This is a genomic window from Halalkalibacter okhensis (genome assembly GCF_000787375.1).
GTDB classification, from domain to species: Bacteria; Bacillota; Bacilli; order Bacillales; family Bacillaceae_D; genus Halalkalibacter; species Halalkalibacter okhensis.
In genome coordinates, this window is the sequence record NZ_JRJU01000003.1 from 229,780 (window position 1) to 273,325 (window position 43,546).

At 38.6% G+C, this 43,546-nt stretch carries 31 protein-coding genes and 1 riboswitch; of the genes, 1 reads left to right on the forward strand and 30 read right to left on the reverse strand.

Annotation, left to right across the window (positions count from 1 at the left end):
* Positions 1–73 precede the first annotated feature (73 nt).
* From LQ50_RS25155 to LQ50_RS04295, 30 genes are all read right to left on the reverse strand, one after another.
* Positions 74–352 carry a hypothetical protein gene (locus LQ50_RS25155; protein ID WP_152608150.1) on the reverse strand — a complete coding sequence of 93 codons (279 nt, stop codon included), beginning with the start codon at positions 350–352 and terminating at the stop codon, positions 74–76.
* The gene (locus LQ50_RS04160; protein WP_052144576.1) at positions 342–1,901 is read right to left on the reverse strand and encodes an ImmA/IrrE family metallo-endopeptidase; all 1,560 of its coding nucleotides are present in this window, start codon (positions 1,899–1,901) and stop codon (positions 342–344) included. The genes LQ50_RS25155 and LQ50_RS04160 overlap by 11 nt, the downstream gene beginning before the upstream one ends.
* Before the next feature lie 128 nt (positions 1,902–2,029).
* Complete coding sequence (locus LQ50_RS04165; RefSeq protein ID WP_034626439.1) at positions 2,030–5,008, reverse strand: type I restriction endonuclease subunit R; 2,979 nt, start codon at positions 5,006–5,008, stop codon at positions 2,030–2,032.
* The gene (locus tag LQ50_RS04170; protein WP_052144577.1) at positions 4,999–6,354 is read right to left on the reverse strand and encodes a restriction endonuclease subunit S; all 1,356 of its coding nucleotides are present in this window, start codon (positions 6,352–6,354) and stop codon (positions 4,999–5,001) included. The genes LQ50_RS04165 and LQ50_RS04170 overlap by 10 nt, the downstream gene beginning before the upstream one ends.
* Complete coding sequence (locus LQ50_RS04175) at positions 6,351–8,474, reverse strand: type I restriction-modification system subunit M (RefSeq protein WP_034626440.1); 2,124 nt, start codon at positions 8,472–8,474, stop codon at positions 6,351–6,353. The genes LQ50_RS04170 and LQ50_RS04175 overlap by 4 nt, the downstream gene beginning before the upstream one ends.
* Before the next feature lie 16 nt (positions 8,475–8,490).
* The gene (locus LQ50_RS24595) at positions 8,491–8,658 is read right to left on the reverse strand and encodes a helix-turn-helix domain-containing protein (RefSeq protein ID WP_373279166.1); all 168 of its coding nucleotides are present in this window, start codon (positions 8,656–8,658) and stop codon (positions 8,491–8,493) included.
* A gap of 285 nt (positions 8,659–8,943) precedes the next feature.
* On the reverse strand, positions 8,944–10,317 hold the full coding sequence (gene rlmD / locus LQ50_RS04180) for a 23S rRNA (uracil(1939)-C(5))-methyltransferase RlmD (RefSeq protein ID WP_034626442.1): 1,374 nt from the start codon (positions 10,315–10,317) through the stop codon (positions 8,944–8,946).
* 141 nt (positions 10,318–10,458) lie between these two features.
* Positions 10,459–11,760, reverse strand: a complete 1,302-nt coding sequence (locus tag LQ50_RS04185) for an alpha-glucosidase/alpha-galactosidase (RefSeq protein WP_034626444.1) — start codon at positions 11,758–11,760, stop codon at positions 10,459–10,461.
* Between the two features lie 45 nt (positions 11,761–11,805).
* The gene (locus LQ50_RS04190; protein ID WP_034626445.1) at positions 11,806–12,636 is read right to left on the reverse strand and encodes a carbohydrate ABC transporter permease; all 831 of its coding nucleotides are present in this window, start codon (positions 12,634–12,636) and stop codon (positions 11,806–11,808) included.
* Positions 12,636–13,481: a carbohydrate ABC transporter permease gene (locus LQ50_RS04195; RefSeq protein WP_373279167.1), complete on the reverse strand. Its 846-nt coding sequence runs from the start codon at positions 13,479–13,481 to the stop codon at positions 12,636–12,638. Before LQ50_RS04195 ends, LQ50_RS04190 begins: the two co-directional genes overlap by 1 nt.
* Before the next feature lie 179 nt (positions 13,482–13,660).
* Positions 13,661–14,914 (reverse strand): ABC transporter substrate-binding protein, encoded by a 1,254-nt coding sequence (locus LQ50_RS04200; RefSeq protein ID WP_034626447.1) that lies wholly within the window; start codon positions 14,912–14,914, stop codon positions 13,661–13,663.
* A 285-nt stretch (positions 14,915–15,199) separates the two neighbouring features.
* The gene (locus LQ50_RS04205; RefSeq protein ID WP_034626448.1) at positions 15,200–16,231 is read right to left on the reverse strand and encodes a LacI family DNA-binding transcriptional regulator; all 1,032 of its coding nucleotides are present in this window, start codon (positions 16,229–16,231) and stop codon (positions 15,200–15,202) included.
* Positions 16,232–16,562: 331 nt separating this feature from the next.
* Positions 16,563–17,465: a diacylglycerol kinase gene (locus LQ50_RS04210; protein WP_034626449.1), complete on the reverse strand. Its 903-nt coding sequence runs from the start codon at positions 17,463–17,465 to the stop codon at positions 16,563–16,565.
* Positions 17,466–17,673: 208 nt separating this feature from the next.
* A complete protein-coding gene (gene gatB, locus LQ50_RS04215; protein ID WP_034626450.1) occupies positions 17,674–19,104 on the reverse strand; it encodes an Asp-tRNA(Asn)/Glu-tRNA(Gln) amidotransferase subunit GatB in 1,431 nt (476 codons plus the stop codon).
* A gap of 15 nt (positions 19,105–19,119) precedes the next feature.
* Entirely contained in the window at positions 19,120–20,577 is a 1,458-nt protein-coding gene (gene gatA / locus LQ50_RS04220; RefSeq protein ID WP_034626451.1) for an Asp-tRNA(Asn)/Glu-tRNA(Gln) amidotransferase subunit GatA, read from the reverse strand.
* Positions 20,578–20,595: 18 nt separating this feature from the next.
* Positions 20,596–20,886 carry an Asp-tRNA(Asn)/Glu-tRNA(Gln) amidotransferase subunit GatC gene (gene gatC / locus LQ50_RS04225; protein WP_034626454.1) on the reverse strand — a complete coding sequence of 97 codons (291 nt, stop codon included), beginning with the start codon at positions 20,884–20,886 and terminating at the stop codon, positions 20,596–20,598.
* A 154-nt stretch (positions 20,887–21,040) separates the two neighbouring features.
* Entirely contained in the window at positions 21,041–22,549 is a 1,509-nt protein-coding gene (gene putP, locus LQ50_RS04230; RefSeq protein ID WP_034626456.1) for a sodium/proline symporter PutP, read from the reverse strand.
* Between the two features lie 451 nt (positions 22,550–23,000).
* Positions 23,001–23,963, reverse strand: coding sequence for an ABC transporter permease (locus LQ50_RS04235; protein ID WP_034626458.1), 963 nt, complete (start codon positions 23,961–23,963; stop codon positions 23,001–23,003).
* Positions 23,964–25,022: an ABC transporter permease gene (locus tag LQ50_RS04240; protein WP_237563640.1), complete on the reverse strand. Its 1,059-nt coding sequence runs from the start codon at positions 25,020–25,022 to the stop codon at positions 23,964–23,966.
* Positions 25,015–26,550 carry an ABC transporter ATP-binding protein gene (locus tag LQ50_RS04245; RefSeq protein ID WP_034626462.1) on the reverse strand — a complete coding sequence of 512 codons (1,536 nt, stop codon included), beginning with the start codon at positions 26,548–26,550 and terminating at the stop codon, positions 25,015–25,017. The genes LQ50_RS04240 and LQ50_RS04245 overlap by 8 nt, the downstream gene beginning before the upstream one ends.
* Positions 26,551–26,735: 185 nt before the next feature.
* Complete coding sequence (locus tag LQ50_RS04250) at positions 26,736–27,857, reverse strand: BMP family lipoprotein (RefSeq protein WP_034626464.1); 1,122 nt, start codon at positions 27,855–27,857, stop codon at positions 26,736–26,738.
* A 448-nt stretch (positions 27,858–28,305) separates the two neighbouring features.
* The gene (locus LQ50_RS04255) at positions 28,306–29,484 is read right to left on the reverse strand and encodes a CamS family sex pheromone protein (protein WP_034626466.1); all 1,179 of its coding nucleotides are present in this window, start codon (positions 29,482–29,484) and stop codon (positions 28,306–28,308) included.
* Between the two features lie 31 nt (positions 29,485–29,515).
* Positions 29,516–31,525 carry an NAD-dependent DNA ligase LigA gene (ligA, locus tag LQ50_RS04260; protein ID WP_034626468.1) on the reverse strand — a complete coding sequence of 670 codons (2,010 nt, stop codon included), beginning with the start codon at positions 31,523–31,525 and terminating at the stop codon, positions 29,516–29,518.
* A gap of 65 nt (positions 31,526–31,590) precedes the next feature.
* Positions 31,591–33,789 carry a DNA helicase PcrA gene (gene pcrA / locus LQ50_RS04265; RefSeq protein WP_505669601.1) on the reverse strand — a complete coding sequence of 733 codons (2,199 nt, stop codon included), beginning with the start codon at positions 33,787–33,789 and terminating at the stop codon, positions 31,591–31,593.
* A gap of 75 nt (positions 33,790–33,864) precedes the next feature.
* Positions 33,865–34,560, reverse strand: a complete 696-nt coding sequence (pcrB, locus tag LQ50_RS04270; RefSeq protein WP_034626471.1) for a heptaprenylglyceryl phosphate synthase — start codon at positions 34,558–34,560, stop codon at positions 33,865–33,867.
* A gap of 480 nt (positions 34,561–35,040) precedes the next feature.
* The gene (locus LQ50_RS04275) at positions 35,041–36,084 is read right to left on the reverse strand and encodes a ribonucleotide-diphosphate reductase subunit beta (RefSeq protein ID WP_034626472.1); all 1,044 of its coding nucleotides are present in this window, start codon (positions 36,082–36,084) and stop codon (positions 35,041–35,043) included.
* A 24-nt stretch (positions 36,085–36,108) separates the two neighbouring features.
* Positions 36,109–38,376 (reverse strand): ribonucleoside-diphosphate reductase subunit alpha, encoded by a 2,268-nt coding sequence (locus LQ50_RS04280; protein WP_034626474.1) that lies wholly within the window; start codon positions 38,374–38,376, stop codon positions 36,109–36,111.
* Positions 38,377–38,514: 138 nt separating this feature from the next.
* A riboswitch (cobalamin riboswitch) is annotated at positions 38,515–38,697 on the reverse strand.
* Between the two features lie 236 nt (positions 38,698–38,933).
* Positions 38,934–40,478, reverse strand: a complete 1,545-nt coding sequence (locus LQ50_RS04285; protein WP_237563641.1) for a glycine betaine uptake BCCT transporter — start codon at positions 40,476–40,478, stop codon at positions 38,934–38,936.
* Positions 40,479–40,813: 335 nt separating this feature from the next.
* A complete protein-coding gene (locus LQ50_RS04290) occupies positions 40,814–41,134 on the reverse strand; it encodes a YbjQ family protein (protein ID WP_034626476.1) in 321 nt (106 codons plus the stop codon).
* 15 nt (positions 41,135–41,149) lie between these two features.
* Positions 41,150–42,094 carry an alpha/beta hydrolase gene (locus tag LQ50_RS04295; RefSeq protein WP_034626477.1) on the reverse strand — a complete coding sequence of 315 codons (945 nt, stop codon included), beginning with the start codon at positions 42,092–42,094 and terminating at the stop codon, positions 41,150–41,152.
* Positions 42,095–42,252: 158 nt separating this feature from the next.
* On the opposite strand from LQ50_RS04295, the gene LQ50_RS04300 reads away from it, so the two are divergent.
* A complete protein-coding gene (locus LQ50_RS04300; protein WP_034626479.1) occupies positions 42,253–43,482 on the forward strand; it encodes a PucR family transcriptional regulator in 1,230 nt (409 codons plus the stop codon).
* Positions 43,483–43,546: the final 64 nt, after the last annotated feature.

The window sequence follows — 43,546 nt, forward strand, 5'->3', positions numbered from 1 at the left end:
ATGGGTGTTTGGAAACCAAGAATCACAAAATCTTTTTTTTATTATTTAGCAGAAACTCTTAGCGACGTCCCTTTTATGAATTTCTGCTAAATTTATTAGGGGTTGGCCAACCTCTTGATGTAACTTTATCGCGTAATAAAACTATTGTCTTATCACTGAAAGTTAAGCGAATTTGTTCGTTTTTATTAGAATTTTGCTGATAATTTGAGTATCTTGTATTGTCAACGCCGTAAATTTTGCAAAATGGCCCTGTTTTTTTAACTTCTGAAGTTAATAGTTTTAAAAAAAACAATAAAAATACTGCACACCACGTATGATGTGCAGTAATATTACATATTTTTTTATTTCTCACGACTCCTTGTGCCTAGTGGAGTAACTCCTAAACTTTCTAAAACCTCGTTCCTTTCATCAATAGAGCACCCACTAAAAGCAGTTATAATATAGCTATAAGCACTATGTTCACGAGAAGAGGTTAATGAATGGCCCGCTAACTTAAGGAGTTCATTCGTCATTGACAAGTCTAAATCTAGACCAACACATATAGTAATAACAGTTTTCAAATTCGGAGCCTTATCTTTTTTATTCTTTATTCGACTGAAGGCCATATCATCCAATAAAGTTTTATCCTTAAAGATGGCACTATTCCATTTTTTCATTTCTATGATTTCATATACCTTTTCTGAGAATGTTTTTGTGTATTTTTTAGTTTCCTCATACTTTGCATCAAACTCCTCACGTAAATTACGGAGTGCCTCAGCCTTATCAAATACAGCGTCATTTTGAGGATTTGAAGCATAAAATGGTAGCCGTTTGTAATCAGTCGAGTACTGCAACCTATACATGAGGTCTATTTTATGTTGAACGCCTTGTGGGTCGTAACTACTCTTAAGTTTATACGAGAAGTTTAGTACACACTCAATAAGGTTATCCTTAGCATATTGTGTTAATTCACGCTTACCATTATTTCGTAGTTTAATATATTTGTCTTCGTTTATTACAAAATAGCCATCAACATAAGAGAATTGGCCAGATTTTATAATTTCTTGAAATCGAACATTCTTTAAATATTCTTCAAACGCATCATTTAAACCAATTTTTTGAGTATGGTTACCCATGAGGGATATATTACCTGTATCCTGGTTGCTTCTATTGTTTAATGACTGTATATAGTCATCATTTTCCTCACTATCAATCTCTTTTGCTTCTTCATAACCCAGCTCTATCATTCTTATTTTTGCAGATTGCTTAGAAACACAAAAAAACTCAGCCAAATCGTCAATTATATTTTGGAGAACAGTAATTCTATTTATGCCAATTTCAGAGGAACCGTAAAAAGTAACCAGTTCTCTAATTTTAATTTTTACCATTTCTTTAGGCATCAAGATCCTAGGTGCAATTCCGCTCGCTTGCCATTCCATCCACTCGGCATCACTCCACGAATTGTATTCATTATCTTGAATTCTTCTTACAGGACAACGAAAAGCAATTGCAAAAGTATCTTCTTTCTTACTTTGATGGATAAAATATGGACGATGCTTATACCAATGAACACACTCATGAGCGAGTGTATTATTCTCTCGCCCAGAATGATTTATATAACTGTCGACAAATACCGTACCCTTTTGTACTTTTAGTCCCATATATTCCTTTGTAGTGGAATCATAAATATCAATGATTCCGTCACAAAGAGTAATTGCACCTATAATATCAAGACTTTTAGAAAGCCTTTCTGTTCTAATCACTTTTAACTGAATTTTCTTTTCTGCAATTTCTAAGATAGGGACAGGCATTGGCTTTTCCAAGGCTTCCGGACAATACTTTTTCAAAAATTCACTCGCAACTATATCAAAATCATTTTTATATATTATTGGTACAAATGAAGATGTATACTTCTGTTTCATGAATCCTCTCCCCGCATTTATAACCCCACCCTCAATTAGCAAATAACTTGCTGCAATAGTTTTAAGAGAAATAGTCAAACAAAATGATTAATTACAATAAAAAATTATCCACTAAAAATCGGTTAAAACTATTTACCTTCACGTAATAATTTATAAATTTCTTCCATATATACATTGGTTATCCGTTCCCGGAGTTCCTCATTCTCTAATAGCAACGTATAAAAATCCATGTTTTGCTCATAACCAGCTACCAAAGCATCCTCCACACTATCCTCGTAAGTAAACTTAAAGTCCTCCAGCGGGTTACTTTTGGCGCTAACTTTTAGCCGTGTATCTTTGAGGAGTAAATCGCGAATTTGCATGGCAGACTTTGATGCCACATCTGGCTCATACCCTTTATCATACATTGCATTGATCTCATCAATAATTGCTGAGAGCAATTTCTTTTGTACAACTTCTGGCTGGGCCGGCTTGGGTTTTTTAATTTTCACTTCTGGTTTGGCTTCGACATCAGTCGAGTTATTTTCTGATGTTTTTTCTTGCCTAAAACCACTCACAGTAATTTTATCCGCCACATCAAAGTCATTTCCGCCTCCGCCCACATTGATTTCCTTGATAAGATACGCCAAAAAATTATATTTCTTATGCAAATCCACATTTTCATACGACGTAGCTTGAATCAGGAAGGTGTACCCTTTTAAAAATCGGGCAATTGTTCCACGAACTTCAACCTGTTCTAGTTGTGTTTTCTTTTCAAAAGCTCTCCTTGATTTATCTAATAAAGACCACATTTTAGACTTGTCCTTGCTAGTTCGTTTTTCTTTATATAAATATGCATTAAATGCATCTATATCCTCAGCATCCAAAATATCATAGCCATCAATAACTTTCTCAACATGACGTATATCTGACGGAGTGATTGTTTCAAACAAAATAGTATCTTTATAAAAAGGCTCAAAAGCTTTTTTAATATCCTCATATTCATTCTTGAAATCAAGAATAAACGTTTTCTTGTCATATGGAGGATAGATACGATTTAGTCGAGATAAAGTTTGCACTGCTGTAGTTTTACTTAGTTTTTTATCTACATACATAGCTGCTAACTTTGGTTGATCAAAACCAGTCTGATATTTATCTGCTACAAGCAGAACTTGATAAGAGCTTTTATTAAATTCTTCTGGTAACTCATCTTCGCTAATACCATTAATACCCGGTTCTGAATACTCCGTATCTTTAATTTTCACCTTGCCAGAAAATGCAACAAGAGCATGAATATTGGGATAGCCATGAGAAGCAATATATTTCTCAAATTCCTGCTTATAAAGAACCGCTGCTTTACGGGAGGATGTTATAACCATGGCTTTTGCTTTACCGCCCAAACTATGAGCAACATTATTTCTAAAATGTTCAATAATAATTTCTATTTTCTGAGCAATGTTAGTATCATGCAAATCGATAAATCTAGCAATCTTACGCTTTGCAACGATAGAGTGTAATTCTGGGTCGTCCTCAACATTTTTATTTAGGTGAAAATATGTTTTCCAAGTCACATAGTTCTCTAAGACATTTAATATATAACCTTCTTCAATTGCCTGTTTCATCGGGTACAGATCAAAAGCAGCCTTTTGCCCCTGATCATTCAGCGTACCAAAAAGTTGAATGGTCTCCGGCTTGGGAGTCGCTGTAAAAGCAATCATCGAAACATTTTCTTGCTTACCGTTTCTCTGAATTTCCTCACGAATTATATCTTCTTCCGTTTTTTCTTCATCTGATTCTTCACCTGAAAGCACCGAAGTTACAGCCCTCATTAATGTGCCATCTGTAGAAGAATGAGCCTCATCAATAAGAACTGCGAAGGATTTATTCCCCATATTCCCCAATAAATTTTGGTTAAGAATGTAGTAAAACTTATGAATCGTGGTTACAATTATCTTTGTATTTCCTGCCAATGCATCAGCTAAGTCTGTGGAAGTACACTTATCGTCCATTACTTTAATTTGTCCCAACTTATGCTCAATACTTGAAACAGCATTCTGCAACTGCCTGTCCACAATAATTCTATCGGTAATAATAAGAATGTTATCAAAGATATTCTTATCTGAACGATCATGTAGGGATGAAAGTATGTGAGCTAGCCATGCTATGGTATTAGTTTTACCTGAACCTGCAGAATGCTCAATTAAATAATTGCAATTTGTACGATTATCAATAATATCATTCATTAGTTTTTCTATTGAACGCAGCTGATGATACCTTGGAAAGATTACGCTTTCTGAATATCTCTTTTTACCTGTATCGGGGTTTAAAATTTCTTTTTTCTCGACAAATATAAACCGCTCGATTAGAAATATGATTCTATCTTTTGTCCAAATATCTTCCCACATATAAGAAACATTGATTCCATCCTTGTTATGGGGGTTTCCTTTTCCATAATCTTCAGAGCCCTTGTTAAAGGGACGGAAGAACGAAGACATTCCCTTTAATTCAGTACACATAAATACTTCATTTAAGTCCATAGCAAAGCAGGTTAAACAACCAGACTTAAATTTAAACAAGCGGGTATTATGGTCACGTTCTTCTTTAAATTGCTTAATAGCATCTTCGTAATTTTGGCCAGAAGTGTTACATTTCAGTTCTATAGTAAAAATAGCAAGACCATTTAGGAAAATAACCAAGTCTATACGTTCATCCTCTTTATGATAGACCTCCTCCATTACGGACAATAAATTCGCATTATATAATGCAGTCGCCTTTGGATTAAATGCTGTCGCCGGCCTCCGGAACATTAAATTAAGAGTTGCACCATTATCAAATTCTACCCCATTTTTTAACACATCAAGCAGGCCGCGACTGGATTTATTAATTTCTTGATTAATAAAGTTAATAATAGTCTGATCTGTTTTGGTTTTGTAAAACTTTCTCAGCCTTTCCATAACATCTGGCTGGGTGTTTTCCAAAAACTGAAGTAGTACTTCAGTATCCATTGCCAGCCTAGGATTATATTTATCTGCAGATCGGATAAGGTAGCTATTGTCCTCTTTGAGTCGTTCTAGAATTAGCTGTTGGTAATCTTCCTTTTCTCTTAATTGATTTGCAGTTACTGGCATAACATTTCAACCTCCTCTACACGTTTTTTTCCTGTTACATATTCAAATATAACGGATTTTTTATACTGCTTTATAGTTTCGATAGCTTGTTGTTTTTGAGAAAGGACCAAGTCGATTTTATTACAATGTGTATCTAAGTAATCAATAATTTCTTGTTGTTCTTCTAACGGTGGTACACAAATATTAAAAAGTCCAATCTGCTCAAAAGTAAGACTTTCTCTGTTCCCCCCCACTTGGCACACAGCTATCTGATTCTTTCCAACATCTGAATTCAAGATATATCTCAGGTATTCATTTTGTAGTAATTTAGAATCAGTTCTAATAATACAAACATGTTGATTAACATTACCAGGCTCTTTAATAGTATAAATACAACATCTTCCTATTGATGCCCCAGTAATATTAAGTAATACATCTCCTTGAATCAATCTTGTTCCGGCCATTGAATTATCAATATTCTCTGATATATGTTTAACCTCATCAAGTCGTAACCCATCATCATATACATTTTGGCTACGAATAAATATAATTCCTTCTTCTTCGTAAATATCCGATCCTCCTAGAGGAGTCTTTCCACTTCCGATTTTTGATGAACAGAACTTGATTTTATTCGTTCCCCAATGTTCAGGTATCTCTCCAATCCAATCAACACCACTATCTCTCAATTGTACGTTCAGGTCGAGACCTTTTGTTACTGTTTCGGTTATCAACGATTTTTTGTACTTTTGTAATATTTGCACCTGTTGTTCCATATCTTCAATAATACTGTTAATTCTAGAACATTCTGTTTGAAGGAATTTCGCTATTGCTTTTTGTTCTTGAATAGTAGGTACACAGAATTTTTCAGTAGCTAACAAACGGGTTAAATCCAAATTCTGAATTCCAGTAGTTTGCTTAATATATAACTTGGTTATATCATCTTGATACATTGCGACAAACAAGTATTGTAAATACAATGGTATTACATACTTATTTGTCCTAATCCTTTCAATAAAATTCGAAAATAGTGCAGTAAAATCAGCATCGAAAATAACAGTCCGTCCAACTGGAGTCTTTTCTCCCCCGCCTGACTTTTCAATTAAAATATCACCTTTTTTTAGCTCTAATCGCTTTACAGTTAAACCATTATAATTTCTCAAAGTAAGATTATCTTTTTTTATAGACATTCTTTGATAATCAAAGTCGGCAACTCGGATACATATTATATCAGAATTGTTATTTTCCTCTTCTTCCCCCCAAGCCCCATTATCACGAGTCTCAATTAGATACTTTGCTCTATACGTATCCCACTCCAATGGGATGTTTTTTATCCATTTGCTTTCGCTTGGTTTCATTTCACTTTTCACTTTAAAACCCCACCCTCTTGCAATTCTGCAACTTTTCCGGTTAAGGATTTCTCTAACTCCATAAACTGCTTTAAAAGGTCATCTGCCTTTTCTGGCTCCTTATACTCGTAAAAATAGCGTGTAAAAGGAAACTCGGCACCAAGCTTTTCCTTATTAGATGCACTTGGTTTCTTACTATCATCAAATTCATATACATAATGTGCATCTGGTACGTATGGATAAACTTCAGATTGAAAGTATTCCTCAACATCCTGTGTAAGTTTAACAAACTCAGTATCCTTGGTGGTCGGGTCATAAAGAATATTCCCCTTTTTATCTTTTTGCACAATCGCGGTTTTGTCCATAATTGAAAGTTCCATTGCAATATTTCTAAGACGACTAGGTGTCATACCCTCTACATTATTAAGCAGTTTCCTCAGTAGTTTTTCAAAATCGACAAAATTCTTGTACTCTTTATCGGACACGTTTTCTTTTAAAATCTTAATGACCGTTTCCGTAAATAATTTACCTTTTTGATATTTCTTAAATTTTTTCTCATCAGCAGCAGAGCGAGGATCCATTTCCGATAATTCCTCAAAATGTGACTCGTTAAAAACATGAGCATTAGAAGTAAAGAATGCACTCTCTTTTAGACGTTCTATATAGTCCATCGAAATATTTCCTGTTCTTTGCAGTGGTTGATAAACAGCATACTCCTTGTACATAAACTCTTCATTTTCAAATATCTTACAGTTTGGACCTGGCTCAAAAGAAGCATAAATTTCGGTAATTTTTTTCATATCTTCTCGAGAGATCTCCTTACGCTTTTTACCTAATGATCTCTTAAGTGGTTTCCAAAAGTCTACTGCATTAATAAGCTGCACTTTACCTTTACGTTCAGGGCGTTTATTCTTTGAGAGGATAAACGCATAAATTCCAATATTTGTGTTGTAAAAGAGATCAGTTGGCAGTGCAACAATAGCTTCAATCAAGTCATTTTCAAGCATATATCTACGAATTTGACTTTCGCCACTGGTGGTGTTACCACTGAACAGTGGTGAACCGTTGGTAATAATTGCGGCACGCCCAAAGTCTTCGTCCATCTTATAAATTGCATGTTGCATAAACAACAGTTGCATATCTCCAGTTGCAGGAAGTCCTGCTGGAAAACGACTATCTTTTTGCTTATGTTCACTTTTAACTGCCTTTTCCACACCATCAGCCGCGTCCTTACCACCCCAAGGTGTACCGAACGGAGGATTGGCAATTACAATACGCATTGATTGATCATCAAAGCAATCTTTTTTCATTGTGTCTTGAAAGTGAATATTCTCTGCACTTTGTCCCTTGATTAGCATATCAGCTAAGCATATTGCATAAGACTCAGGATTAATTTCTTGTCCAAACAACCTTACATCTGCATCCGGGTTCATTCGCTTAACAAAATCATAGGTAGTAGATAGCATCCCCCCCGTACCACATGCCATATCTAGAACGGTAGTAATTTTCCCCTCATTAAATAGATCGTCACAACCTTCTGCCAAGATAATATTTACCAAGAGGCGAATTACCTCACGAGGAGTGTAGTGATCACCAGCCTCAGCATTTTCAGAAAATCTTTGGATGATCTCCTCAAACATATATCCCATTTTTATCCCATCAATGGTATCTGGATCAAGGTCTAATTCAGAAAATTTCTTTACTACACCAAGTAGCCGATTATTTTTATCCATCTTTAGTATTTCTTTCTCGAAATCTAAACTACGAATGATCTCCTGAATATTTCCGGAAAATCCTTCTATATAACTAATAAAATTTGAAGCGATATTTGGAGAATCATTTAATAATTCTTTTAATGTATATCTACTAGTATTGTAGAATTCATATCCAGAGGCACGTTCCAAGATTCTGCTTGGTGTATTGGGGTTTTTTTCAAATAATTCGACCACTTTATCTTTCGTTGAAGCCAACGCGCACTCTATGCGGCGTATAATAATCATAGGGATTATGACATCCTTATATTTTTCCGATTTATAAGTACCTCTAAGTGTATTTGCAATTGAAAAAACCAAACTAACCTCTTTGCTAACATTCATTGTGGTTTCATCAAACATCACTTTAGTAAAATTTTTTGTAGCCATGTTACCCTCCTAATAATTAATTCTTATTTATTTTAAACCTTTCATCATCAGGCTTTTTTGCGTCTATTGGTATCACCCAAACCATCCCTACTTTAGATGCACCTTCAATTCTATCTTCTGCACAAAGAACCTGAACTCGCCTTTTCGAAATTCCCCACTTTAAAGCAGCTTCTTTTGCTGACATATACTCCACAAAAAAAAACTCCTTTCAATCATATATACATATAATATTCCTAACTGCGAATAAAATCAACAAATCAAATGATAGTCATTGAAATTCAATACATCTCTAACTTTGTTAAGGTTCTGGCAATTAAACCATCACATGATAACAACAGCTATTGAGCTTTATTGTTCTGCGTAAAAGTTAGACCCCGGGGGTCTAAAAAGCCCCCGAACGATTAGTCCGAGGGAACATAAAGCACACTTCAGTATTTAGTTGAAAATCGCTAAACCTATTGGTACCAAGCTATTTCAACTCTATCAACGCGACTGTCTCAACGTGACTCGAATGCGGAAACATATCAACAGGCTGCACTTCCTTCGTAACATAGCCACCCTCTTCAAGCATCTTCAAATCTCTTGCAAGAGTAGCCGGATTACAGGAAACATACACCACACGCTTGGGTTTCATCGAAAGAATTGTATCTAATAACTCTTGGTCACAGCCTTTTCGCGGCGGATCGACCACAACAACGTCAGCACGCACTCCTTGAGCATACCACCATGGCATGACTTTTTCCGCTTCCCCTACTGCAAAGTCTACATTTGTGATTCCATTTAACGCAGCATTTCGCTTCGCATCAGCAATTGCATCAGGAACAATCTCCACCCCGTACACATGCTTCGCTTTTTGAGCAAGGAACAGCGAAATCGTCCCAATCCCACAATACGCATCAATCACGGTTTCTTGTCCAGACAAATCGGCATACTCAAGCGCTTTATCATAGAGGACCTTCGTTTGCTCAGGATTTACTTGATAGAATGAGCGAGCAGAAATCGCAAACTTAATGTCACCGATGTAATCATGAATGTACTCTTCTCCCCAAAGTATGTTCGTTTCGTCACCAAAAATAACATTTGTCCGTTTCGGATTAATATTTTGAACGATTGATTTCACATTTGGTATATCCTCTTGAATTTCTTCAATGATATTCTTCTTATTCGGAAGCTCTTTCCCTCTTGTTACGAGCACGACCATGACTTCGTTTGTTATTTTTCCTTTTCTGGCGACAACATGGCGCAATGTCCCGCGGTGTTTTTCCTCATCATACGCACGAATCCCGTATTTGTTGGCGATGTTTTTTACAACACGGATAATTTGGTCATTTTCTTCATGCTGAATTAAGCACTCATCCATGTTGATAATGCGGTGGCTTCTTTTTTGATAGAAACCAGCAACGATAAGGCCTCCTTCTTCTCCTACTGGCACTTGTGCCTTGTTACGATACCTCCATGGATGGTCCATTCCAAGGGTCGGGTGTACTGTTACGTTCTTTAGCGCACCAATTCGTTCAAGCACGTCTTTCACTTGCTTTTGTTTGGAAAGAAGTTGAGCCTCATAGCTTAAATGTTGAATCTGACAACCGCCACATTGGTGGTAGATCGGGCATAACGGTTCTGCTCTGTGCTCACTCTCTTTTTTAATTTCAAGAAGACGCGCAAAGCCATAGCCTTTATTTGTTTTTACTACTTTTATATCAACGAGTTCGCCTGGTAGAGTGTTTGGCACAAATAGTGTGTAGCCATCTACTTTGGCCACACCAGCTCCTTCATGAGTTAAATCTTCTATTGTCACTTGTAGCTGGTCATTTTTTCGTACAGGTAGTGTCTCTCTTTTCATCTCTTCCCGTCCTTCTTCCTCTATTCATGGTAGTTATTGTACCATAGACAAAGGATTACTCGAAATTCGGTGTTTCTTCACGCAAAAAAGCATCTCTTAACTCACTACAGCGAGCTTTGAGACACCTTTTTACTTAGAATATTAACGATATTTCGGTAACCAATCACCATGAGCTTCAATCAAGTCATCACACATAGCAATGATATCGTCCATCGACAATTCAGAGTTTGTATGTGGGTCTAGTAGAGCAGCTTGGTATATATGTTCTTTTTTCAATGTTGTAGCAGCTTCTATCGTAAGTAGCTGCGTATTTATATTTGTACGATTCAATGCTGCTAATTGTTCTGGAAGATCTCCAATATAGCAAGGCATGATTCCACTTCGATCAGCTACACATGGGACTTCGACACACGCATTTTCTGGTAAATTAGATATTAGACGTCCCGTATTTAATACATTTCCACCAAATTTAAATGGCACATTTGTCTCCATTGCCTCAATAATATACGATCCATATTCATGAGATCTCTCATGAATTAATTGTGTATTATTAACCATTTCTTCACGCATCTCTTCCCATGCTTTGATTTGGTTTACACAACGACGCGGATACTCATCAAGTGGAATATTAAAGCGGTCAATTAATTCTGGATAACGGTCCTTAATGAAATATGGATGGTATTCCGCATTATGCTCAGATGATTCAGTTACATAATGACCAAATTTATCCATTAATTCAAAGCGAACCATATCATCGTGTTTTGTTTTTTGCTTTTCTTTTGCACGCTTTTTAATCTCTGGATAAAGGTCTTTGCCGTCCTTTTTCACTTCTAACAGCCAAGCCATATGGTTAATTCCAGCAATTCTTTCTTCTATCCCTGTTGGATCCATATCAAGAGATTTAAATAAATCGTCCGTACAGATTTGAACACTATGGCACAAGCCGATTGTTTTTATATTGGTATGGCGCAACATTGCACCTGTTAAGGAAGACATAGGGTTCGTATAGTTCAAGAACCAAGCATCTGGACAAACTTCTTCCATATCTTTCGCAAAGTCGAATAAGACAGGAATGGTGCGCAAGCTGCGGAATAATCCTCCGATTCCAATTGTGTCAGCAATGGTTTGACGCAAACCATATTTCTTCGGAATTTCAAAATCGATCACCGTACTTGGCTCATATCCTCCAATCTGGACAGCATTAATCACATACTTCGCTCCTGTTAACGCTTCTTTCCGGTCTAGATAAGCCTTCACCTTAATAGATGGATTATATTTCCGAGCTAAGTTCAATAGCATTTGCTCCGAATCTTTTAATCTCGTTTCATCAATATCATGCAAAGCAAATTCAAATCCATTTAAAGCTGATACAAACATGCAATCTCCTAAAACATTTTTGGCAAATACCGTACTTCCAGCTCCGATAAACGTAATTTTAGACATGTGATGTCCTCCTCTATTAATAGTAGAATATTTTTTTTGGTTGTTTTAACCTTTTACTGACCCCGATGAAAGCCCTGCAATAAAGTATTTCTGTAAGATAAGAAATAACACGATCATTGGCAACGAAGCCATAAGTGCAGCAGCCGCTACTAAGTTAAGGTTATTTTGATTTTCACCAAAGAAACTAGCTAACGTTACGGTTAATGTGTGTACACTCTTATCTTGTAAGAAGAAAATAGCAAACTGGTAATCGTTCCATATGAATACACAAGATATAATTAAAACGGTTGCTGTTACTGGTTTTAATAATGGAAAGATAACTCTAAAAAAGATACCAAGCGTACTCGCTCCATCGATTTTTGCTGCTTCTTCTAACTCTTTCGGTATCGTCGAACGAATGAACCCTGCATAAAGAAAGATTGTTAATGGCAGATAAGCCGCTACATTATTAAATATCGCAATTTCATGTGTATTGACCATTCCCATATTAACGACGAGTTGATACAACGGTACTAGAGCAGTCAACGGAGGAATAACCATGATCGAGATAAAGATGTAATACACAACCTTGTTCAACCTCGTCTTAACCCGAGCTAACGGATATGCCGCCATTGATCCTACAAGAATTAGCAGAATAGCCGCGCCTGCTGTAATAATAATTGAGTTCATAAAAGCATTTGTTAAATTCGCACGCTCCCAAGCACGAGCGAAGTTCTCTAATGTGAAGTAATCAGGAAATAACCATCTCGAGCTAAAGTCGTTACTTACTTTTAAAGAAGTAGTAGCAAGTATGTAGAACGGGATGATGTGAATAATGCAAATGATAAATGCTACGATCGTTAGAATCGTTTTTTTAGATTTGCTCAACTTATTCATTATGCCTCTACCTCCTTACGCTTGAAGTAAATGAGAGCCACTAAGCTAATAATTAAAATTATTGTTGCCATTAATATCCCTTGAGTCGCTGCATATCCAGCGTCTTGTCTTCTAAAATAAAGAGAATACATAAACGTCGACATTGATTGTGAGGCATTACCAGGTCCTCCACCAGTCAATGAAATAATGACATCAAATAATTTTAATCCGCCTATTACATTCAAAACGACATTAATCGTAATGGCCGGCGCCAGTAATGGTAGCGTAATCTTTTTAAACTGAGCGAAAGCTGATGCCCCATCAATAACAGCCGCTTCATAATAGTCTTTCGATATACTTTGCAACCCTGCTAAATAGATAATCATCGCAATCCCAACGAACTGATATGTGTTAACTAGCACAATAATCCAAGGATTAAATGATGCATTTCCTAACGCGTTAATGGGCTCAAATCCTAGAAACATTAAAAGATCATTTAATGCTCCCCCTTGGTAAGCAAAGAAAAAGTACCAAATATACCCCATAATTAACGGGCTAATAATAACGGGTAAATACACAATCGTTCGCGTAAAAGCTTTTAATTTAATGCTTTGATTTAACAGCAAAGCATATAGCAGTCCGATTCCCGTTTGAAAAATGGTACTACCAATCCCGTATAGCAATGTATTTTTTACAACAAGCCAAGTAGTAGGGTCAGAAAACATCCTTTTATATTGCTCCAAGCCAACCCAGTTATATCCTTGCGAAAATCCATTCCAATCTGTAAACGTGATTTTTATTCCATTGAAAAATGGATAGATGATAAACAAGCTCACAAAACATAAGGCCGGAATATACATCCACATAAGCGAAGATTGTCTCCTCTGTTTCACTTTTGGAGCTTTCTTTGCAACCGTGACTTTCCTTTCCGCTACAGTTTGACTCATATTCTCAACTCCCTTTTTCCATCATTAGCCGAGGGTACCTTAGATTACTCGTTCTTTTGCAAGCAGGGATCGTGTTAGTACGTCCCTGCCCCCTATTCTTACTGATTTCTTAAACGAAGGTATTCAGATTCCATTTCAGCAGATACTTGTTCAACTGTTAAGGTATCTGCTAATAGCTCCTGACCAGTTGTCGCGTACACATCCCACATTCCACTTGGTAAGTACACACGATCGAAGTATGGTTGGATTTGAACATGAGCCCATTCGTCATAAAATTCAGTATAATAATTTTCTGTTTCAACATTTGTTATCCCAGCTGGTAATGATGATGCTTCCGCTAACTTTTTTGCATTGTCTGGTTGAGCTAGAAACTCAATAAATTGCTTAGCTTCATCCAGTTTTTCTGAATCTTTAAAGACTGCAAACGTGTTCCGCTCTCCCCCGATCCAACTTGGATCATCACCTTCCCAGTATGCTGGTACAGGAATCGTCCCTACTTGAATTTCTGGATTGAGTTCTGTTACCGCTGGTCCAAAAGCGCCTCCAGCAAAGGCAAATGCGATTTTATTTTGTGCCATTAACTCAATTCTCTGTGCTTCACTAGCCGTTAACACATCTGTATTTAGTAGACCTTGTTCTTGTAATCCTTTTAAGAATTCAGCAAGCGGCGTATAGTTTGACCAATCAAACGAACCATCTAATAAATCTTCTTCAAAATTATTATTCTCATCGGTTACTAAGAGTGGCGTAGATAATTGATCAAGTACTTGAGCGATCGTATATTGATTACTACCAGGAATCCAAAGTGGGGTTACTTCCCCATTACTTTCTTCTTTGACCGCTTCCATTGCATCACTCCACTCGTCAAACGTAGTTGGAGGTTCAATTCCATATTCATTTAATAAAGTTGCATTATACATAATTCCATCTTTCGCCTGATTAATTGGGAAAGCGTAGACTTTTCCCTCTTCATCTCTCAAGATCGGTGCCATGGCTTCGTCGAAATGCTCCACCCACTCCATTTCACTTAAGTCAGCTGTGTACTCACCATATCGATTGATAGCCCATCCATGAGTATCAAATAAATCTGGAAGGTCATTTGAAGCCATTCTGACACGGAGCTGATCCTCATATCCTGTACCTGGAAAATTCACATCAACTGAAATTCCTGTTTCTTCTGTAAAGGCAAGAGCAACTTCTTCAATCGCCTCTTTTTCAGCATCATCAGATACACCCGAGTAAAGCGACAAGGCATTACTAGAAATACTCGACCCAGTAGATTCTCCTCCACAAGCTGTCAAAACCATCGCACCCATCAAAATACCAGTGAACGTTCTAAATGCTTTTTTCATAATGATCCCCCTAGAATTTATTTGGTTGTTCTAAATCCAACTACGAGTTGCCTACTGTCCCCCAAAAACTCCAATTAAGCGCTTTCAATCTTATGTTTAAAAATAATAGGCAGAATTTGTGTCGCGCGTCCAATTTATTTACTAAATAATATTAATTTATTAAGTAAAATATTAACTTATACAAATGACTAATTCAATAGTTTTTTCAGAAATAATTAAAATTTCACACAAAAAAGAGCTCTTTTAGTAAAAAGCTCTAGTAATTTTACTTTTTCTAATTATATTTTAACTTCTTGCTAAGCTCGAGCTACTTTCACGCACAATTAATTTAGTCGGAATTTCGAGCTTGAAAGGAATTTCCCTACCTTCCAACCTATCCATTAGAAGCTTAACAGCGGCCTTTCCCATCTCCTCTGTATACACTTTTATCGTTGTTAGAGCAGGTTGAGTAAAGCTTGCCATCTCCACATCATTAAAACTCACAATACTAACATCATCCGGGACCTTCATCCCCAGTTCATGGCAAGCCCTCATGGCCCCTATTGCCATTGCATCACTAGCTATAAAAAAAGCACTTGGGAAATCCTCTTTCTCGCCCGCCTTTTTCATAGAACTGTATCCATCACTTATGAGGAACTGCCTAGAAATATACAAATGCTCCACGTTAAAGAGATCCCTTTTTTTCATTACCTCTTCATACGCCCTCTGTCGCGCATCCATAATTACATTATCACTTTGGTCTCTTTCTTGACCGCCAATGAATCCGATCTTAGTATGCCCTAAAGAAAAAAGATGTTCCAATGCGTTTTTAGTCGCTTTTTCGTGATCGATAATCACAGCATCAAACTGTTCGCTTTTAGAAACATAATTAATAAATACAATGTTACGATTAACCCTCTGACTTAATTTCTTTTCATCCTCTTCACTGATCATTCCTACTACAATGACTCCATCAAGATTATTCATCTGCACATCTGTCATCCCGCCTGAATAATGACTAATTTTCTTCACCAGTACACCTTTTTCTGAACATTCACTTTCTATCCCTTTACGGATTGATAAAAAGTACGTATCCTCCCACTCATACTCAGGTGAACAAAACATCACAATACCTATTTCCATTTCACTAACAACAGGTGAAACCTTATTCTCGCTATAACGCTTCCTAACAGGAACATATTTCAATTCTTTAGCAATCTCCATAATTCGATCTCTCGTTTCAGCTGTAACAGAGAGGTTTTTGTCATTGTTTAACACTCTCGAAACAGTCGCTGTAGAAACTTTCGCAATTTCAGCGATATCCTTTATCGTTGCCATCCTCCACTCCCTTTCTCCATAAGTAAAACCATAAGTAAATTTTTTAGTAATTATTTATTTGATTGTAGCATGACCTTGTTACCTAATACAATTATTCTTCATCTTAAATCGCGTCAAGCTTGTAGGTGTCTGCACATTCATCAAGTTTTCGATATTCCATTAGCGACCTTCCCGACTTTCTCTACCTCCATTAGGGTGTTCATACATCAGTTCTTCTCCTCTAATCCTACTAAACAGCTACGTAACACTACAAAAAGACGAAAATCGAAGTGATTTCCGTCTCTACTTTACCCTACCATATTAGGATCATGTCCTTCTTACATGAACTCCGTTACCTGCGCTGTTTCCGATCCTTTGGTGTGAGCATTTGAAAATGTTGATACATATTGACAAACTCAGCAGGAAGTACGCCTCCATATTCCCCATCTAAGTTCAGCTGCATATCACCTTTCACTTGTACTTTAATACGATTTGCATGAACATACATAACTTTCGGATGGTTGATATGCTCCCCGCGAAGGGCTAATGTTGCTAAGTGAAGAAATTCAGGAAAGGATAATTTTTTGACAATAATAAAATCAAACATTCCATCTTGCAAGGAAGCTTTAGGGGCTAACTTTTCAAATCCCCCTACTGAATTGGTGTTAGCGACAAGAAATAGCATGATTTCCCCTTCAAATAGCTTTCCGTCATATTCAATCTGAACCATTTTTGGAGAGACTTGCGGTAGCTTTTCTAGTCCTTTAATATAATAAGCCAATTGTCCAACAGCCGTTTTCATTTTACTTGGTACTTCATACGTCAATTCTGTTAATGAACCGCCTGCAGCAATATTGACAAAATAACGATCGTTTACGCGTCCAATATCGATTGGCTCAAAGTGTTCTCCACACAAAATATCGCATGCTTTTTCGATATCTCTTGGAATGCGTAGAGCACGCGCGAAGTCATTTGTTGTCCCTGCTGGAATAATTCCAAGGTTCGGTCTCTTTTCTAAAGCAGCTAGTCCATTTACTACTTCAAAAATGGTTCCGTCTCCACCTGCAGCGATGACTAAATCATATCCATTCTCTCCAGCTTTTTTTGCCGCTCTTGTTGCACAACCTTCTCCTGTTGTCGCATGAGCTGATGTTTCGTATCCTGTTTTTTCAAGCCGTTCTAAAATATAGGCTAAGCTTTTCCGTATTTGTTCACGTCCAGATGATGGATTATAAATAAGTCGAGCTCTTTTCATTGCAGATCCCCTACTTCTTTTATCTTAGTCATTTCCACTCTTTGTCAGGATTGACTGCTTGTATTGTACATTACTTCAAGCCTATTCAGCAAATTCTCAAACTTGCATTAAAAAATATGTAACACATAGAACGGAGGGTGCTAAAAAAGGCTTCACCCCTTTTTTAGCACCCTCTTATAGAACATTCGCGCTAATTGATTTAAACCTATTAACGCTTCTTTATTTCCTCTAATAATAACTTGTTTACCATTGGAGGATTCGCTTTTCCTTTTGAAGCTTTCATGATTTGCCCTACTAGGAAACCAATCGCTTTCTCTTTTCCATTTTTGAAGTCCTCGACTGATTGCGGATTGTTATCTAGGACTTCTGCTACCATCTTCAGAAGCTCACCTTCATCTGAAATTTGAACGAGTCCTTTTTCCTTAACAATTTGCTCAGGATCTCCACCAGATTCAATTAACTCTTTAAACACCTGCTTAGCAATCTTAGAAGAGATCGTTCCCTTCTCAATAAGTTGAATCATCTTCGCAAGTCCTGCTGGTGTAAGCGCAACGTCTTGCAATTCTTTTTGCTCCGCATTTAAGTACCCTGACACTTCTCCCATTAACCAGTTAGACGCTTGCTTGGCTCCTGCACCTTGACCAACCGTTTCCTCAAAGAAGTCAGCCATTTCTTTTGTTAAAGTCAGAACAGCTGCATCATAAGCTGGCAAACCTAATTCTTCTACATAACGCTTTTTACGAGCATCAGGTAGCTCAGGAATCTCAGCACGAACACGCGCCTTCCACTCCTCATCAATATACAAATCAACAAGGTCCGGCTCCGGGAAGTAACGGTAATCATCTGAACCTTCTTTAACGCGCATTAAAATGGTCTTGTTTGCTGCTTCATCGTAACGACGTGTTTCTTGATCAATCACACCACCTGAAAGAAGTACTTGCTCTTGACGCTTCTCTTCGTATTCAAGCCCTTTACGAACAAAGTTAAATGAGTTTAAGTTTTTCAACTCTGTTTTTGTTCCAAATTTCTCTTGGCCGACAGGACGCAAGGAGATATTTGCATCACAACGAAGCGATCCCTCTTCCATCTTACAATCCGATACGCCCGTATATTGAATGATCGCCTTAAGCTTCTCTAAATACGCGTATGCTTCTTCAGGTGTACGAATATCTGGTTCAGATACAATTTCAACTAAAGGTGTTCCTTGACGGTTATAGTCAACGAGTGAATAGCCACCGCCAGAGTGTGTTAATTTCCCTGCATCTTCCTCCATATGTATACGCGTAATCCCGATGCGTTTCTTCTTACCTTCTACTTCAATTTCAATCCAGCCATTTTCACCAATTGGTTTATCAAATTGAGAAATTTGATATGCTTTCGGATTATCAGGATAAAAGTAATTTTTTCGATCAAATTTGGTATCTGTTCTCACTTCACAGTTTAATGCCATCGCTGCCTTCATAGCAAAATCAACAGCTTGTTTATTTAAGACTGGCAAAACACCTGGATACCCAAGATCAATCACACTTGTATTCGCATTTGGCTCAGATCCGAAGTGGTTCGGACTAGCTGAGAAAATTTTCGATTCGGTCTTTAATTCTACGTGGACTTCAAGTCCAATAATGGTTTCGAAACTCATCGCTTGTCTTCCCCCTTACAACGTCGGTTTTTGCGTGTGATAGTCTGTTGCTTGCTCAAATGCATGAGCCACACGATAAACAGTGCTTTCATCAAAGTGTTTTCCAATAATCTGAAGTCCAAGCGGCAATCCATCTTTGAACCCACATGGAACAGATATTCCTGGAACTCCTGCCAGGTTTACAGGAATCGTTAAAATATCATTTGCATACATCGTTAACGGATCCTTTGTATTTTCACCAATCTTGAATGCTGGTGTTGGTGTTGTTGGCCCAATAATAACATCATAATTTTCAAACACTTTTTCAAAATCTTGTTTAATCAATGTACGTACTTGTTGGGCTTTTTTATAATAAGCATCATAATAACCAGAGCTTAATGCAAATGTTCCAAGCATGATACGACGTTTCACTTCAACTCCGAAACCTTCTGCACGTGTTTGCTTGTACATTTCGATGAGGTTCTCTGCATTATCGGTCCGATATCCGTAACGAACACCATCAAATCGAGCAAGGTTTGCCGATGCTTCTGACGAAGAAAGTAAATAATAGGTTGCAAGAGCATACTTCGAATGTGGAAGTGATACTTCTTCCCATGTCGCACCTTGCGTTTCAAGGACTTTTAATGCGTCTATTACAGACTGCTTCACTTCTTCGGCGACACCTTCTCCAAGGTACTCTTTTGGAACGGCAATCTTTAATCCTTTCACATCACCTGTTAATGCTGATAAAAAGTCAGGCACTTCGACATTTGCTGATGTAGAGTCCATTGGATCAAGTCCTGTAATCGATTGAAGAAGGTACGCATTATCTTCTACATTACGAGTAATTGGTCCAATCTGATCAAGTGACGATGCAAAGGCAACTAAGCCAAAGCGGGATACTCTTCCATATGTAGGTTTTAGACCAACAACGCCACAAAATGCGGCTGGCTGACGAATCGATCCACCTGTATCTGAGCCTAGTGAAAACGGCACCTCACCTGCTGCTACAGCTGCAGCTGAACCACCACTAGATCCACCAGGGACGGTTTCTAAGTTCCAAGGGTTCTTCGTTTCTTGGTAAGCTGAATTTTCCGTTGATGACCCCATTGCGAATTCATCCATATTTAACTTTCCAATTGTGATCGCTTGAGCATCTTGCAACTTTTGCACAACAGTTGCATCATAAATTGGGTCAAAATTCTCTAGGATGCGGCTTGAACAAGTCGTTCGAAGTCCCTTTGTTACGATATTATCCTTTACCCCAATTGGCATACCGAATAAAAGCCCACGCTCACTGCTTGTGCCAAGAGCCTCGTCTAGCTCACTGGCATAGGCACGTGCCTTTTCTTCATTTAGTGTGACAAACGCTTTAACCTTGCCATCGACTTGGGCAATACGTTTGTAAGATTCATCAACAAGGTCAGAGACTTTCACTTCTTTCTTTTGAATCATAGTGTGAAGCTCTGACATCTTATGGTCAAATAACGACATGAAGCTTGTCCTCCCCTATTACTCTATAATGGACGGCACACGAATTTGTCCGTCTTCATGATCTGGTGCATTTTTTAATACGTCTTCTACTGGCAATCCTTTTTGCGGCTTGTCTTCTCTAAGTACATTCTTCATATCAAGAACATGCGTTGTAGGTTCAACTCCTGTTGTATCGAGTTCATTTAACTGTTCTGCAAAGGTAATTATTGCATCAAGCTGTTCTGTAAACATTTTGGCTTCCTCTTCCGTAATAGCAAGCCTAGCTAAGTTCGCTACATGCTTCACTTGTTCTTCTTGAATTCGTGACATCATATTCACCCCCGAAAAAATTCGATCATTTTGACAATATGATTAATAATACCAAATAACCCTTCTATAGGCAACAAAGCCCAACACCGTAAACACTTATTCAATACGTAAAAAACCCTCACGTTAGATCTCTCTAAGCAAGGGTTTTTCACGATTATAATATACTTGTTTTAGATTGCTCAAATTCCTCTTCCATCTTGCTTGAAGGTTTCTCCCCAACAAAACTAAAGACCATTGCGGCAATCCACGCTAAAATAAAACCAGGGATAATCTCATATAGACCTAAAATCGGATACTGTTCGGCTGATAGACCAAACCACGTATCTAGCTCAGCCCATACGATTACCGTAAAACCACCAACAAGCATCCCAGCTAACGCTCCATTTCTCGTCATTCGTTTCCAGAACAACGCCAAGATTAGAACAGGTCCAAAGGCTGCCCCAAAACCAGCCCACGCATATCCAACTAAATCTAATACAGAGCTTTCAGGATGATAAGCTAGCGCAATAGCAACAAGAGCAATAACAACAACGCCAATTCTCCCTACCCAGACTAACTCCTTTTGGCTAGCTTCTTTACGAATAAATCCTTTATATACATCTTCAGCAAGAGCACTTGAAGAGACAAGAAGCTGTGAATCAATCGTACTCATGATCGCTGATAAGATCGCAGCTAATAAGAAACCAGCGACCCATGGATTAAAGAGAACTTGTGTAAACATTATAAACAGCGTTTCATGTGCGCCATCTGGCAACGCTTGGCCTCCTGGACCATTTGCTGAAAAATAAGCAATCCCTACAAATCCGGTAAAGATAGCTCCAAATAACGCGAGCACCATCCAAGTCATCCCAACAGCACGTGCCTTTGGAATTTCTTTAACTGATTTTACAGCCATAAAACGTGTCACGATATGCGGCTGGCCAAAATAACCTAATCCCCACGCAAGCAACGAAATGACACCAATAAACGTTGCCCCTTGGAACGCATCTAAATAGGCAGGATCAATTGCCCCAACTGCATTTACCGTTTCACTCCAGCCTCCCATTTCAGAAATGGCTACAAGTGGCACAATAATTAATGCAAGGAACATTAGAATACCTTGGAAAAAGTCCGTCCAACTTACCGCTAGAAAACCACCTAAGAATGTGTACGAAATAATAACGATCGCACCAATCCAAAGCGCCTGCGTGTACGTCATTCCAAATGATGCTTCAAAAAGAAGAGCACCACCAACAAGTCCTGATGAAGTATAAAAAGCAAAGAACACTAATATCACGAGTGCAGAAATAATCCGTAATACCTTCGACTTATCATGAAACCGATTCTCCAAAAAGTCTGGCAGTGTAATCGAATCATTTGCTACTTTTGTATACTTACGAAGACGAGCTGCAACAAACTGCCAATTTAAATACGCACCAATTGCTAATCCTACAGCAATCCAAATCTCACCCATACCACCAATGTACATAGCTCCAGGCAATCCAAGTAATAACCAACTACTCATATCCGAAGCACCTGCACTTAATGCGGCAACACTTCCTCCTAATCGCCTTCCACCTAGTACATAGTCTGATAAATTACTTGTTAGCCGATAGGCTGCTATCCCAATGACGAGCATCCCTACTAAATAGATAATAAATGTTATAATCGTGGCTAATTCCAAGTTTACTCACTCCTTCTTATAAATAACGACACAACTGATAAAATAATTAATAATGGCATAGGAATATATAGCAACAGCCACGTTGCTGTCGATAAACCATATTCCATCCTTCCACCTCCTTTTTCATAGTATATGCAAGTACTATGCAAGTACATGTTCTTACATGCCTTAAACAAACGTTTGTTTATTATTTCGGACACGCTATTTACCATAACACGAAATTAAATTCAGAACATTCATTCATAAATAACTTTCTTATTTTATTGAATAATTATTCATACATTCGTAAGTTGTAACCGATTTTTTTAGTATATAGTAAAAAAATATACACATCTTCTAATCTTCATTAATTTCTTTATCACTTTAAAATACCAAAATAAATACATAAAAAAAAAGCCTTTAAAGTTAAATTTTAACTTTAAAGACTTTTATTTCTTACGTATTTTTTCTATTATCTAGATCCTTTAACATATGGTTTTCCAACTGCTTTTGGTGCATCTGCACGTCCAACAAAACCAGCTAATGCTAAAATGGTCAATACGTATGGTGCGATTAATAAGAAGACAGATGGAATATTAGCTAATCCCGGTATCTGTGCCCCTGTTATACTTAACGCTTGCGCTAATCCGAAGAATAGAGCTGCTCCCATTACACCAAGCGGATTCCATTTTCCGAAAATCAATGCAGCTAATGCCATAAACCCTTGCCCTACAATGGTTGTTCCAGAGAAGTTTCCTGCTACAGTTACAGCGAAAATGGCTCCCCCTAAGCCAGCAAAGGCACCACTTAGCATAACTCCGATGTATCTCATTTTGTTTACATTAATCCCCATCGTGTCAGCTGCCATCGGATGCTCTCCGACTGATCTAAGACGCAATCCAAATGGCGTGTAGTAAACGACAAAGTAAACAACTACAACCAAGGCTAATGCAATATAGGAAGTAATATAAGCATTGGCAAAAAACAATGGACCAATAATTGGAATATCACTTAATACTGGGACATCGAAACGGTAGATCCGATTGCGAATCGCGTCCGTTTGGCCTTTGTTATACATCAATCTCACTAGAAAAACAGTCAACCCGACAGCTAAAAAGTTTAACGCAACACCACTGACAATTTGATCAGCTCGAAAAGTTATCGAGGCAACCGCATGAAATAATGAGAAGATCGCTCCTACTAATACGGCAGCTAGTAAAGCAATCCATGTAGAAGCGGGACCTACTCCCATCCCTTCAAGGGTTAATGTCATAACGATACCTGTAAAGGCACCTACGACCATTAATCCTTCAAGACCAATATTAACAACCCCTGCCCGCTCACTAAATAATCCGCCTAATCCTGTCAAGATAAGAGGAGCTGCGGCATAAATAGCTGCTGGAATAACAAGTGCTAAAACCTGCATTAGATCCATTTAGATCCCCTCCTTCTTAATTCGGTTCATGATCCAGCGAATCAGATAGCTTGATGCGACAAAGAAAATGATTAACGCAATGACAATATCAACTAACTCAGTTGGCACTCCTGCTCTTGATTGCATTGTAATCGCTCCGACCTGCAATCCACCGAATAAGAATGAGGCAAGCATAACGCCAATTGCCGTATTTGCACCTAATAATGCCACAGCAATTCCATCAAACCCAACACCGGAAAATCCTGAAAGAATGCTCATGTAGCCATATGTACCTAAGCCCTCCATCGCTCCAGCAACACCTGCAAATCCTCCAGAAATAACCATAGACAGAACAATATTTCTCTGGACATTCATCCCTGCATACATGGAAGCATGCTGGTTAAAGCCAACTGCACGAAGCTCATATCCTTTTGAGGTTCTCCAAAGAATAAACCACATAACTAAGCAACCAAGTAACGCAACGATAAATCCATAATGCAATCTTGAATAATCTGTTATTGACTGTAAAAATGGAGAGGCAAGTGACGCTGATGGAGAAATCGACTCCGTACGCTCCCCTGGTACTAATAAATACGCTCGAATCAAGTAATTAACAGTATACAAAGCAATATAGTTCATCATGATGGTAACTATAACTTCATGAACTTGGAAACGAGCTTTCAAAAAACCTGGAATGAATCCCCACATAGCTCCAGCCAATGCCCCAGCTAGTATGGCTAATGGTAGGTGAATAATCGTAGGTAAATCAAAGATGATTCCGACATAGACAGAAGCAAGCCATCCAACAATCACTTGCCCTTCTACTCCAATATTAAAGAGACCTGTCCGAAAAGCAAACGCAACAGCAAGACCCGCTAAAATTAATGGAGTCATGGATCGAATCGTCTCCCCAATGTAATAAGACTCACTAAAGATTCCGCTTAGTAGTGCAGAATAACCTAGTACCGGATTATATCCACTTACAAGCATAACAACAGCGCCAATTAGGATTCCTAGAGCTACTGCGATTAAAGGAACGGCCAATGATACCAATCGTCCTTTAGGAAACAATTTATTCACCATGTGGCTCACCTTCTTTCTCTTTCTTCCCGCCAGCCATAAGCAAACCGAGCTCACGTTCATTTGTCTGATCTGCATCAACAATGGCTACGATTTCCCCTTCATACATAACAGCAATGCGATCACTCACGTTTAAAATTTCATCTAATTCAAGTGACATTAATAGGACTGCACGACCTTTATCACGTTCGACAACAAGACGACGATGAATAGATTCTATCGCTCCAACATCCAACCCTCGAGTTGGTTGAGCCGCAATCAAAAAGTCAGGTGAACGGTCCACTTCACGAGCAATAATAGCCTTTTGTTGGTTTCCTCCGGATAATGCTCTTGCTGGTGTATATTCACTAGGCGTTCTCACATCAAAATCTTCTATTAGGTTCCTTGCTTTTTGATAAATTTCAGGATAACTTAAGACACCATTTTTTGAATAAGGTTTTTGATAATACGTTTGTAACACAATGTTTTCACCGATTGTAAAATCAAGAACTAGTCCGTGTTTGTGACGATCTTCAGGGATATGGCCAATACCAGCTTCCGTTACTCTTCTTGGCTTCATATTTGTTATTTCTTTTCCATTTAACAAGATCGATCCAGACTCCGCTTTTTTCAACCCAGTAATGGCCTCAATCAGTTCAGATTGTCCATTTCCTTCAATTCCAGCAAGCCCAAGAATCTCTCCTGCTTTCATATCCAAATTCAATTTGTTTACAGCATTGACACCACGAGGATCCTTTACAACAAGATCCTTAACGCTTACAACAACCTCTTTTGGCTGAGCAGGTTCCTTTTCTACACCAAAGTTAACTTCTCTTCCTACCATCATCGCAGCAAGCTTATCAGGATTCGTCTCACTAACTTCAACAGTCCCAATGCCCTTACCTCGTCTGATGACTGTACAGCGGTCACAAACAGCCATAATCTCTTTTAGCTTGTGCGTAATCAAAATAATCGACTTACCTTCTGAAACTAATTTCTTCATAATTCCAATGAGCTCTTGAATCTCTTGCGGCGTTAAAACAGCTGTCGGTTCATCAAAAATCAATATGTCGGCACCACGATAAAGCGTTTTTAGAATCTCTACTCTTTGCTGCATTCCAACTGAAATGTTTTCGATCTTTGCATGTGGATCAACACGTAACCCGTATTGATTCGAAATTTTCTCTACTTCTTTTGCGGCCTTTTTAATATTAATTTTTCCGCCTTTTTTCGGTTCATTTCCTAAAATAATATTCTCTGTTACGGTAAACTTCTCAACTAGCATAAAATGCTGATGAACCATTCCGATCCCAAGTCTGTTTGCAACGTTAGGATCCGTGATCTTCATTTTTTCACCGCGTACAACGATTTCGCCCTTTTCAGGCTGATACAATCCAAAAAGGACATTCATCAATGTTGATTTCCCCGCTCCATTTTCCCCTAAAAGAGCATGAATTTCGCCCTTTTTTACTTGAAGCGTAATATTATCATTGGCCACAATTCCAGGAAACTCTTTACGGATGTTATTCATCTCGATAACGTAACTCACTTGTAACCACTCCTTACTTTTATGTACTTACATAACGCATAACGGTCTAATGCAGCCTTTTCTACACACAAAAAGAGGCAATGAAGGATTGGGCAAACAGCAATCCTTCATTGTCCCTTCTGCCTTTTGTATCTATCTTACTGAATACAAAAGGCTAGTAAACACTAGCCTTTTGCTTTTTTTCATTAAAGGGATGAAAGATACTCTTCATATTCCTCATCAGTTTGAGGTACTGAAATGTCTCCAGCTTGAATCTGATTTAAGAAATCAACTACAGCTTCTAGTGCTTCTTCAGACATATTATCCGTTGTTGGAGCAATACCTACAGCTTCATCCTCAAGGCCATATTCAAGGATCTCTCCACCTGGGAAGTCCCCAGCCATTGTACGTTCAGATACTAAATATACCGCTCTATCTACACGCTTGACCATAGACGTTAATGTAACAGATTGGCCATCATCGCCATACTCGCCCTCTTCATGCTGGTCACGGTCTACACCAATAACCCAAACAGACTCACCGTTACGAGCACGGTTGATTGCTTCCGTAAAGACTCCATTACCTGTACCACCAGCTGCTTGATAAATAATATCTACGCCTTGGCTGTACATCGTGTTTGCAATTTGTGCTCCGCGTTGCTCATCATTGAAGCTTTCTGCATATTGAACTTCAATTTCAGCATCTGGATTTACTGCTTTCACACCAGCTTTGAAGCCATTTTCAAACTTTTTGATGAGAGCACCTTCTACTCCACCGATAAATCCAACTTTATTTCCTTCTGTTTGTAGACCAGCTGCCACCCCTACAAGGAATGATCCTTCATGCTCACTAAACGTCACATTTGCAATATTAGGGATCGTTTGCCCTTCTGCATCTGTAACAACAGAGTCAACGATGGCTAACTGAGCATCTTCAGCTTGCTCTGCGATGGTACGGATTGCATCTTCCATTAAGAATCCAATACCCCAAGCAAGATCAACATCTTCACGTACTAAATTACGAAGATTTGGTTCAAAGTCTGCCATATCACCTGATTGTAAATAACGGTAACCAGTACCTTCTTCTAATCCCATATCTTGACCGAATTCAGTAAGCCCTTCCCAAGCAGATTGGTTAAAGGATTTGTCATCAATTCCACCAACATCCGTAACCATTGCTACTGTAAAGTCTTCAGCTTCTACCGCTTCTCCTGGCTCATCAGCCGGAGCACCATCTCCTGTTTCAGCTTGATCATCAGCTGCTCCACACGCCGATAGTGCTACAACTGCCGCAGCCGTTACTGTTAAACTACGTAACCACTTTTTCATGTAATAATCCCCCTTTTTTCTATTTCGTGCGAACGCCTTCATTTGGTACGGACACACCTGCCTAACTAATATAGACAACAAGTTCTTTGCATAGGTTTTCACGAAGCTTAAGTTCTATTCCTATTTTGCTAAAATCTGATCGTCTAATCAGTAATCCATGTTGTTATGTATAAAGTCCATCAAAAATAAGGCATTCATTTTGTCAGACATCTGACATCTTACAAGTTATCGAACGAAATAAATATATCATGTACGTTACAATTAATAAATAGTTTTTTCAAGTAAAATCCTCTATCATTCGACATTTTTTTTACTTCGAAATGAAACCTTCCCCCTATTCTATACAAGCAGACCAGACTCAATTATAATAATATCTTTCGCAATAAAAAAGGACGATCCCCAATCTCTTCAAATGAAAAGATTTTAGGAAAGTCCCTTTACCTATTGCTTAATCAAACACATGTATAAATGGTTCATCATTTGGATTTTGAACAACGATACTTTCTGTGTTACCTGAGACAGATGTAATCGTTACACTCACTTTATAGTTCCCCTGAAATCTTTGCTGAATTTGACTTGCTACGTATTGAGACAATGCTACGATCTCTGCTTTCCCTTGAAATCTAAGGGGGATCTCAATTTGTAATTCTTGAATTTGATTATCTACATAACGAGCCTTTCCAACGACCCCAATAAACGTATCAAAAAATGATTGTACATCATCTTTAAAGCGCTGAAATTGGTCCGCTTCATTCCGTGCTTCTTGATTTGCTTCACTTGATGGGAACAAGTAATAGCGTTCATTAATACGTTGCCATCTATCAAGGTCACTTCTTGGTTCTGCTTTAGACCTTGCTATGAAATGACCCGGAATAACAGACTCGCGTGGCTGTTCCCTAAAAAGTGCAAACACAATCGGAACATCTTGAAAAGCTCCCTCTTCCATCGCATCCGAACGAAGTCTAGCGAGAATTTCATTAGCAATCTCTTGACCTTCACGTTCAATCACATCGTCTGGAATCGGCAATTCATAAAAATTATAACGCCCTTGGTCATCCTCCACTCGGAAGTTGTATACACTATTCATCGAAAGTCCAATGACAATCCCTCCAAGATTCAATTGACCATTTTCACTTTCCACAAGATAGTTATGTTCGAGAATATGTGATAAATAACGGGGTTGGTTTTCTTCTCGCTCTTTCATCGTTCCCCCTTCTCCAAGTGCTGGGTTTAACCCTTGTGGATTATCTTCCTCGTCATACCTCATAAGCCAACTATTTAACGTATTCCTTTTTATGAACTGACCTTCTCTAAAGAAAAAGTTCTCTTGATCAAAATATTCTTGAGCAATTCGCGTTAAGCCAATTTCAAGCTGGCCTAAATCAAGTCTATTGTATACAACGGAGTTTCCAAAGCCTCGTGATTCCCCGTGCTTATAGGCTCCGTCATATAGTACACTTTGATAATAGTTATCTGGAGTAATAATTTGCGGTACTACTTCTACTACTTGTTCATCTTGATTCTCATCGGTTTCCTCTAAGATCTGATCCTCTTCTTCAGGAGTGATTGGAAAACACCCTGCCAAAAGCACAAGGAGTACACATGACATTCCCCACTTCTTAAGCATAACAATCTCCCTCCTCTCTCTTTTTAACCACTTACTGATTGAATACGTGAATGAGCTTCTGTTCATCCCAAATCTCAATCTTTAATTCTTCTGCTTTTGTGCGTTTGGACCCAGCATCTTCTCCAGCAATGACAAGGTCAGTTTTTTTACTAACACTTCCTGTTACTTTTCCTCCGAGTGCTTCAATCTTTTCTTTTGCCTCTCCTCGTGTGAGCTGCTCAAGCTTTCCTGTTAAAACAACAGTTTTTCCTGCAAAAGGACTGTCAGAAACATCGGACTCAGCTGGAGCTTTAGGACCTTTATAAGCCATATTTACACCCAATGATTCTAACTCTTTAATTAGCTCTAGCACTTTTTCTGTGGAAAAATAACGACGAACAGATGCAGCCATCTTTTCACCAATTTCATTAACAGCTACTAACTCTTCTTCTGTCGCCTCTACAATCTTATGGATCGTTTCAAACTCCATCGCTAACGTCTTTGCCGCTTTTGCTCCGACAAACCGGATGCCTAAACCAAACAAAAGTCTCTCAAGTGAATTATCCTTTGTTTTCTCAATGGCTTCAAGTAAATTATCAACGGACTTTTCACCCATTCTTTCTAGTTGTAACAGTTCATCTCGATTTAATTTATAAATATCAGCGACATCAGAAACAAGGTCATGCAAAAACAACTGACTAATAACCTTTTCCCCTAAGCCATCAATGTTCATTGCATTTCTAGAAACAAAGTGAATTAAACCTTCCCGAATTTGAGCTGGGCATTGCGGATTAATACAACGTAGTGCCACTTCCCCTTCCAATCTAACGAGTTCACTTTCGCAAGCAGGGCAATGGGTTGGCATATGGAAATCACGTTCACTTCCATCTCGTAATTCTGCTAACACATTTACCACTTCTGGGATAATGTCTCCTGCTTTCTTAATAACAACAGAATCTCCTAGCTTCAAATCCTTTTCTCGAATTAAGTCTTCATTATGAAGAGACGCTCGTTTTACCGTCGTACCAGCCACAGTAACAGGTGTTAAAAGAGCAGTTGGAGTCACCACTCCGGTTCGTCCGATGCTTAATTCAATATCTTCTAACTTTGTGACAACTTCTTCAGCTGGGAACTTGAAAGCTGTTGCCCACCTTGGACTTTTCGCTGTGAAGCCTAATTCTTTTTGTTGATCAAGACGGTCCACTTTTATGACGATTCCATCAATGTCATATGGAAGTGTGGCTCTTTTTTCAACCCATTCTTCTGTATAGGTAATGACCTCTTCTATATTATCACAATGCTTGCTCTCTTGATTAACGCGAAAGCCAAGCTCTTGTAAATACGTAAGCCCTTTACTATGAGATTCGATTTCACGCCCCTCTACATGACCAATGGCATAGACGAATATGGATAAGTTCCGTTTAGCAGCAAGTTTGGGGTTCAATTGCCTGAGGGAACCAGCAGCAGCATTACGTGGGTTGGCAAACTTCTCTTCCCCTGCTTGTGCTTTTAGCTCATTTAGCGCTTCAAACGATCCTTTTGGCATATACGCCTCGCCTCGTACTTCAATCGTTACAGGTTCACTTAGGCGAAGTGGAATAGCTGGGATCGTCTTAAGGTTCGCTGTTATATCCTCCCCGACTTGCCCATCTCCACGCGTAGCTCCACGAACAAACTTCCCATTCTCATATGTTAGCGATACAGCCAAGCCATCTATTTTAAGTTCGCAACTATAAGAAATGTCATCGCCAACCAATTGTTTCACCCGCCGATCAAAATCGCGTAAATCGCTATCTGAAAAGGCATTACCTAAGCTTAGCATCGGGATGCGATGTTCGACCTTTTCAAAGAATGGCAACGTCTTTCCACCTACACGCACCGATGGAGAATGCTCACTAAAAAATTCAGGATGTTCCTCCTCAAGCCGCAAAAGTTCTTGCAAGAGAGTATCGTACTCTGCATCAGATACTAATGGCTTATCAAGTACATAATAATGATGGCCATATTTTTCTAACATGGTTCTGAGTTCTTCAATTCGTTTCTCAGCTTTTAATCGCTCCATTGCTTTCGTCCTTTCTTTCACAATCAAAAGTGACTGAAAGAGTACTCAGTCACTTTTGAACAAAATTACTGTTTTGTAATTGGGGCAAACTTGGCAAATAACCGCTTGACACCTGTTGGATTCGGAAACGCAATGTCTAACTCAAGAGATTCGCCTTCTCCTTTTAGACTTACAACCGTTCCAACTCCCCATTTCTTATGTGCCGCTTTATCACCAACACTCCACGAAAAGCTTTCTCCACCTGTTTGCACCGTTCTTGGTCTGTCGATCGTTCTTGAACGTTGAGCTGGGCTCTTGCGTGATGTTTTCATCCAATCTGGAGCTTGCTTTTCCTCAGTTAACGACTCTAAGCACTCCTGTGGAATTTCAGCAATAAAACGAGAAGGTGGATTTGAATTTGTCCGACCGTATAATGTCCTGAGCCTTGCATTTGTTAAATATAACTGCTTCTCAGCCCGTGTAATCCCAACGTAAGCAAGCCTTCTCTCTTCTTGCATTTCCTCTTCCTCAAATAACGAACGACTATGTGGAAAAATTCCTTCCTCCATTCCAATTAAGAACACAAGAGGAAACTCAAGTCCTTTCGCCGAGTGAAGCGTCATTAACGTAATTGCGTCTTTTGGCTTGCCTTCATTCTCATCGTCCAATTTATCAATATCAGCTACTAATGCAAGATCTGTTAAAAAGGCAACGAGTGAGCGATCTTCATTTTGCTTTTCAAATTCATTCGTTACTGTGATAAATTCATCGATATTCTCCAATCGGCTTTGCGCTTCGATTGAATTCTCATTTTTCAACATTTCACGATAGCCTGTCCGCTCTAGTAACTCTTCCACTAATTCTGTAACAGATAAATACTCTTGCATTTGTATCCAATGTCCAAGTTGGTCTGAGAAATCTCGTAATTTTGTAAGAGTCCGGCCAGTTAATCCCGTTTGTTCTACTTCCTGAAGAGCTGCAAACATTGAGATTCCTTGCTCAATCGCAAAAGCACCAATCTTATCTACCGTTGTCGCACCAATTCCACGTTTAGGGACATTGATAATTCTTTGTAAACTAATATCGTCATCAGGGTTCGCTATTAAACGTAAATAAGCCAAAACGTCTTTAATCTCTTTACGATCATAGAACTTTGTCCCGCCAACAATGTTATAGTCAATATTAGACTTCACAAAAAATTCCTCAATTACACGTGATTGAGCATTCGTACGGTATAAAATCGCAATGTCGGAATACGAGTAGTTATCCTTTTGCATCGCTTCTCTAATTCGCTCTACAACAAATTGAGCTTCTGACTGCTCCGTATCAGCTGCAAAATAACCAATCCCACAACCAGCATCATTTTCCGTCCATAAATTTTTCTTCTTACGATTAGGGTTATTTTCAATCACACGGTTTGCTGCTTGCAAAATGGTTTTCGTTGAGCGATAGTTTTGTTCGAGTAAGATGACTTTAGCATTGGGGTAATCTTCTTCAAATGAGAGGATATTTGAAATATCAGCCCCACGCCATCTGTAGATCGATTGATCCGAATCACCAACAACACAGAGGTTCTTAAATCGTTCAGCAATCATATTTACTAGCATATATTGAGCCCGATTGGTGTCCTGATACTCGTCGACAAGAATGTACTGAAATTTACGCTGGTAGAATTCCAACACCTCTGGAACCAGTTTAAATAACTCAATCGTCTTCATAATTAGGTCATCAAAGTCTAGTGCGTGGTTCTTTTTTAATTGCTTTTGGTATTCTACATACACATCAGCTACCGTTTCCTCATAAGGTCCAGTTGCTGTTTTGGCAAAGTGATCAGGCTTTTTTAGTTCATTTTTTGCACTACTTATCGTCCCAAGAATACTTCGTGCTTCAAATTTCTTCGGATCGATGTTTTTATTCTTTAATATTTGCTTAATAACTGTTAATTGATCCCCAGAGTCTAGGATCGTAAAGTTACGGTTATATCCAATTCTGTCAATGTCTCTACGCAACACACGTACACACATGGAGTGGAACGTCGAAATCCAAATATCTTCAGCGACCGGTCCAACTAGTCCTGCCACACGGTCTTTCATTTCACGAGCTGCTTTATTTGTAAACGTAATCGCAAGGACACTCCAAGGGGCTATTTCTTTTTCTCTTAATAAGTAAGCAATACGATGTGTAAGTACTCGCGTCTTTCCACTTCCAGCACCAGCCATTAACAATAGCGGTCCTTCTGTATGAGTAACCGCTTGTCTTTGCTCAGGGTTTAATCCTGCTAACATTTTTTCTATAATTTTTGCTTGCACACCCTCACCACCAAACATTTGTTCTTATTCTATTTTACTTCGGTTTCAGCTTTATTTCAACGCTTCTTTTACTGCATGAACCGTTTTTAAAGCTGCTTGTAAGTCATCATAAATGATATTTCCAACGATCACCGTATCGGCGTATTGCGCCATTTCCCTTGCCTGCTCTACTGAGTGAATTCCGCCACCGTAAAACAACTTCGTTTCATCTAGAACAGCAGAAACAGCTTTTACAATATCAACATCGCCATAGGTTCCACTATATTCTACATAAAAGATCGGAAAGTGGTAAATTTTCTCCGCCATTCGCGCATAGGCCACGACATCTTCATATGAAAGGTTCGTTTTCGCTTCCGTCAACTTAGCCGCCTTCGCCTCAGGGTTTAGAATACAATAGCCCTCAACAACAATTTCATCCCAATTCATAATCGCGCCGTATTCTTTGATTGCCTCATGGTGATAGCCGGATATCCACTTTACATTCCCACTATTTAATACAGTCGGAATAAAAAAATAATCAAATCCAGGAGTAATTGCCTCTATATTTGATACCTCTAGTGCACATGACACCGTATAGCGCCTGACTCTAGCAAGGAGCTGCAATGTATTATCAAGCGTCACTCCATCCGTCCCTCCGATAATTAGTCCATCCGTTCCAGATTCACAAATGGCCTCTAACGCTTCATCTGAAATATCTTTGTTTGGATCGAGCTTAAATACATGTCGCCACTCTTTGTACTCTAGCATCATTATCACTCCTGCTTATCATTATTTCCAAGTAAGTACCTTTCTGAACAGACATTATATCAAAGAAAAGAATGGTTGTCGCCGAGAGCACTGAAAAAGGGCGTTTTTTCCTTTTTCAGTGCTCTCGAAGCAATGAGCGGAACCGTTGCCTTGTTTTAAGCCAGCTATGAGTGGGTTTCATTGGTGCAAACTTACTTTGTACCGGCAGCCGACCTTAGGAGGCTCATGTTTCTCGTAGCAGGCGCGCAACGTGTGGAGCCATTGCTACTTCCTCAAATTTACTAAATGGACTTTTTCAGTGGCTGCCGTTTTTCATTTTTCAGCGCTGTTGACGCCATCTCGGCTTCACTGAATAACTTTCAAAAGCTTTTTCAGCGACTCTAGCTATTCTTCAAGAAAAAAAGAAGAGTTCTTTCCAATTTCAAACTGGAAGATGCTCTTCTCGTTAAATAAACGTTTATTTAATATGAATAGGAACCATTACAACTCATCAAACCCATTCACATCTGATACTTTCACATATTGTCGTGACTTTTGTTCAAAGAAGTCACTTTTGCCGCTATCGACATCTTCATAAGCCTTAATCCATTTCATTGGATTTTGACGATACCCCTCAAAAGGTCGTTCTATCCCTAATTGGTTAACACGTTTATTCGCCATGAACTTAATGTAGCTTTCCAATTCATTCATGTTTATTCCTTCTAACTTATCACCAATAATTGACCTGCCCCAATTGATTTCTAATTCAGCCGCTCGCTTAAACGTATCTTGGACAAACTTGTGATTTTCAAGCGTATTAAGCTCTGGATTTTCTTGTAATATCTCTTTAAAAATATGTGAGAATAAATTTACATGTAATTGCTCATCACGATTAATGTAATTGATCATTGTACTTGATGATACCATCTTTTGGTTTCTTGCCAAGTTATAAAAGAAGGCAAAACCAGAATAAAAATTAAGGCCCTCTAAAACAACATCAAACACAATAGACTCTAAAAATGTTTGTGGTGTTGGGTTATCGACAAAGCGTTGATACCCTTCTGCGATAAAGTCATTTCTCTCTCTCAAGATAGGGTCTTGCTTCCAATACTCAAAGATTTCATCTTGTTCCTGCTTAGGTACAAGACTTGATAACACATAAGAGTACGATTGATTATGAACCACTTCTTGAAACGACAGAACTTGCATTAACGCAGCAAGACTTGAATCCGTTAAATACTCAGCTACTTTCCCAGAATAGTCTGTTTGGACACTATCAAGAAAGGCTAGCAAACCAATAATTTTTTTGAATGCATATCTCTCATCTTCAGAAAGCTGAAGCCACTGTTTCATATCATTCGACATATTAATTTCAAAAGGCGTCCAAAAGTTCGCAAGCATATTTTTATACATCGGATACGCCCATTGAAAACGAACATCGTCCCAATTTAAAATATTTGAACTTTCCCCATTAATAATCCCAGTTGAGGCATTTGGGGCCGTTGGGTCATATAATTTACGAGATTGTAATGTATTTTGATTCATATTTTAAACCTCACTCATAATAAATTAAGAAGAACAACTTTCACACTCTTCAATTTCAACCATTGAAGTCGACCTTGTATAGTACGTCGTTTTCAGGTTTGACTTCCATGCCTCCATATGCAAATTCAGTAAGTCTTTTGCTTTAATTGTATTTTTGACATAGAAATTAAATGAAATCGATTGGTCGATATGACGTTGGCGCGCTTCATTTTGCTTAATGCTCCATAACTGATCAATTTCATATGCTGACTTGTAATACCATGTCGTTTCCGGCGATAGATCTGGAGCAGTAACTGGAATTTTATAGTTCTTTTTCTCCTCAGAATATTCCTTTTTAAAGATCGGATCAATGGATGCTGTCGTCCCTGCAATGATTGCTGTCGTCGAATTTGGTGCCACGGCCATTAAATAGGCATTACGAATTCCTTTTTCCCTTACACTTTGACTAAGCTCTGTCCATTTTCCGCTCGTATATTGGCGGTTAACGAAATAATTGCCTGTTTCCCAATCAGATCCTTCAAAAAGTGGATAGGCTCCTTTTTCCTTTGCCAGCTCATTACTTGCACGGATGGTTAAAAAGGCAATCCTCTCATATAAATGATCCGCAAATTCTATCGCTTCATCTGATTCCCATCTGATTTCTTTCAGAGCTAGTAAGTGATGCCAGCCAAATGTACCTAACCCAATAGAACGGTACTTTTGATTCGTTATTTGCGCTTGAGGAACCGGAATATTATTTAGATCAATAACATTATCAAGCATCCGCACTTGAATGGAAATTAGCCTTTCAAGGACGTCTTCAGTCACTGCCTTTGCTAAATTAATAGAAGATAAATTACAAACAACAAAGTCACCAGGTTCTTTGACGACAATGATTTTGCCATCCTCGGTTTTTTCCTCAACCACTGTTGTTGCCTTCATGTTTTGGGTGATCTCTGTACACAGATTACTACAATATACCATGCCTTGATGGCGGTTGGCATTCGCCCGATTTACCGTATCTCTATAAAACATATAAGGCGTTCCTGTTTCAAGCTGACTCTTTAAGATTTCTTTGAAAATATCAATAGCTGGCACAACTTCCCACAATAATCCTTTTTCCCCTAATAATCCATTGTTCGCAGCTTCCACACACTCTTTGTACTTATCTCGGAAACTTCCCCTTCCTCTTTCTTCATCATAATAATCTTCTAAACTAAAACCTAACGTTTGACGTATCGTATGCGGGTCGAATAAATACCACTCTTCCCTCGCTTCAACTTTCTCCATAAACAAATCTGGCAAACAGACACCTGTAAATAAATCATGGGTGCGCTGCCTTTCATCGCCATTATTTAATTTCACAGCCAAGAAATGAAAAATATCGCGGTGCCAAATATCTAAATAGACACTAATCGCACCTTGTCTTTGACCTAACTGGTCGACACTTACTGCCGTGTTATTTAGCTGTTTCATCCATGGGATGACACCAGATGATACTCCTTTAAAGCCTCTAATATCACTACCACGACTACGAAGTTTTCCTAAGTAGGCACCAATGCCACCACCACTCTTACTCAGCGTCGCAATATCCGTATTACTGTCATAAATCCCTCTGAGACTATCATCAACGGTATCAATAAAGCAGCTTGATAATTGGCCATAGCTTTTCCCAGCATTTGAGAGAGTCGGAGTTGCCACCGTCATATAGAGGTTCGAGATAGCCCAGTATGCCTCTTTGATCAGACTTAATCGTTTTTCCTTTGGTTCATTCACCATCAACGTTGCGGCAATGATCATAAATCGTTCCTGAGGTAACTCGTACAACTTGCCACTATGCGATTTCGCCAAATAACGATCAGCTAATGTTAATAAACCAATGTATGTAAATAACGTATCCCGTTCAGGCGCAATCTCCTTTTCTAGTTCTTCTAGTTCTTCTTTTGTATAATGTTTCAAAATTTGCTCTGAATAGATTCCCATCTTCGTTAACTCTGAAACTAGTTGATAAAATGATCCATACCTTAAGCTAGCATCGTAGCTTCTTGAATGTGCTGCTTTTTTATAAAGCTGCTTCAAAAAGACATTCGCCGCGACAAAAGTCCAATCAGGCTCTTCCATGGAAATCCTTTCAACTGAAGACAAAACGAGCAAATGAATCAGTTGATCCTCTGTGATGTTTTCTTTTGCGGAAATCGCTTGTTCAATCTTGTCCTGATAAGCCGTAAAATCTAGCTTTGGATATAAACTTGTTAATTCATCAATTTGCGTTAATGCATAATCTACTAGTGATGTTGTCGTCAAACTTTCCATTCATCTTCCTCCTTAAAATCAAATAAAAAACGCCCTTTCTCTAGAGATGAGAAAGAGCGTAAAACGGCGTAAGAGTAAGTTTAAGACCCACTTTCGATTGGTCCTCTATACCGTCTCACTTCTTACACCCCGAAGATAGCTGACTTAAAAATGACGGCAGGTCTCCTGACTCGTGCTTCCCTCTACTTTGAGCCTTCCCATGCTTAATCAAAAAGCACAGTGGATCCTCATTTCGTCCACACTTACAGTTGCGGGGGCAGTTCTGGCTTCCTACCAGATTCCCTATTAAGTCTATAAGACACCGTTCATTTCGTAAAATCAATATATAGTTGTTACAAAACTGGTTTAATACGATATATTGTATATACTATAGTAATTTTTCTCCTAAAGCAAGGAAAACCTATTTTCAATCTATAAAAAACTAGGTTTAACCTATGAAAGTATAGGCTAAACCTAGTTTAGAAATTCGCTCTAATTTATGGGTCTATCAAGCGAACCGGCGCGTCACATTTTTCTACATCGCCCTCACAAACTCTCCCGTTCATACGGACTTACCTTCATCCAGCTATTTTCTTTTTCACTGTTTTTTCTTTTTCATACGGCTGCTGCCCTTTAAGTTCTTGGTTCAATTCTTTTACAAGTCCGTAGCACATGATTAAAACAATAAAAGAAAGTGGCAACGCACTAACGATGATGGCTGTTTGTAGACCAGCTAATCCTCCAGAGGCCATTAAAACAGCTGTAGACGCCACTAAAATTAACCCCCACGTAACCTTTACTCGGTTGGATGGGTTTAACTTCCCGCCCGTTGTTTGCATACCTAAAACAAAGGTTGCAGAGTCAGCTGAGGTAACGAAGAACGTCGTAATTAAAGCAACCGTCAATATCGATAAGATGATCCCAAGTGGCAGATGCTGATACACAAAGAAAAGCGCTGTTTCAAGTGCTTGACCTGACACGTTTAATCCTTGTGTAACCTCAAGAAAAATCCCCGTCCCACCGAAAACAGTAAACCAAATGGCACAGACCACTGAAGGAACAAGAAGAACCGCTACCGTAAACTCACGAATCGTTCGTCCTTTCGACACACGCGCTATGAACATTCCAACAAAAGGAGTCCATGAAACCCACCATGCCCAGTAAAACACAGTCCAGCCTTGTGTCCATGCTGCCTCACTCTCATCAAAAGGAGCTAAACGCAAGCCCATGGGAATGAGATTTTGTAAATAGCTTCCTAAACTCGTTGTGAACATATTAAGCAAAAATAAAGTTGGACCAAGAATTAACATCGCAAAAAACAGTATTGTAGCAATAGACATGTTTGCAAGACTTAAATACTTGATTCCTTTAGAAATGCCTGTATTCGCTGAAATGATGAAAAGAACAGTTATGATACCCATGATGATCATTTGTACCATAAAGTTATTTGGAATCCCCACCAAATATTCTAGACCTGCATTTATTTGCTGTGATCCTAATCCAAGCGATGCTGCTACCCCAAACAACGTTGCAAACACAGCAACAACATCAATCGTTTGCCCAATCGGACCTTTCACCTTTTCACCAAGTACAGGATAAAGAGTTGCACTCATTAAACCTGGCGCGTCTTTCCTAAATCTTTGATAGGCAAGAGCTAATGCTACGATCGCATAAATCGCCCAAGCATGTAATCCCCAATGAAGCCATGTATAGCGCATTCCGACAATGGCAGACTGTTCGGTACCTCCCTCTCCTGTAGGTGGTGTTGAAAAATGCGCAATCGGCTCAGACACACCATAAAACAGAAGACCAATCCCCATCCCAGCTGAAAATAACATCGAAAACCAAGCCGGACGGCTATATTCAGGTTTAGAATCTGGTTTCCCAAGTTTGATTTTCCCATACTTACTGAAGATCATGAACAACGCAAACATAAGAAAGAATGTTGCAACTAATTGATAAAACCACCCAAAAGACTCAAGGACAAAGCTTTGCGCAACCTCCATTGCTGCCCCTAGTTGATTAGGGATCAAGACACCAATCAATACAAAAATAACACTAATCCCCACTGATACTTTAAAAACCGACCTATCATTATCACTTTTATCCGAAATAGTAAACACTCCTTTTCTTAATTAGCTTTCTAGTAAGAAACTGTTGACAATACATACATATTTAATTAAATCATATTCAAACAAAAAAATTAAAAATGATTTGAACGCATATTTAGCAATCTTTCCTGATCTTATATGCTGATAATAGATCAGCATATACATAGTTAAGATTACGAGTAAATAAGTCAAGATCCTAGAAATATCTACAATCTTTTGTCCAATTTTGACTATTTTGTTATAAAAATGCTCAATTTGCCTACATTTAAAGGCCACTGAAAAAGGTGAAAAGTCGCACCTTTTTCAGTGCCCTCTTACATTCGCGGATGGAGCATCTTAAGGAAAAGTTATTTTTTTTCAATCACAGCTGCTGTACCATAGGCAATAATTTCTGCTGCTTGAGCCATGACGGTAGACGTTTGCATTCTCATCCCAATGATCGCGTTGGCCCCTTTCTCTTCAGCTTCTTTCACCATTCGTTCTACCGCTAACTTACGTGCTTCCGTCATCATTTCGTTGTAGCCCTTTATCTCACCTCCAACAATTCCTTTTAACCCAGCCGTTATATCACGCCCAATATGCTTTGTTTGAATCGTACTACCTTTAACATAGCCTAATACCTCTTTCGTTTCATAACCAGCTACTTCTTCAGTTGTTACTATCATCATATCGCTTTCCCCTTTCTAATAAACATAGCGGTTAAGCCAGTTTTTCACTACCGTAAGCAACTCTTCAGATATTGGTTTTTCACCAATGTTTTTATAAACTTTTTTCAGTTGTAAAATATCAGCTTGCTCATTTTGATCTCGAAGCATGTGATTCATTCCTTTAATCAGATACGTTTCTGTCTCTGCTGTTGTATACTTTCCGACTTCATACACTTGTTTAGGTGCTACTTGCACATCTTTAGAGCCTGTAACAGCAAGAATCGGACAATCTACTTGAGCTAGGCTTTGATAGATGTCATATTCATAATGTTCTTTGAACCACTTGGCATTAATTTTCACCCCTTGATATCGAATAACGTCCCTTTTTGCCAATGACACTTTCCGATCAAATTTTTGCCCTTGTTTTTGTACTTTGTCTCCTACATTTAATAGGCGAATCAGTGTGCCTTTAGCTCCTTTTATTTTTTTTAAGGAATTGGCCATTAAATCTCTTTGATAATTTTGAGCTTCAGCTAGTGACTGCGCTGCACCAGCTAAGAAAATCAGCCCCGCTAAGCCTTCTCCCTTAGCCACTTCTGAAGCTAGCATACACCCTTCACTATGCCCAAGGACAAAGATCTTATGTCGGTCAACAATTGGTTGAGCTTGCAAAAAATGAAGCGCGCTCTTAGCATCGTCAATCAAATCCCAAAAACCTGTTTTCAAGAAGTCTCCATGACTCTTTCCCGTTCCGCGTTTATCATAGCGAAGTACAATAAATCCACTCTCCGTTAAAAAAGCAGCAAGCTGATTGTATAAATGGAACGATTGACCGGGTTTTGTTCCATTTCCGTTACGATCAAGCGGGCCTGAGCCTGCTATAATTAAAATAGCCGGTAACGCGACAGGTGATGTGGCAGGATAAGTAAGCGAACCAAATAATTGTCCCTTTTCACCAAATTGAACCTCTTTTTCCGTCATCAGAGCCACCCCTTTATATTTAGAGATAAATAAAGCAGCACATCTTCGGACACATTGTACATCTAACGAATCTCATCAATATGCGACTACAGTATACTCAGTTTCTCTAAGATTATGCTATAGTATCACTACAAACATAAAAAAATAGGGGGTCATTGATGAACTCAAATAAATTTGACCGTGTTTTCGATTCACTTGAAGATTTTGTTGATACGATAAGTGAAGTTCTTGCTTGTCCCGTCACACTCGAGGACGCCAATCATCAATTACTAGCCTATAGTTCACATGATGATGAGACCGATGCTGCAAGGATTTCGACCATTATTGGGAGGCGGGTTCCAGAAAAACTCGTGAATCGCTTTTGGAAAGAAGGAGTCATCCCAGCTTTAAATCAAAGCGATAATCCTATTGCAATAAACAGCATCATGGATATGGGATTACGTAATCGAGTGGCCATCTCGATAAGAAAGAATCAAGAAGTACTTGGGTACATTTGGGTCATTGAAGTCGATACAAAATTGACAGAAGAAGATAAAAAGCTATTAAGGGTCGCTTCTGCCAAGGCAAAAAACCTCTTATTACAGTTGAATTTACAAAAGAAACGTCGCGAGAAAAATCATCAAGAAATCTTATGGCAGATTATCACTGGCGATACCTATTCACATGAAGCAACTGCAAGGCTTTTAGATAAAGCGGGAATTGCTTCACAGAAATCGCTAGCCTTTATGCTCATTCGTTTTCAAAAAATGACTGACACCCTTTACCGAAATGTTATGTATATTGTGAAGACCACAAGCAAAGTAAGCATGTTAATTGATACCATTGATGACAATCAGCTTATTTGTTTAATCAGCCCGGTTACGGAAACCGACAATAATCAGGCTGACCTTATTCATTTTATGGAAACAATCCAACGCCAAATGAGCGAACGATTTCAGATTCATCATCTATCTATTGGCTGTGGATATTTATATACTGATTACTCTAAACTCACACAAAGTTTTAAAGAAGCACAAAAAGTCGTTCAAATTAAATCTAATGGATTAACTGAATTACAGCAGGCATTTTTTTACCATGAACTTGGTGTGTTTCGTCATCTTGACGTGTTGCATAGTCACAGTAAAGATCTTGTTATGAACCCCGCTCTCATTCAATTGCAGCTTTATGATCAACAACACGCTACTTCACTGTATGAAACACTAGATATCTTTCTAAATAGAGATGGCAATATGAATGAGGTAGCAAAAGAGTTACATATTCACGTTAATACACTTAGCTACCGGTTAAAAAGGATTCAAGAGATTGCGAAGACTGAGCTGAAAGATCCGATACAACGGATTGGTCTTTATTTAGATATGAAATTAAAAAAACATCAAACAGAGAGATAATTGTCTGTTGATTAAAACAGCACCGAAAATCGAAAGGCCACTGAAAAGGTACGATTTCACCTTT

What these genes read in the sequence shown, in the direction of transcription:
- LQ50_RS04160 (WP_052144576.1), bottom strand. Translation starts at nt 1,901, where the DNA reads ATGAAACAGAAGTATACATCTTCATTTGTACCAATAATATATAAAAAT.
- LQ50_RS04165 (WP_034626439.1), bottom strand. Translation starts at nt 5,008, where the DNA reads ATGCCAGTAACTGCAAATCAATTAAGAGAAAAGGAAGATTACCAACAG.
- LQ50_RS04175 (WP_034626440.1), bottom strand. Translation starts at nt 8,474, where the DNA reads ATGGCTACAAAAAATTTTACTAAAGTGATGTTTGATGAAACCACAATG.
- LQ50_RS24595 (WP_373279166.1), bottom strand. Translation starts at nt 8,658, where the DNA reads ATGTCAGCAAAAGAAGCTGCTTTAAAGTGGGGAATTTCGAAAAGGCGA.
- rlmD (WP_034626442.1), bottom strand. Translation starts at nt 10,317, where the DNA reads ATGAAAAGAGAGACACTACCTGTACGAAAAAATGACCAGCTACAAGTG.
- LQ50_RS04185 (WP_034626444.1), bottom strand. Translation starts at nt 11,760, where the DNA reads ATGTCTAAAATTACGTTTATCGGAGCTGGAAGTACGGTATTTGCCAAA.
- LQ50_RS04190 (WP_034626445.1), bottom strand. Translation starts at nt 12,636, where the DNA reads ATGAATAAGTTGAGCAAATCTAAAAAAACGATTCTAACGATCGTAGCA.
- LQ50_RS04195 (WP_373279167.1), bottom strand. Translation starts at nt 13,481, where the DNA reads ATGTGGATGTATATTCCGGCCTTATGTTTTGTGAGCTTGTTTATCATC.
- LQ50_RS04200 (WP_034626447.1), bottom strand. Translation starts at nt 14,914, where the DNA reads ATGAAAAAAGCATTTAGAACGTTCACTGGTATTTTGATGGGTGCGATG.
- LQ50_RS04205 (WP_034626448.1), bottom strand. Translation starts at nt 16,231, where the DNA reads ATGGCAACGATAAAGGATATCGCTGAAATTGCGAAAGTTTCTACAGCG.
- LQ50_RS04210 (WP_034626449.1), bottom strand. Translation starts at nt 17,465, where the DNA reads ATGAAAAGAGCTCGACTTATTTATAATCCATCATCTGGACGTGAACAA.
- gatB (WP_034626450.1), bottom strand. Translation starts at nt 19,104, where the DNA reads ATGAGTTTCGAAACCATTATTGGACTTGAAGTCCACGTAGAATTAAAG.
- gatA (WP_034626451.1), bottom strand. Translation starts at nt 20,577, where the DNA reads ATGTCGTTATTTGACCATAAGATGTCAGAGCTTCACACTATGATTCAA.
- gatC (WP_034626454.1), bottom strand. Translation starts at nt 20,886, where the DNA reads ATGTCACGAATTCAAGAAGAACAAGTGAAGCATGTAGCGAACTTAGCT.
- LQ50_RS04235 (WP_034626458.1), bottom strand. Translation starts at nt 23,963, where the DNA reads ATGGATCTAATGCAGGTTTTAGCACTTGTTATTCCAGCAGCTATTTAT.
- LQ50_RS04250 (WP_034626464.1), bottom strand. Translation starts at nt 27,857, where the DNA reads ATGAAAAAGTGGTTACGTAGTTTAACAGTAACGGCTGCGGCAGTTGTA.
- LQ50_RS04255 (WP_034626466.1), bottom strand. Translation starts at nt 29,484, where the DNA reads ATGCTTAAGAAGTGGGGAATGTCATGTGTACTCCTTGTGCTTTTGGCA.
- ligA (WP_034626468.1), bottom strand. Translation starts at nt 31,525, where the DNA reads ATGGAGCGATTAAAAGCTGAGAAACGAATTGAAGAACTCAGAACCATG.
- pcrA (WP_505669601.1), bottom strand. Translation starts at nt 33,789, where the DNA reads ATGTTAGCAGGATTAAACCCTGAGCAAAGACAAGCGGTTACTCATACA.
- pcrB (WP_034626471.1), bottom strand. Translation starts at nt 34,560, where the DNA reads ATGCTAGAGTACAAAGAGTGGCGACATGTATTTAAGCTCGATCCAAAC.
- LQ50_RS04275 (WP_034626472.1), bottom strand. Translation starts at nt 36,084, where the DNA reads ATGAATCAAAATACATTACAATCTCGTAAATTATATGACCCAACGGCC.
- LQ50_RS04280 (WP_034626474.1), bottom strand. Translation starts at nt 38,376, where the DNA reads ATGGAAAGTTTGACGACAACATCACTAGTAGATTATGCATTAACGCAA.
- LQ50_RS04290 (WP_034626476.1), bottom strand. Translation starts at nt 41,134, where the DNA reads ATGATGATAGTAACAACTGAAGAAGTAGCTGGTTATGAAACGAAAGAG.
- LQ50_RS04295 (WP_034626477.1), bottom strand. Translation starts at nt 42,094, where the DNA reads ATGACGGAAAAAGAGGTTCAATTTGGTGAAAAGGGACAATTATTTGGT.
- LQ50_RS04300 (WP_034626479.1), top strand. Translation starts at nt 42,253, where the DNA reads ATGAACTCAAATAAATTTGACCGTGTTTTCGATTCACTTGAAGATTTT.